A 54,643-nucleotide genomic window follows, 5' to 3' on the forward strand; every position below is an offset into this window, starting at 1 on the left:
CCCGCGGCCGCAGCGCGCGGGTACAAGGTCTCGTCCTGCGTGCCCGACCAGCCAGGCAGATCCAGCAACACGAAGCTGGTCAGAACCTGGGACAGAGGGCGGGGGACGTTCTCATCCAGCAGCAGCCTCACGCTGCTCCCTGAGGGGTTCGTAGCTGTCGACGTAGTCGGCGAAATCGACGGCGTCCAACGCCGCGGTGGCCGACACGCTCGGATAGTAGTCCGCGATCCGCTCAGCCGGGACGCCGTCCCGCAGCAGCGCTGCGATCTCGTCGTAGGGCACGCGGGTCCCTTCGATCACCGGCATCCCCCCACGGACCGCGGGGTCGACCGTGACGTGCTCCCGTGGACGCAGCAAGTCCGGGATGTGCCGTCCATCGCGGTAGAACGGCCGCAATACCTCGACCATGTCGTGGATGACGATGTTGGCCGCGCGACGCACCAGATCGGTGGCCTGCCCCTGCTCGACCAGGTAGATCGTCGAGCCATCGGTCACCAGCTGGTAGGCCGACAGGTGCTCGCGCTCCTGCAGGTCGTCGCGGAGCGTGTCCAGGGCCCGGCGTATCTTCTGCAGCGAAGCGTCGTTCCGTAGCTTCACGCAGGTGCGCAAGGCGACCAGGTCACGAAACGAGTAGAGCACTGGACGCGTCGGCGAGATCTCCGGCACCAGCACGGCCCCGCGGCCGGAGCTGGCCGCACGCCAGTGCGCGAGCTGGCGAAGCGTGGCACCCGACAACGCCGCTGCTAGCTTCGGACTGTAGGACACCCAGTTCACCTCCCTCGGCCTGACCCAGCCAGGTCATCATGGCAAACATCCCCAGGATTCACTCACCATTACCCCATCTTGATCGGAGAGTCGCCGGCCCTGTTCACAGGCGAACCTGGTGTCAGTCCTGGATGGCCGCTTGGTCTGTGGAATTCTCGAGGGATGGCGATTCTGGCGCCTGATCTTTCGGGCCGGCCCCATCAGCTGGTTGTCGAGCAGTCCCTGGCCGTCCCCGTGCACACCGTCTATCTGGCCTGGACCGAGCAGATCGATCGCTGGTTCGCGGCTCCTGGCACTGTGGCTATGCGGCCGCGAATCGGGGAGCCGTTCTTCTTCGAGACCCACTACGCCCCGCCCGGCGAGCCGGTGCGGCGGCATCCGCACTACGGGCGGTTCCTACGGCTGGAGACGGATCGGCTGGTCGAGTTGACCTGGGTCACCGGTGCCGGGGGGACCGAGGGGGCGGAGACCGTCCTGACGGTGGAGATGGCGGCTGAGGGGGCGGGGACGCGGGTGCGGCTTACGCATGCGGGTTTCCAGACCGCCGCCACCCGGGACGCCACCGAACAGGCCTGGCCCATCGTCCTCAGCGGTCTGGAGAAGGCCTACACCGGCTCGTAGGTCAGGCCAAGCATGGCGCACACGTCGCGCAGGCACTCCTCGAAGACCGGTTCCAGGTCGGAGTACGCGAAGTCCAGCTGGTTGAGGACCTCCATGCACAGCAGGCCGTACAAACGGATCCAGCACGACAGGAACACGTGCGCGGCCTCTGGGGGAAGTCGCCGGGTGGCGTAGTAGTCGTTGAGCTGGTCGCGGAGTGACGGGGCCAGGTCCTCCAGGTCGGGGACGGGGAACGGGTTGGTGTTCCACAGGTCCACGACCTGTTCCAGGAAGATCGCTTCGAAGCCCTGCTCGGCCAGATCCCTCGGCGAGTCGACGTGGTCCCTGTCAGGGGCGGGGGCGGGGCTGGCGAACATCCAGCCGAACTCCGCCCGATGCGCCAGCGCCCACGCGCGCAGCGCCCGGCTGGCGGCGAGCAGCCGCCGCGCGGGCGGGCCGTCGGCGTGGGCGTCGCTCGCCGCCCGCAGTTCCTGGGCCAGCTCGCGGTAGAAGTCCGCGGTCACGGCGCTGACCAGCTCCTGGTGGCTGGCGTAGTAGTGGTAGAGGGCCGGGCCGCTCATGCCCACCTCCCTGGCGACCGCGTTGATCGTCACAGCGGAGGATCCTCCGGCGATCAGCAGCCTGCGGGCGGCCGCGTGGATCTCGGCCAGGGTGTTCTGCCGGAGCCTGTCCCGGCGGCTGGTCGCCTGTGGAGTCATCGCCTGCCCTTCGTCCGTTGACAGCTTAACCCATCTATGTTTACTTAATGTCTCTAAGGCAGTTTAGACATTCTCGACAGATGGGGGCCGTCCGTGCGAGCCAATCCCTTGGCCGGTGCGCTGGCCAAGTACTTCACCCGCGCGACCGTGACCGAGACCGGGGAGGTCACCGCGACCATGCGGCACATCCGGCTCGTCGCCGACGAGCCGGTCGCCCTGCCGTACACACCGGGTCAGCACGTCAGGATCCAGATCAACGACCCCCTGTCCCTGCGCGGGCTGCTGCGGCCGATCGAGACCCTGCGCACCTACACCATCTGGGCGTACTCCGCCGAGGAGCGCGCCCTCGACCTGCGCATCCACCTGTACGAGGGGACGGCATCGGCCTGAACTGGGCGCGTACGGCTCGGCCAGGGGACGCGGTGACCTTCTGGGGGCCGCAGGGCGACTTCCTCGTCAGGCCCGCGCCCTTCCACCTGTTCGTCGGGGAGGAGACGGCCACCGCCGCGTTCGGCCCGATGATCGGGTCGCTCGGTCCTGGTGCCCGGGTGTACGGCGTGCTGGAGAGCGAGTCGGCCGACGACCAGCTGTCGATCCCCGGCTCTCACGGGCTGCGGCGGGTGCATCGTGACGGTGCTTCAGCGGCCTCCTCGCAGCGGTTGCTGGCTGCGGTGTCGGAGCTGGAGCTTCCCGACAACTCCGGGGCGGCCTATCTGGCGGGCGAGGCGAGGACCTGCCAGATGGTCAGGGACTACCTCGTCAGGGAGCGCAACTGGCCGCGCGGCGCGATCAGGGTCAAGCCCTTCTGGACCTCGGGCAAGCGTGGCCTGCACTAACGGCAACCTGTAGGATTGGCGAGTTCTGGGGCCGTAGCCCAACGGCAGGAGGCGAAAGCTTTAGGTGCTTTACAGTGTGGGTTCGAATCCCACCGGCCCCACCAGGAGTGCCGTGCGCGTCACCGCGTTCTTACTCTCGCTCGGCTTCGGCGCGCTCGCCGCCGTCGCCGCGTTCACCACCTCCTCGCTGATCCTTCTCACCGACTACCTGAACCACCCGTACCTGTTCGGCGTCCTCGCCTGCCTGCTGCTCGCCTTCGCCCTGCACCGAACGCTCAGGCCCAGGTGGGCACGGGTGACCGCGGTGGTCCTGCTCATGCTGCCGGTCTGCGCGCTGACCGGGCTCGGGGCGCTGGCCCTGGCGTTCGGCGGCAACGTGGACGTGACGTTCGTCGACGGCCCCGACCCGTTGCGCGTCCAGGTCCGCACCTCCATGGCCGGGCTCGGCCCCGACACCCTCGTCCGGCTCGACCTGCGCAGCGAGGCCGGGCTGTTCACCAGGCAGTGGCCGCTGGCCTGCTTCAACGACGACGTCGTCGACGACGCCTACGACTCCCTCACCTGGACGGGGCCGCGGTCGCTCGACATCCGGGTCAACGACGGGCGGGTGTTCAGCGTGCGGCTCGACCCCCTTACGGGTGAGCCGCTCAGCACTCCCAGCGCCGGTTACTGCTAGCCGGGCCACCCCCGCATGGCCATCGCGGCCACCTGCTCCAGCTCCTCCCGGGTGGCGCCGTCGCGCGCCGACTGCGACATGCCCTTCACCACCGACCCGATATAGAGCGCCAGGACCGAGACGTCCGTGTCCTGGGGCAGGAGACCGGCCTCGACGTCGGCCTGGATGCGCCGCTCGAAGTCCGCCACGTTGCCCGCGCGGAGCTGCCGCAGGTGTTCCGCCACGTCGGCGTTGTTGGTGTTCTCCCCCGCGCACAACAGCATGCAGCCGCGCGGCCGCCCGACCCGGGTGTGCTCGTCGGCCACCTCGTGCAGCAGCCGCGCGATGGACTGCTTCGCCGTGGGCTCCTCGGCCAGCGCGCGGGCCATGAACCCGCCATAACGGATCCCGTAGGCCTCCACCACCTCGTCGAACAGCGCCTTCTTGTCGCCGAAGGCCGCGTAGAGGCTGGGCGCGCCGATCCCCAGCGCCGCCGTCAGGTCGCTGATCGAGGTCGCCTCGTAGCCCTTCGACCAGAACAGCCGGACGGCCTTGTCCAGGGCCGCCGACCGGTCGAACGATCGGGGCCGCCCGCGTGCGGGAGTCGCCATGCCAACATTCTATAGCGCTCGTTAGAGATTTGCTGCTACGGTCATTTCTCTAACGATCGATATAGAAAGGTTGTGGCGTCATGGGCGCATTGACGGGCAAGACCGCGCTGGTCACCGGGGGAAGCCGGGGCATCGGGCGGGCGATTTCCGAACGGCTGGCACGGGAGGGCGCTCGGGTGGGCGTGCACTACACGACCAACACCGACGCGGCCAAGCAGACCGCCGCGGCGATCGAGAGCGCGGGCGGCTCGGCTTTTGTCATCCAGGCGGAGCTCGGTGTGCCCGGCGACGTCGAGGCGTTGTGGTCGGCTTTCGACACGCACGCCGACGGCTTGGACATCCTGGTCAACAACGCGGGCATCGCGGAGGTCGGCACCATCGCCGACACCTCGCAGGAGATGTTCGACCGCATCATCGCCGTCAACACCAGGGCGCCGTTCTTCCTCGCCAAGCTCGGGCTGGAACGGCTGCGCGACGGTGGCCGCATCGTCAACATCTCCACCAGCTACACCCTCGGCCTGACCGACCCTCTGCTGATCGCGTACTCGATGTCCAAGGCCGGGATCGACGTGTTCACCACGACGCTCGCCAAGGAGCTCGGCCCGCGCGGGATCACCGTCAACGCCGTCAACCCCGGCGCGATCGACACCGACCTCAACGCCGGATGGCTGCGCTCGAACGAGGCGGCGCGCGAGGCCACCGCCGCCCGCTCGCCGCTGGCCAGGGTGGGGATGCCCGACGACGTGGCCGGGGTGGTCGCGTTCCTCGCCTCCGACGACGCCCGCTGGGTCACCGGCCAGAAGCTCGACGCCACCGGCGGGGCCCTGCTCTAGGCGCCGGGCCGATCACCCTCTCGCGAGGGAGCGCTCTCCCCCGCAAGGGTGATCAGCCGCCGCCCGCCCGCCTCCAGACTCCTGAGGGAATCGGATTTGGAGGCGCAGGGCGATGGGGTACATGCGGGTGCTGGTCTCGATGGCGGCGCTGGTGGTGGGTGCCGTCTGGCTGGCCGTACCGGGCAGTTATCCGTACGGCGCGGCCGACCGGGTCACGGTGGGGGTCACGCACTGGATCGAGCGGGACGCCGGTGTCGCGCTGATGCTGGTCTCCGGGGCGTTCGGGCTGCTGCTCGCCGCCGTCGGGCGGTCGTGGCCGCGGGTCGCCACCGCCGGGGCCGCGGCGCAGGCGGCGTTCTTCCTGCTGGTCATGTCGGACGCCGGGGTGTTGTCGTCGATCGGGTACGCGGCGATCCCGCTGCTCGTCGCCGGGGTGGTCGCGGTGGTCGTCGCGGGGTGCGTGCGGCGGTATCCGGTCGCGTTCGTGGCCGCCGCGCTGCTGGTGGCCGGTGCCGTGGTGGGGCTTGGGAACGGCGTGATCATCGGGTACGCGTACAACCTGGCCAAGGGGTTCGGATCCTACGCGGGGCGGATCGGGTGGGCCTGGGGGATGGCGCTCGCTGCGGCGGCCTGGGCGTGGGTGGCGCTGCGCGGGCGCGGCACGGCGGAACGCGCGGGTGGGCCGGTGCGGTGGGGGCGGTGGGTGACGGTCGCGGCGGCCGTGGGGGCTCTGCCGTACGCGGTGGCCAGGTTGTCGTGGGCGACGCCGTGGCCGCTGGGCGGGTACGACCCGGTGGGCGGGCACGTCATCCTCGTCATGCCCGGCGGCGGCGACGCCGCCACGCGCCTGCAGGGGTTCATGATCGGCATGTCGTCGGTGCTCGGGCTCGTCCTCACGCTGGGGCTGATCAGCCGCTGGGGCGAGGTCTTCCCGCGCTGGATGCCCCGGGTGGGCGGCCGTGACGTGCCGGTCATGCTGGCCGTGGTTCCCGGCACGTTCGCGGCCGCCGTCCTGTGCGTCGCGGCGCCCGGCGTGCTGGCGGGAGCCGTACAGATGGACGGCTGGTTCGACCGCGTGGTGTTCGTCCTGCTGTTTCCCTGCCCGATCTGGGGGCCGTTGCTGGGGGCCGCCGTCTACGCCTACTGGCGACGCCGTACGGCTTAGCCGCGCCATAACGTCCTCGCAGCTTGGCCCTAGGGAAGGTTCCGGCATCGTTCGAGGTGTCGGGATAAATCCGGTTCTAGGGGGATGAAATGCGTAAGACGATCGTGGCTTCGCTGCTGGTGGCAGTCGTGGGACTCTCCGGTGTGGGCCTCGCGGGGGCGGCTCAGGCGAGCGACAGCGGGCCCGGTGTGCAGACGCCGGTCACGGCGGCGCGCGGCGGGTTCTCCGTCAGCTCCAAGGGTGGCGCGCCGGTGAAGTCGGGGCCGGGCAAGGCGTACGACACGATCGACTGGCTGCCGTTCGGCACCAGGGTCACCGGCACGATCTCCGGCAACTGGGTGAACATCGACGGTGGCGGCTTCGTCTACCTGGGCCGCCTGCAGAAGCCGCGCCCGACCCGCGCCTACTCCGCCTACGTGGCCGACCCCGCCGGTGCGCCGCTGCGCTCGGGGCCGGGCAAGGGGTACCCGGTGGTCGGCCGGCTCGACTTCGGCGACAAGGTGATCGGCACGCCGCAGGGGAAGTGGCTGAAGACCCTCGACGGGTACGTGCTGCGCGCCAAGCTGTCGTCCTGATCGTCAGGAGGTGGGCTTGGGGGTCGGCAGCGGGGTCTTGGGGATCACCGAGGGCACGGGCATCGGGTAGATCCTGGGATCGTCCGGGAATCCCCTGCACCACGTGCCGCCGGGCACCGGGCGGCACCCGTCGTCGTGCCGCCAGTAGGGGACGCGGTCGTGGACGTGCACGTGCCGGTCGCCGCGGTGCACCATGTTGCTGACCACCGCGACCGCGATGCCGCCGAGCAGGGCGCCGACGATGAGGCCGATGAGGGCGGCGCCGAAGATCTGGGTGTGGCGCTGCCGTACGAAGTCTCCGAACGTGGGACCGGGGGTTGCGGCGGGCCGGGTGTGCGCCGTGTCGCGGAAGGTTCCTGCGGGGGGATCCGCGGAGAAGGCTGCGTCCGAGGGGCGGCCGCCGGGCGGCTCGTCGTGGGCGGGGTCCGGGTTGGGGTCGGAGGGCCCTGGAGAATCGGGGGCCGGGCCCTCGCGAGTGACGTCCCCTGAAGGCTCAGGGGTCGGGTCGCGCGGCGCTTCCTCTTCGCCGCGCGACCCGGCGTCACGATCATGATCCGCCATCACGATCTCCCTTTACTCGCCCGAAGGCGCTCCCAAAAACCACCATGCCCTGTACCCCGTAAGGCCCGTGTAAGAGCTCCTGAGGGGAGACCTGTGCCGGAGGTCCTTTCGTTGGGAACTCCACGGCATCCCGGGCATGTGCGACCAGGGTCGTAGTCCGGGATCCCTCTTGAGGTGGACGGAGCCCCAGGCAAAGTTACATATCGTAATGATGTGTTCGGCAAGGTACGCGCCTGGTCTCGGCGTCACAGCAGGTTGGTCGACGTCCTCTGGGCGTCGCCGCTGGTTCTGCTGTGCCTGTTCACCCTGGTCACGTTCAGCGGCTACTGGCCGGGCGGCGCCAATCTCGCCGCCTACGCGCTGCTCACCACCGCCCTCCTCGTCCCGCTCTACTGGCGCAACACCCACCCCAGGCTCGCCTTCGCCGCCATAGCGCTGGTCAGCTTCGCCCAGTGGCTGGGCAAGGTCGACCCCATCCCGGCCAACGTCGCGCTGATGCTGGGGTTGTTCGCGGTGACCTCGCACTGCACCCGCCGCTGGGCCATCGCGGCCGGGCTGGTGGTGGAGTTCGGCGTCTTCCTGGCGCTGGTGAACTACGACGACGTCAGCCTGAGCATGTTCATCTTCATGTCGACCGTCCCGGTGACGGTGTGGCTCGCCGGGATCTACGCCAGCACCCGCCGCCGCTACCTGGAGGGCCTGGAGGAACGCGCGGAACGCGCGGAGCGCGAGCGCGACCAGCAGGCCAGGATCGCGGCGGCCGCGGAGCGCACCAGGATCGCCCGCGAGCTGCACGACGTCGTGGCGCACAATGTCAGCGTGATCGTGGTGCAGGCGGACGGCGCCGGATACGCCATCGACAGCGACCCCGAAGCGGCGCGGCGGGCCGTACAGGCGATCTCCAAGACGGGCCGCGAGGCGCTCAAGGAGATGCGCAGGCTGGTCGGCGTGCTGCGCCAGGACGACCCCTCCGCCACCGACTACCTGCCCCAGCCCGGGTTGCGCCAGCTCACCGAGCTGGTGAGGGGCTCGGGCCTGCCGGTCGAACTCAAGATCACCGGCACCCCCGTGGACCTGCCTGAGGGCGAGCAGCTGACGATCTACCGCATCGTGCAGGAGGCGCTCACCAACGCGCTCAAGCACGGCGGCCCGCGCGTGCGGGCCACCGTCGAGCTCGACTACACCGACCAGGAGCTTCTCGTACGGATCACCGACGACGGACGCGGCGCGGCAGCCCTGCCCGGCCTCGGCGGCCACGGCCTCATCGGCATGCGCGAACGCGTCGGCATGTACGGCGGCGCCGTACAGGCCGGCCCGAACCCGGGTGGCGGCTTCCAGGTCCAGGCCAGGCTGCCGGTCGCCGCATGAGCATCAGGGTGATGCTGGTCGACGACCAGGAGCTGCTGCGCGTCGGCTTCCGCATGGTGCTGGGCGCGCAGCCGGACATCGAGGTCGTCGCCGAGGCGGGCGACGGCGTCGAGGCGCTGGCCAAGCTGGAGACCACCGAGGTGGACGTCGTCCTCATGGACGTGCGCATGCCCAGGATGGACGGCGTCGAGGCGACCAGGCTGATCGACGGGCCGAAGGTACTCATCCTGACCACGTTCGACCTCGACGAGTACGCCTACAGCGCGATCAAGGCGGGCGCCTCCGGGTTCCTGCTGAAGGACGTGCCGTCGTCCGACCTGATCAGCGCCATCAGGTCGGTGCACGCCGGAGACGCGGTGATGGCGCCGAGCACCACGCGCAGGCTCCTGGAGCGCTTCGCCGCGCACCTGCCGGGCAAGGAGCAGCACGCCGACGCGGCCTTGCTGACGGCGCGCGAGCGCGAGGTGCTGCTGATGGTGGCGCGCGGGCTGTCGAACACGGAGATCGCCACCGCGCTGGAGCTGGCCGAGGCGACGGTGAAGACGCATCTCGGCCGGGTGCTGGCCAAGCTCGGGCTGCGCGACCGGGCGCAGGTGGTGGTCTTCGCCTACGAGGCGGGTCTCGTGGTGCCGTCGGATCGGCCGAAAGGCCTAGACGGGTAGTCCCACGTCTGACGGAGAGTCCATCCTCAGGGCCCAGGTATCTCAAGATTTCCGCAAATAGCGTGGTCACGTCCCCAACCAAGGAGAGAACGTGACCCTGACCGATACCCGGCGACAGGCCCCTCACGCGGTCGTGGCCAGCGGCCTGACCAAGGTGTACGGCAAGGGCGACGCCCAGGTGCACGCGCTGCGCGGAGTGGACATCGCGTTCGCGACCGGCGCCTTCACCGCGATCATGGGCCCCTCCGGGTCCGGCAAGTCCACCCTGATGCACTGCCTGGCCGGGCTCGACTCGGTGACGAAGGGCTCGGTGCACATCGGCGACGTGGAGCTGACCGGGCTGAACGACAAGCAGCTGACGTTGCTGCGGCGTGAGCGGATCGGCTTCATCTTCCAGGCCTTCAACCTGCTGCCCACGCTGACCGCCGAGCAGAACATCAGGCTCCCCCTGGAGATCGCCGGACGGCAGGCCGACCAGCTCCTGTTCGACCGGGTCATCGACACCGTCGGGCTCGGCGACCGGCTCAGCCACAAGCCGACCGAGCTGTCCGGCGGCCAGCAGCAGCGCGTCGCCGTCGCGCGGGCGCTGATCAGCAAGCCGCAGGTCATCTTCGCCGACGAGCCGACCGGCAACCTCGACTCGCGCAGCGGCGCCGAGGTGCTGTCGTTCCTGCGCACCAGCGTCCGCGAGCTCAACCAGACCATCGTCATGGTCACCCACGACCCTGTAGCCGCCTCCTACGCCGACCGCGTGGTCTTCCTGCGAGACGGTTCCCTGGTCAGCGAGCTGTACCAGCCGACGCCGCAGTCGGTGCTCGACACGCTGATGAAGCTGGAGGCGTGAGCGTTGCTGAAGACGACTCTCGCCGGACTGCGGGCGCACAAGCTGCGCCTGCTGCTCACGTCCCTGGCGATCACGCTGGGCGTGGGCTTCATCGCGGGCACGTTCGTGCTCACCGACACCATCGAGGCGGGCTTCTCGCAGCGCCTCTCCGCCGACGCGGACAAGGTCGCCGTCGCGCTCATCCCCGGGCCGACGGACAAGGAGACCGAGCCGCTTCCCGGTGACCTCCTGGACAAGGTCAGGGCCGTCGACGGGGTGAGCGACGCCCAGGGCCTCGTCCGCGGCCCCGCCCCGCTGCTGGGCAAGGACGGCAAGGCCGTCGGCAGCATGCCGACGACGGCCATCTCCATCGTCTCCGGCCCGCTGAACCGCACCATCCTCGTCAGCGGCGCCGCACCGTCGGGCGCCGACCAGGCGGTGGTCGACAAGAACACGGCCAAGGCGCAGGGCTTCCAGCTCGGCGGCACCGTCACCGTGCTCGACGCCAAGGGCGCCAGGCACGACTTCAAGCTGGTCGGCACCATCGACACGGGCGTCGACCAGGAGCTCGGCTTCACCGGCGCGGTCGGCTTCACCACCGAGGTCGCGCAGCGGCTGACCGGCGAGAAGGGCTTCAGGGAGATCGACGTCGCGGGCGCCGATCCCGCGGCGCTCAAGAAGGCCGTGGCGAGCGTGGCAGGCGCCGGGGTCACCGTACAGACGGGGGCGGAACTGGCCGCCGACGTGGCCAAGTCGAACGGGGTCAGCAACGACTTCCTCAAGCTCGGGCTGCTGATGTTCGGCCTGATCGCGATGATGGTGGCGGCGCTGGTCATCTACAACACCTTCAACATCCTGGTCGCGCAGCGGACCAAGGAGATGGCGCTGCTGCGGTGCATCGGGGCGACGCGCAAGCAGGTGTTCGGCTCGATCCTGCTGGAGTCGGCCGTCGTCGGCCTGATCTCCTCGGTGCTGGGTCTGGTCGTGGGCTGGGGGCTCGGCGCCGGAGCGATGGCGGTGCTCCGCACGTTCGACGCGCCGATGCCGATGGGCGCTGCCGCCATGCTGTCGGGCAGGACGATCGTGATCGGGCTGGTTCTCGGGCTGGTGGTCACCGTCGGCGCCGCGCTGCTGCCCGCGCGGTCGGCCACCCGGGTGGCGCCGATCGCGGCGCTGCGCACGCAGGCGGAGGAGCAGACCTTCCGCACCGGCGTGCTGCGCTCGATCTTCGCCGGGCTGTTCCTGCTGGCGGGCGTCGGCGCCTGCGTGGTGGGGCTGAGCATGGAGCCGGGCAGCGAGGCGCCGCTGTTCGCGGTGATGGCCGGGGGTGCGCTGACGTTCGTCGCGGTGCTGATCCTCGGGCCGGTGCTGGTCAAGCCGCTGTCGGCGTTCGTCGGGTGGGTGCCCGGCAAGCTGTTCGGCGTGCCGGGCAGGCTGGCCGTGGACAACTCGGGGCGCAACCCCAAGCGGGCGGCGACCACGACCGTGGCGCTGACGATCGGCGTGACGCTGATGACGCTGATCTCGGTGATCACCGCCTCGGCGCGGGTGAGCGTCAGCGCCAAGCTCGACGAGCAGTTCCCGGTGGACTACATGCTCGCCACCCAGAAGCGCGACGCCACGATCCCGCGGTCGGTGGCCGAGGAGCTGCGCGGGCGGCCGGAGCTGAGCTCGGTGCTCGAACTGCGCGAGACCCCGGCCAGGATCGGTGACAACCGGGTGGACGTCGGGACGTTCAGCGGGCCCGTCAACGCGGCGGCCAAGTCGGGGACGATGCGGGGGTTCGGGCCAGGCAAGGTCGCCCTGGCCGACTACCACGCCAAGGACCTCGGGGTTTCCGTGGGTGGCACGGTCTCGCTGAAGACGAAGAAGGAGGGGGTCGTGCCGCTGAAGGTGGTGGCGATCCTCGACAGCGAGAGCTCGCCGCTGCCTGGTGTGACCGTGGCCGAGGAGTCGTTCGAGCGGTATTTCGGGAAGCTGCCGGACTCGCAGTTGATGGTCAACATGAAGGACGGGGTGGATCCTGTCGCGGCGCGCAAGGTGGTGGACGCGGCGGCGACCGCGTATCCGACCGTCAAGGTGAGCAGCTCTACCGAGGTGCGCGGGGCGTTTGACGAGACGCTCGACATGATGCTGATGATCATCACGGGGTTGCTGGGGTTGGCGATCCTGATCTCTTTGCTGGGTATCGCGAACACGCTGTCGTTGTCGGTGCACGAGCGGACCCGGGAGTCGGCGCTGCTCCGGGCGCTGGGGCTGACTCGGCCGCAGTTGCGGCGGATGTTGTCGGTGGAGGCGCTGGTGCTCGGGCTGATCGGGGCGCTGGTGGGCGTGGTGCTGGGCGTCGTGTTCGGGTGGGCGGCGATGCAGACGATGCTGGAGGACGTGTCGTTCCGGCTGCCTGGCGGGCAGATCGCCCTCTTCGTGGTGCTGTCCGGCGTCGCGGGTGTCCTCGCCGCGGTCCTCCCCGCCCGGAAGGCAGCCAGGGCCTCGATCGTGGGGTCGCTGGCCAGCGACTAGACCTGCGGGGCCGCCAGGCGAGTTGCATCCCATCGCGGCCCCGCATCGCCGTAGCAGCCGGGCGTCTTTCGTGGGGGGCGACGCCCGGCTCTACGCATGGGTCCTCAAGCGCTTGAGGCCTTAACCCCAGGGGTCCAATCCTGAGGTCCTTTTGACGACAGCACGAGGTCCTCAACCCCGTTGAAGATCCCAAGGTCTTGAGGGACCTCAGGGGTCGAAGACCTCAAGGTCTTGAAGGACCTCAGGGGTTGAAGACCCTGGGGTCTTGAGGTCCTCAGGGTCTTGAGGGTGGTTATGGGGTTGAGGGCGTTAGCGGGTGGTGCGGCCGGGCCATTGTTCGGCGACGGTTTCCGGGTTGAGGAGAGGGCGGATGGCCACTTCTCCGGTCGCCTTGTCGATGACGATGCACGCGCCGCCAACGACGTCCGGGAGGCCGGTCGAGTCGTCGTCCTTCGACCACGCGACGTAGCCCTCGTTGAAGCTGTGGAGACCGAGCTCCAAGGACTCCGCGCGGACGCCGTTGAAATACTCCTCCGCCAGCGCACGGGCCTGGTCGAGGTTCATGAGGGTTCGCCCCTCCTGTTGAGGATCACGCAGAAAACCCCCGTCACCGAGGGATACAAGGGCTCCACCGCCATGTGCCCCCGCTGCGCGTCGATCCAGATCACCTCGCCCGACGAGTTGACCGCGTTCCAAGCGTGCGACCCGCCCCCGGGCCACCGTACGACCAGAACCGCCGCAGCCCCGTGGCCCGCCTCCAGCAGCCCGCGGGCGATCAGCGGATAAGCCCCGCGGTCGGCCCCGGCGCGGACGAACCGCTGGCCCAGCCACCGCTCCATCCGCGCCACCCCGCCCGCCTCCCCCGACAGCACGGGGCGCCCGATCCGGTCGTACTCGGGCTGCCGCGGAGCGGCCACCGCGGCCTCCCCGTGCCATGTCGACAGCACGGCCAAAGCGCAGTCGGCCGCGTTGCTCGCCCGGAACGGGTCGTCGGCCGCCCCCTCCGCGTTGATCAACCGGATCCACGTGCCGCGCGGGTCGGGAAACCGGTCCTGGACCGCGCGCGCGAGGTCCTGCTCGACCTGCGGGTCGGGTCGGGCCAGCCCGCCGGGCACGCCGTACGGCCGGCAGCTTGCGAGCGCTGGCGGCCGATGGGGAAGATCGAACCAGTCGGCCCCTGCGGAGCCGTCCGCTGCCAGCTCGTAGTCCTGCCAGCGCACCCCGTCGGCGACCACCGGGTTGTACTGCCCCTCAGCAGGGTGGTCGCGAAACACGCCCCGATCGTAGGGCATCACGCACGGTAATTGGCCAGGATCGCGGAAACGGGCCGACCTGGCACCAGCTCCCCGTCCCGCACGAAGCCCTCCGGCCGCCCGTCAAGCCGTGCCACGAGCGATGCGCGCCACGGCGCGAGGTCCCCCGCCCGGTCGTCGAGCTCGTGCGGGTCGGTCGCCAGGTCGAAGAGCTGCTCGCGCCCGTCGCTGCTGCGCCAGACGTACTTCCACCTGCCGTCGGTCAGCCAGTGCACGTCCCCTGCGACCTCCATGACGTGCTCCACGTGCTCCCCGTGCAGCAGCGACCGCGGCTCGTCGAACACGCTGCGCCCCTCGACGGACGCGGGCACGGGCAGCCCGGCCAGCGAGAGCAGCGTCGGCATGACGTCGCGCAGCTCCACCACCCGCTCGTCCACGCCGGGCTCGACGCCCGGCCCGCTCAGCACGAACGGGATGTGCGCCGACCCCTCGTAGGGCAGCGACTTGCGGAAGAGGTTGTGGTCGCCCATCAGCTCGCCGTGGTCGGAGGAGAAGAGCACGATCGTGTTCTCCGCGTGCTCCTCGAAGGCGACCTCCAGGAGCCGGTTCACCTGGTGGTCGATGTGCGTCATGTGCCCGTAGTAACCGGCCCTGGTCCTGTTCAGCGCCTGAGCCGACATTTCCAGGTACGGCGAGGCCGGGTCGTGCGGTTTGCCCGCCGTACCCCACATGTCGTGAGCCCAAGCGCCCACGGGCGGCGGCGGCATGTGGCGGCCCAGGTACTGCTCGAACGCCCAGGCGGGCGGGTCGTAGGGCGGGTGCGGCCGGTGGTAGGAGGCGAACAGGAAGAACGGCCGCTCCCTGTCGCGCGTGCGGAGGAACTCCACGGCCCGCTGCGTGGTCCAGTTCGTCGGGTGCTGCCACTCGGGTTTGTCCCACGGCCTGGCGACCGTGCTGTTGCAGTCGACGCCGTGCTCGGCGTAGTCGGCGTCAGGGCGCCCCGTGACCTCCCGCAGCCACGGCACGTAGTCGTCGATGTCGGCCAGGTCGGCCGCGTTGCGCCGGGCGAAGTGCAGGTATCCGTCGTGCAGCTCGACGCTCTCGAACCCCAGCGGGTTGCGCTCCGGGTAGGCGTGCAGCTTGCCGATCGCGTGGGTGCGGTATCCGGCGCGGGTGAACTCCCCGGCGAGCGTCGTGTCGTACTCCCACGGCACGCCGTCGCGGTAGCCGATCCTGCCGTGCGTCTCGGCGCGCTGCCCGGTCATCAGGGAGGCGCGGGCGGGCACGCAGGTCGGGTTGGCGGAGTAGGCGCGGGTGAAGCGGCGGGCGCCGGAGGCCCAGCGGTCGATGAACGGGGTCTCCACGACGGGATGCCCCTCGATGGACAGGCAGTCGCCGCGCCACTGGTCGGTGAGGACGACGAGGATGTTAGGCCGTGCCACGGTGGACGAGGCTCCAGTTCTGGAAGATCACTTGCCCGGGGCCCGGGTCGGCCAGCCGGTCGAACAGGCGGACGGACTCCTCGGCGAAGTCCATCCGGTCGGGCTCGACGAACGTGACGGGCACGTTCGCCCGGTCGTGCACGCCGCCGACGCCGATGATGGCGACGTCGTCGGGCACGCGCAGCCCGAGCCGCTGCGCCGCCCAGTAGGCGGCCACCCCGGCCGAGTCGCTCAGCGCGAACAGCGCGGTGGGCCGGTCGGGACGGCTGAGCAACTTGAGCGTCACTTCGTAACCCCGCTCCCAAGATCCGTGGGTATGCGTGACCAGCGAAGGATCGTACGACCCCACCACGTTGGCGAACGCCTCGAAGCGGATCGGCAGGTAGCCGTCCTCTTCCTCGTACGGCTGGCGGCACAGGCACGCGATCCGCGTGTGCCCGGCGGCGACGAGGTGGCGCACGGCCGCCTCGCAGGCCTCCTGCTCGTTGCTCCGCACGACGTCGAACCCGTCGGGCTCGATGCCGTTGCCGAACACCAGCAGCGCCAGCCCCATCTCGACCAGGGCCGACAGATCGGGCTGCGTACGGCGGTGCCACAGGTCGATCGCGGCGCCGTCGGCCACCCGCCGGCTCAGGTGAGCGAGCCAGTCGCCCTTGACGAACATCGCGGTGGAGTAGCCGTGCCGCTCTCCCACGTCGGACAGGTCGCGGGCGAGCGCGGCGGCGAACGGCGAGCCTGGCCAGCGCGGCACCACGTAGACCTGCTCGGTGCGGCCCCGGCGCAGGCCGCGCGCGGAGAAGCTCGGCGTGTAGCCGAGCTCGGCCGCGGCGGCGAGCACCCGGTCCCTGGTCTCGGGCCTGGCCCGGGTCTCGCCTCTGCCGTTGAGCACGTAGGAGACGGTCGCCACCGACACTCCGGCGCGTGCTGCGACGTCGCGGACGGTGGGCATGGAGCTCCTCATAGATCGAATTGTCCCAGGCGCTTGGGCACCCGCCGGGGATCTCCAGGATTCGGCTTCCTCGGGATTGTTAATCGTTTAACGGGCCGCTGTCAACGGAACGTTTAACCAGATAAGTTGGTAGGGAATCTAGCATAGTTGCCCAGCCGCGCCACCCCGTGCTAGCTTCTCGGCTCACCGCGCGTTGCACCCGCGCTCACCTCCAGGTATTCGGCCTTTCTCGCACTCGCTGGAAAGGCATCCCCCATGACTCTGTCCCGTCGCGACCTGCTGCGCCTGTCCGGACTCGCTCTTGGCGGCACCGCGCTGTCCGCCTGCTCGGGAGCCCCGGCCGCCGAAAAGGCCGCGTTCACCGTCTACTGGAACAACGGCCACAACTACGCGGCCTACCAGCAGGTCTTCGCGGAGTTCGGCAAGGCGCACGGCGTCGAGGTGAACGTGCAGAAGTTCGCCTGGCCCGACCTGAAGACCAGGTTCACCGCCGACCTCGCCGCGGGCACCGTGCCCGACCTGGTCGAGGAGGGCGGCGGCTGGGTCAAGCAGTACGCGATGTCCGGCGACGCCCTGTCGCTGCAGCCGTACCTGGAGTCAGGATTCCTGGACGACTGGCAGCCCGAGACCGTCGAGCGCAACTCCCACAACGGCCAGGTGTTCGGCGTGCAACTGCACCTCACGGCCAACCTCCCCGTCTACAACACCGAACTGCTGGAAGCCGCCGGTATCACCCGGTTCCCCACCACCTGGGACGAGCTCGTCGAGGCCGCCAGGAAGCTCACCAAGGACGGCGTGTACGGCATAGCCCTGGCGCCCGCCAACGACTACGCCTCCAACTGGCTGCTGCAGAACGGCGTGCGCTACTACGACCCGGCCACCAAGGAGGTGCTCGGGCCAAAGGACAAGGCGGTCGAGGCGCTCCAGTTCCTCGCCGACCTCGTCCACAAGCACAAGGTCGCGCCTGTCCCCACGGCCACCACGGACTACACCGAGCCGCAGAAGCTGTTCACCGCCAAGCGCGCTGCGATCATCTTCACCGGCCCCTGGGACATCAAGCCCATCCGCACCGGAGCGCCCGACCTCAAGTTCGCCATCGCACCCGCGCTTCGCCGTCAGGTTCAGGCCACCTACGCCGCCGGGGCCTCGCTCTTCGTCCCCGCCAAGGCGAAGAACGCGGCCCTGTCCTGGGACCTGATCAAGCGCCTCACCGCGCTGCAGACCGAGCAGGCGGCCACGAAGGAGGCGTCGATGCTCATGCCGCGCAAGTCGTGGGGCAAGCTGCCCGAGGTGCAGAGCGACCCGGTGCTCAAGGGGTTCGCCGACGGGCTCGGCTACGCGCGGGACTTCTCGGTCGAGCTGCGGGCCACCGGCAAGGCGCCGCAGCTGGAGGAGCCGTTCAAGAAGCTCTACCAGAGCGTGCTCATCCAGAACGTCCCTGCGGCCCAGGCGTACGAGGAGTTCCAGGCCACGGTCAAGCCCATCGTGAGCGGGTGATGTCGCTCGACCGGCGGTACGCGCGGACCGCCCTGCTCTTCATCGCGCCCGCGCTGGTGTTCTTCGCGGTGATGTTCTACCTGCCGATCGGCAACGTGCTGTCGACGTCGGCGATGACCGGGGTGCGGGCCGACCAGTTCACCGGGCTCGCCAACTTCACCCGGGCCCTGAGCGATCCGGCCGTCCAGCACTCGTTCGCGGTGACCCTCGGCTTCGCGCTGGCGGTCACCGTGGGCGCGGTGGTGCTCGGGCTGGGGCTGGCGCTGCTGCTCAACCAGAAGCTGCGCGGGCGGGTGCTGTTCAGGGCGTTGCTGCTCGTGCCGTACCTCACCTCGGTCGTGGTGGTCGGGCTGATGTGGCGCAACATCCTCAACCCGCACTTCGGCATCCTCAACCGGGTGCTCGTCGCGCTGGGCCTGCCCGGTCAGGACTGGCTGACCGAGCATCCGCTGGCCGTGCTGGTCGGGGTGCAGCTGTGGTCGCAGGCCGGGTACACGATGGTGATCTTCCTGGCGGGGCTGCAGGGGATCCCGCAGATGTTCTACGAGGCGGCGCTGATCGACGGCGCCGGGGCGTGGCGGCGGTTCACGTCGGTGACGCTGCCGTTGCTCGCGCCCACCACGTTGTTCGTGTCGATCATGGCGGTGATCGGCGGGCTGCAGTCGTTCGGGCTGGCCTATCTGATCACCGAGGGTGGGCCCGCCGGGGCCACCGACCTCTACATCCTGCACGTCTACCGGGCGGCGTTCGACGAGCGGGACTTCGGCTACGCCAGTGCGATGTCGTTCCTGCTGCTGATCGTCATCGCCGTGGTGACCGTGCTGCAGTTGCGTGCTGGGCGGCGCAGGGAAGTGACCTTGTGAGCATTTACTCGCGTGTAGCCGGATATTTCGTGCTTTTGGTGGTCGCGTTGGTGGCGGTGCTGCCGCTGCTCTACATGGTCTCGCTGTCGTTGCAGACGCAGGCCGAGACCATGCAGGGCACGCCGGTGCTCTGGCCAGCAACGCCGCAGTTCGGCAACTACGCCGAGATCTTCGCCAAGGCGCCCTTCGGGCGGTTCGTCGTCAACAGCGTGGTCGTCGCCGGGACCATCTCGCTGGCCCACATCCTGCTCGACCCGCTGGTCGGCTACGCCTTCGCCAAGTTCCGCTTCCCCTTCAAGGAGACGCTGTTCGTGGCGGTGCTGGGCACGATGATGATCCCGTTCTTCATCCGGATGATCCCGCTCTACGTCACCATGGCCAACCTCGGCTGGCTCAACACCTACCAGGGCCTGATCACGCCGTTCCTCATGGACGCGTTCGGCATCTTCCTGTGCCGCCAGTTCGTCCAGCCGATCCCCGACGACCTCATCCACGCCGCCCGCATCGACGGCGCCTCGGAGTTCCGCGTCTACGCGCAGGTCATCCTGCCGCAGCTCAAGCCCGCTCTGGCGGTGCTCGGCCTGTTCACCTTCGTGCACCAGTGGAACGAGTTCCTGTGGCCGCTGGTCGCCACGAGCACCGAGGAGATGCGTACGATCCCGGTCGGGCTGACGATGTTCGCGCAGGAGGAGTTCATCCTGTGGCACCTGACGGCGGCCGGCGCGGTGGTGCTGTTCGTGCCGACCGCCGTGCTGTTCCTGTTCAGCCAGCGCTACTTCGTCCGCGGCATCACCCTGACCGGACTCAAGTGACGCTCACGGTGACCGTGTGCCACCCCGTCGCCCCGTCGGGCGCCGGGGGCGCCTGCCGTTCCGTCTGCGTACGGCCGGCCGCGTCGGTCGCCCGCACCTCGATGGTGTGCTCGCCCGGGGTGGCGTCCCAGTCGAGCGACCACTGCCGCCAGGTGTCCGGTCCTGGCACCGCGGCCAGCTTGGCCTGCTGCCACGCGCCCTTGTCGATGCGCACCTCCACCGCGTCGATCCCGGTGTGCTGCGCCCACGCCACCCCGGCGACAGCCGTACGGCCGGCCTTGAGGCTCTTGCCCTGCGCTGGGAGGTCGATGCGCGACTGGGTCTTGATCGGGCCCCTCGCCGACCAGCCCCTGGGCGTCCAGTAGGCCTCGTCGGTGTCGAACCTGGTCACCTTGATGTCGACCACCCACTTGGTCGCCGACACGTACCCGTACAGGCCGGGCACCACCTGGCGGACGGGGAAGCCGTGCTCGACCGGGAGCACCTCACCGTTCATCGCCATGGCGAACAGGGCGTCGCGGCCGTCCATGACGACGTCGACCGGGGTGCCGCAGGTCCAGCCGTCGTCGGAGGTGGACAGCAGCATGTCGGCGCCGTCCTTGATGCCTGCCTCGCGCAGGATGTCGGCCATGCGGACGCCGAGCCAGCGGGCATTTCCCGCGTACTCGCCGCCGACCTCGTTGGAGACGCAGGTGAGGGTGACGTCGGCTTCGGTGAGGGGGCGCTTCATGAGCTCGGCGAAGGTGAGCTCCATGGGCCTGTCGACCAGGCCGTGGATCTTCAGGGTCCAGTCGTTCGGGTTGACCTGGGGGACGATGAGGGCGGTGTCCACCCGATAGAAGTCCCGATTTTTCGTGAAGAAGGGTGAGAGGCCGGGGATGTTGAAGTCGGTGCCTGCTGGGAGGGCTTTGGCGGCCTGCGCCGGGGTGGGCAGGGCGACGCTCGTCCTGGCCACGTCGCCCACGCGGCGGCCGCCGAGCAACTGCCCGGCCAGCCCGGCCACTCCGGCGACCGCTACACCCCCTGCGACGCCGGTGAGCAGTTTCCTGCGGTCGAAGGCCAGCAGGTCCGCCCCGGCCCGCATGACCGGCGGCCGCTCCGCCTCGTCGGCCCGCGTTTCATGGACCTGCTGCTCTTCGGAGACCTGCTGATTTTCGGAGACCTGCTGATTCTCGGAGACCGCTCGGCGGAGCAGCCAGCCGAGGGCCCACGCTCCGGCGGCGACACCGATGACTGTCGGGAGCACGTCGAGCGGGCCCGTGCCCGGCCTGGTCACCACGGCGACCAGCCCCACGACCCCGAACAGGACGAACCCCATCTGCCCGAAGGCCAGCCGCCTGCTGGCCACGATCCCGATCAGCGCCGCGAACAGCACGAGCGCGACCAGGACCCCGCCCACGAGCACCGTCTTGTCGTTCTCGCCGAAGGAGCGGATCGCCCACTCCTTGAGCGGCGCAGGCGACAGATCCACCGCCCCGTCACCCACGGCCACCACGGGGAAGGCGGCCGGGTTCACTATCGCGGCGACGAGGTACGCGATCCCCAGCGCCACCCCGCCGGCCACCAGCCCGATGAGCGCTCCGGCCCACCGCGGCACAACATCGTTGCTCTTCACCCCTCGACGCTACGCCCTGGGTGGTGCGGCAGTTCTTACGCGCCGGTTACGGCGACCGGCGCTCGCCGCTGGAGTGCCATGATGGACGGCCGCCCGCCGAAGTGCGGCGGGTGGCGATCCCACGGCTCCGCCGTACAGACAAGCTCTTAAAGGACCCCAACCCGCCAATGGGACCTCAGCCCTCAAAGAACCCCAACCCCCACGGGCCTGCGCTCCTGAGCGCCCAGAACCCCAGGAAGGTTTTCTGTGTGCGCTCCTAAAGGAGCTCAGCCACGATCGGGGAGAGCGCGCGGAACGCGCGGCCGCGGTGGCTGATGGCGTCCTTCTCGTCGGCCGTCAGCTCGGCCGTCGTGCGCGCATCCCCCTCGGGCACGAAAATCGGGTCATACCCGAAGCCATTGGATCCACGAGGCGCCCCGATGACCGTCCCCGGGAGCACCCCCTCGACCACCCGCTCCACCCCCGACGGCAACGCCAGCGCCGCCGCGCACACGAAGCTCCCGCCCCGATGCTCGTCCGGCACGTCCGAGATCTGCGCCAGCAACAGGTTCAGGTTCGCCTTGTCGTCCCCATGCGTCCCCGACCACCGCGCAGAGAACACCCCCGGCATCCCGTTCAACGCGTCCACACACAACCCGGAGTCGTCCGCCACCGCGGGCAGCCCGCTCTGCTGCGCCACCGCGTGCGCCTTGAGCAGCGCGTTCTCCGCGAACGTCAGCCCCGTCTCCTTCACGTCCCCGATCTCGGGAAACTCCTCGAGTCCCACGATCTCGAAGCCGCTCAGGATCCGCCGCAGCTCGGCGATCTTGCCCGCGTTGCGGGTCGCGAGAACGATCCTCATCGGCCCAGGGCCTCCCTCTGGTGCAGCGTCAGCTCCTCGCAACCGGCGACGGCCAGGTCGAGCAGCTGGTTCAGCGCGTTCCTGTCGAACGGCGCGCCCTCGGCGGTGCCCTGCACCTCGACGAACGCCCCGGATCCCGTCATGACCACGTTCATGTCGGTCTCTGCCGCTACGTCCTCGACGTAGCAGAGGTCCAGCAGCGGCGTGGAACCCACCACGCCCACCGAGACCGCCGCCACGGAGTCGACCAGCGGGTCGCTCTTGCACATCTTGCGCTTCATCATCCACGCCACCGCGTCGGCCAGCGCCACGTAAGCGCCGGTGATGGCGGCCGTGCGGGTGCCGCCGTCGGCCTGCAGCACGTCGCAGTCGATGAGGATGGAGTTCTCGCCCAGCGCCTTGTAGTCGACGCAGGCGCGCAGCGAGCGCCCGATGAGCCGGGAGATCTCGTGCGTGCGGCCGCCGATCTTCCCGCGCACGGACTCGCGGTCGTTCCTGGTGTTGGTGGCGCGCGGCAGCATCGCGTACTCGGCGGTCACCCAGCCCTCGCCGCTGCCCTTGCGCCAGCGCGGCACGCTGTCCTGGACCGAGGCGGCGCACAACACCCGGGTTCCGCCGAACTCGATGAGCACCGAGCCCTCGGCGTGCGTCAGCCAGTTTCTGGTGATGCTGATCGGCCGCAGCTGATCGGGGGTGCGTCCATCCTGTCGAGACATGCAGATCACCCTATCTCCGTGGCAGATCGGTCTTGACCGGCCCTGTCCGACACATGGATCCTTACGCAATGACAACGGGGGTGTTGCGAAACCCTGATTTCCTCAGGTTCCTGAGCTCGCACGTCGCCAACGAACTCGGCGCCCACGTGTCAAGGGTCGCGTTGCCGCTGGTAGCCGTGCTGGCACTGCACGCGACGCCGTTGGAGGTCGGGCTCCTGTCGAGCCTGCAGACAGCGGCGTTCCTGGTGATCGGGTTGCCTGCCGGCGTGTGGGTGGACCGGTTGCGCCGCCGCCCGATACTGATGTCAACCGATCTGGTCAGGTTCGTTCTGCTCGCCGCGATTCCGGTGGCGCAGACGTTCGGGGTCCTGTCGATGCCGATGTTGTTCTTCGTCGCCATGGCGGTGGGCACCGCGCAGGTCTTCAACGACGTGGCCGACCAGAGCTACCTACCGGTGCTGATCCCCAAGGAGGGGCTCGGCGACGGCAACGCCAGGCTGGAGCTCGTCCGCTCCGGCGGCGGACTGCTCGGCCCCGGGATCGGCGGTCTCCTGGTCCAGCTCGTCGGCGCTCCCTTCACGATGCTCGCGACGTCCGTCTCCGCGCTCGCCTCGGTGTTAGCGCTCAGCCGGATCCGCGCCCAGGAGCCAGAGCCGCCCGTGGTGGCACGGCGCAGCCTGCGCACCGAGATGGCCGAGGGCCTCCTCTTCGTGTGGCGCGACCACGTCCAGCGCATGATCGTGGCCTCGACCTTCATGCACAACCTGTGCATCAGCGCGGTGCTCGGGCTGTCCGTGCTGTTCCTGTCCACCGTCGTCGACCTGCCGCCGGGCGCGGTCGGCGCCCTGCTGATGTCCAGCGCGGCCGGCGGCGTGCTCGGCGGCCTCATCACCGGCCCCCTCTTCCGCAGGTTCGGCGCGGCCAGGGTCACCTGGCTGTCCACCACCCTGACCGCGCCGTTCGGACTGCTCCTCCCGATGACCCAGAGCGACTGGCGGGCGTCGTTCTTCGCCATCACCTCGATCGGGCTGTCGGCGGGCGCGATCCTGTTCAACGTCGGCCAGATCACCTACCGCCAGACCGTCACCCCGCCGCAGCTGCTCGGCCGGGTGAACGCCACGGTCAGGTTCATCAGCTGGGGCGTGATGCCGCTCGGCGCACTGCTGGGCGGTGCGGTCGCCCAGCAGATCGGCGTGCGCGAGGCCTTGTGGGTGTTCATGGCGGGGCGGCTGCTGTCGTTCGTGCCGCTGCTGTTCTCGCCGCTGCCCCGGATGCGCGACTTCGAGCCGACCACTCAGGCCAGGTCGTAAACGCTTCCGCTGCGCGCCAGGTCGATCGGGCCGTCGAAGCCGCCGCCCGACGCCTCCTCGCGGATCCGGTCGCTGTCGTTCCACGGCACCAGGTGCGTGAGCACCAGCCTGCCCGCCCCGGCCTGTGCAGCGTGCTCGGCCGCCTGGCGGCCGGTCAGGTGCAGGTCCGTCGGCAGGTCGGGTGCCTCCAGGAAGGACGCCTCGCACAGCAGCAGGTCGGCGCCCTCGGCCAGCTTCACCAGCTCGGCCGACTCGCCCGTGTCGCCGGAGTAGGCCATCGACCGGCCGCCGTGCTCGACGCGGAACCCGTAGGCCTCGACCGGGTGGTTGACCAGGCCGGCGGTGAGGGTGAAGGGGCCGATCTCGAACTTCGCGGGCGCGAGCCGTACGAACTGGAAGGCCGTCTCCATGCCCGGCTCGTCCGGCATGCCGTACGCGGATGCGAGGCGGTGCGGTGCGTCCTGCGGCGCGTAGACCGGAATCCTCGGGTACGGCGCAGCCGGACCATACGTGCGGACCACGTGATACGAGCACATGTCCAGACAGTGGTCGGCGTGCAGGTGCGACAGGCAGATCGCGTCGATGTCATACAGCCCGACATACCGCTGCAGCGCGCCCAGCGAGCCGCTGCCGAAGTCGAGCAGCATCCTGAACCCCTCTGCCTCCACCAGATAGCAGGACGCGGGGCTGTCGGGGCCCGGGAAGCTACCCGAGCACCCGATGATGGTCACCTTCATCTGGGCCTCCCATTCACGGTCATACCCCCTACTGGTGCAACCTCGACCGTGTCGATCTCAGGGCCCAGGAAACGCCGTCCCAGCTGGGCGAAGAGCGTGGAGTCGCCGGTGGCTCCGAAGCGGTGCCGGGGGATGGCTCCGCTCTCGTCCGCCAGGCCGCGGTCATGAAGGACCCGATAGACGTCCTTGGCCGTCTCGTCAGCGCTGGAAACCAGCGTGACACCGTCACCGGCGACGTAGGAGATCGCGCCGGTGAGCAGCGGGTAGTGGGTGCAACCGAGGATGAGCGTGTCGCAACCGGCCTCCTGGATGGGTTCCAGGTAGCCGCGGACGACCTCGATGAGCTCGTCGCTCATCGTCTCTCCCTGTTCCACGTACTCCACCAGGCGCGGGGCGGCCACGCCGGTGAGAGTGACGTCCGGGGCGGCGGCGAACGCGTCGTTGTAGGCCATCGAGGCGATGGTGGCCCTGGTCGCGATCACCCCGACCCTGCCGTTGCGCGTGGCCCGCACGGCTCTGCGGGTCGCGGGCTGGATCACCTCGATCACCGGGACGTCGTAGCGTTCCCTGGCGTCCCTGAGTACGGCGGCGCTGGCCGAGTTGCAGGCGATGACGAGCAGCTTGACCTGGCTCTCCACCAGGTGATCCATCACCTCCAGCGCGTATTTGCGCACTTCGGCGATACTTTTCGGCCCGTACGGCTGGCGCGCCGTGTCGGCCACATACGTGATCGACTCGTGGGGCAGCTGGTCGATGATCGCCCTGGCGACCGTCAGGCCACCGACTCCGCTGTCGAAGATTCCAATGCTCGTGTCCGACACGCTTCAGAGGGTAAGCGACCTGGGAGATCGCAACATCGTAAGAATCCTCACAACGCCTCCCCGCCCACCACCCGCCCACCCTCCCGCCCCCGGTCCTGCGGTGGCTGGCGACCTCTGGCAGTTTCCGTCAGTGCCCCCAAAGGCGTCGTCAGTCGTTGCGACAGTAGCGAGAGATTTGAGAATCAATCGCGCCGCGCCCCGTCGGGCCAGATGACTCGGACCCGTATGCCGCACTCTTTGGCTGCGGTAACCACGTCGGCGGTTCCGCCGTACCCTCGGGCGGGTTGTCCATCCCAGACGGCGATCAGCTCGTCGGCCTCGTCGAGCATGCGGCGGCTGGCCTCCATATGGCTTTCGGAGGTGGATTCAACGAACGCGAGCCGATGCACCTGCGTGGCCTGGCTCAGCAACGCGTCGTACTCCCTCAGTGCCTCTTCAGGCAGCCCGTCGCGGTACTGCTCGGCGGGGATCACCACTTCGACATTCCCGCCGAGATCCAGCACGGCGCGGGCGAAGATCTGGTCGGCTCCATCCGCCAAACAAGACAACCCGGTGACCGCAGGGGCATGTCCGGCCAGCTCTGCACGGATCGCACTGTCGATCATTGAGGCGGTCTGTGGCGGCAGCCCGCGATGTCCTGAGACGGCAATACGCAACGTGACTCCTAGAGAAGGGTGGCTCGCAAACGCTCATCGAACGCCCGCACGCTGACGATCATCGGACCGTCGTAGCGCCTGCGGAACCGTCGTACCCGATGGATGACCCGTTCCGAGCCGTAGCTGATGCCCAAGGTCAGGGCGTTGGCGGCGAGCTTGAACGCCTCATCGGGCTGCCCGGACATGACCTTGACCGCCGCGATCTCCGTCATCAGGACACCACGCTGCTTTGCTGCTGGCTGCGCCGATGACAGCGACTCGGCAAACGCGCTCTCGGCCTCCTCCGCCTGGCCCAGCCGTACCATGACCAGCGCTCGATACCCCGCCAACTTGGCGTGATCGAATGGGAATACCCACGGCCACGGTGGCGCGGTGGCTCGCTCGCTCGCCGATACGGCAGCCTCCGCGATCCGCAACGCCGTACGCGCCGAACCAGCGTCATGGGCGGTGGCATAGCCGAGAGCTTCGATGCTGGACAGCCACGCGCGCGCCGTGGCCGGTGGCTGCTCGCCCAGTTCCCGGCGGGCTCGGCCCAGAAGATCAAGAGCGAGCGCCGGTTCCTCTGCGTCGATCTCGAACGCCGCCAAGCTGCCGATCATGTAAGCGGCGAGCAGCGAATGCCCGGCCTGGCGTGCCCCATCGATCGCGAGCCTGTAGTACGTGCGCGCCGTACCGGCGTCCTGCATGTCGACATGTACCCATGCGGCGAAACCGGCCGCCTCGCTCAGCCCTGCCCGGATGTCGTTGGCGATCTCCGGATGGGCGCGGCCAAGGATACGGCTGGCCAGCTCGACGTGCGCCACAGCTCCACGAGCCAGCTCCCGGGACGGCGTGCTGGCCTCCAACCGACGCTGCGCGCCGGTGATACTGGTCAAGGTCGGGGCCGTGGTCTCGTCGACCTCCGCACGCTTGGGCAACGCCACCCCCGCCAGTGCGGTCAGTGCTACTGCCTTGCCGAAATCTCTGCGCTTCGTGGGATCGTCATCTCCTCGGGCACCGAAGCGGAGTAAGTGAAGCGGAACCCCGATCCGGCTGGATATCTCCCTGACCTGGTCCACGGTGAGCGGCTGGCGGCCACGGAGCACCTTGGACACCCAGCTCTGGGAGTAGCCAACCGCCTCGGCCAACTGGCCCTGTGTCCACCCTTGCGACCGACGGATCTCGGCGAGCACAGCGGGCAGATCGCACTCGGCGAGCGCGGCAGCTACGGCGGGCGTAGACCAGAACTGAGGCGGTATGCGGCCTGGTGTCTGGGTCACAACGCTAGGTTAGGCCGCAGAGTGCCACCTGACAGATATTCGTGATGAGAATATCCCCAGCACCATCAGCGCTACCGCATTCACCTGCACGTATGCCCGCGCGGATGATCACCCTCATGAGGGCATCCACTCCCATCACCCCCGCCTCTCCGGCTCGGGACGCGCAACGGCTGGCTGATGGCCTGTCACAGCTCGGCATCCCCGCAGACGTTCACGATGGGTACGGCCTGGCCCTGGTGTCGGTCTGGGTCGGCCTGGTGGTGTGGTGTGACGGGCTCCGATACTGGTGGCGCTCCGGCTGGGACGCGAGCCGACAGCGGGTCATCTACGCCTGGCACCCGGCGTTCGATCCTCAACGGGCATCTCGGCGAGTGGCCTTCCGATACGCCGACCTGCGCCAGACACACCCCCTGTCAGTCGTGATCACCGACCTTGCCCCTCCTCCCAAAGGGGGCCAGTGATGTCACCGGTCTCAGGTGCGGTGGGCCGCCACGCAATGATCGTGAGCCTCCTGCACAGCCATGCACGCACACGCGCCTGCGGAAAACGACTGCTGGGCCACCAGGGGGTCATCGTCGGCGTCCTGCGCAACGGCACCACAGCCTTGATCGAACTGGACGACGTCGCCAACCTCCCCGCCGGAGTCCGGCGCTGGCCTGTTCACTGGGACGACCTGCAAGTCGAACCCGTACCCCCGCCACCAGCCCCGCACGTCATCACGTACCGGGCAGGGATCTCCGGCACGGGAGATGAAGCCGTGCAACATGCCGTACTGCGCAGCAACGAAACCAGCCTCTGCGGGGCAGAGGTACACCCCTTGCCGATCTGCGGCTGGGCCTTCGCCTTCACTCCGGCCATCGCCCGTACCTGCCCCACCTGCGCCCGCCTGGTCGAGACGGCCCCATAGACGGGGCGGCGGCGCGGCCGACCTCCTGATGCTCCGGGTGTGCCAGGAGGAACCCTCCTTCCCGCGCTGTCGCCTCCATCTCGTGTGACCGTCCATCCCACGGCCACACACTTCCCCGGCCCCGATAGCTGCCCGATTGTGTGTCCCGACCGAGGTGTCAACTCCGTCTCCGAATGCCCCGCCCGTGGCATTCCACGCGGCCCACATCGATGCCGCACAGACGGAGTTGACGCCGACCGAGGGACACGAACAATGCGGTATCGGGGGCGGGGGCACGGACACCGACCCCACAATTGAATAATTGGCGCAAATCATCCCCAAAAATCCAACATGGCACGCAGCCCACACAAGCTACTATGAGGCAATGACAAATCAGACACGAAGGCAACATATCGTCTCAAACTTCTATCTACGCGAGTTTGCGGACGAACGAAACCAAGTCTGGCGCGTCGTTCTCCCCGGAGACAAACAGCATGAGGTGGGAACTCACAATGCAAGCGTCACGAAGGACTTTTACACCATCACACTCCCCGATGGCACCAAGAGCGACTTTTTCGAGAAGTACTTTAGCGAAATTGAAGCTGACGCGGCCTCCGCTCTACGGGAAATAGTTCATGAGAATAAATGGCCAATCAGAGGCGGGTCGCGCGAGGCGTTGGCCACCTGGGTCGCACTCCAGCATCTTCGCAGCGAGGGTGTGCGAAATGGCCAAATGCAGATGCAGGCACAGATCCTCAAAATAATTGTTGGCGCCTCCGGAAAGGAAGCGCTGCGCGAACTCATTCAAGAGGCAGAGAAGCGTTCGGTTGGGGATTTTGAGCTCGACCAGGAGTGGGCGGACATCACCAAACCTACCGGACCAGATTTGATACCCGATGCCAAAAGCCACCTCCGATCCCTCTTTAATCTATGGGAGCCCACCGCCCAGCAAATGATTGAAAGAACATGGACACTTTTCCGCTTTCAGCGTCGAAGCCTCATCACGTCCGATCATCCCGTATCACTAGCAGTGGGTGCCGACTATCCCCAATACATGGGCGTGGGCCTCGCCACAACACAAGGGTTCGTAATACCCCTCAGCAGGCGAGTCGGTCTAATCATGAGAGAGATCAACCAAGATAGCTCTCTCGAACTTGCCCTCCCTGGCTCCACCAAAATGGCTAAAGCATTTCTTCGGGAATCAATTATCAATGCCCGGCGCTTCCTCTACCACCATCCTACAGACACGCCACTAGCTGGCCTCATACTTCCCGAACCACAGACCCAGGAAATCAGCCCAGCGGGTGACGACTGGGTCATTGAGGAGGGGCTTTTCGGTCATCTCGCCAAAGACAAGGAAGCTGGCAGCACGCTGCCTAGACCGCCTTCCAACCCCTTCGGCTCGAACGCAGGATGGACGATCAAGGATATTACTTGGCCGATCCCTCATCGTCGGAGCAATGTACAGCCACAGCCAGAGGGCAAGCGCCAAACGGATTGATTGTCCAGGTCTGGGATCATGTAGCGCCATAGTGGAGGAGCGCGGGCGGCGCTGGGCGCGACCGCCCCCAGGCCGCAGCGCCCAGCAACCGCACGTCGCGCAGCCTGCCGAAGGCGGCTGCCTTGACCCTGTAGAGAAGGTTCTCGCCGATCTTGCGCCGCGTGCGGCCCTGCTCCCGAACGGTACGGCTCCGAGCCGTGATCCCCGTGGGATGGTCGCGCGCAAGGTATTGCATTAAGACAACAACTGAGGGTGCCTTCTGCGCTGGGATGGGCAAGCCCTGCTTTCGACCCGGGCGAGGGCACGCAGCGCCAGCTCGTGCACGCCGGGGTGAGCTCCAACGAGATCCACTGGCTGTGCGTCACGCACTTCCACGGCGACCACTGCCTGGGCGTGCCCGGTGTGGTCATGCGCATCGCCCGCGACCGCGTCACGCATCCGGTCAAAGCGGTCTATCCCGCGTCCGGCGAGGTCTTCTGGCGCAGGCTCAGGCACGCGGCAGCCTTCAACGACACCTCGGTCATCGCCGAGCACCCGGTCGAGGGCGAGGTGGCGCATCTTGGTCCGCTGACGGCGCGCCGACTGTCCCACCCGGTCGAGTCGTACGGCTACCGCCTGCAGGAGCCCGACGGGCGCCGGATGCTGCCCGCCAAGCTCAAGGCGCACGGGATCAGCGGGCCTGAGGTCGGCGAGCTGCGGCGCACCGGGCAGGTGCGGGGCATCACGCTGGAGGAGTGCAGCGAGCACAAACCCGGACAGAGCGCGGCGTTCATCATGGACACCCGCATCTGCGACGCCGTCTTCGACCTAAGGCGCGATGAACTCGATGCCAGGAGGGGCGTCGGGCCAGGCCCAAGCCTGCATCTCGTGAAGCTCTACCTCCAATGCCTTCAGCGATGCTGCGGCCGTGACCCCGCCGCCGCATCCCGCCCGGACACCCGTTCGTGGGTGATGACGTAGCGGATCGCATCAAGCGTGGATCAATCCTGCCAACGCGCGGTCCATTCGGCCCCGCGCTAAACGGAAACTGCCAGAGGTGGCCAGCCAGAGCGGGACCGGGGGCGGGCGGGTGGGCGGGCGGTGGGTGGGGAGGCGGGGGTGGGAAGGCCAACAGGCGCATGTGGGGTCGAAGGTCTATGCCGGTTAGCCGCGGCCTACGCGGGCCAGTTGGCGGGATTGGGCGACCAGTTTGCCCTGGGAGTCCCAGACCTCGACTTCCTCGTCGAACCAGCCGTCGGTGATCAGGCGGCCGCTGCCGAGGACGGTCAGCCATCCTGGGGCGGGCAACGCGCGCAGGTGCCAGGTCAGGTCCACCGTGGGGGCCCAGCCTCGGGTACCGGCGGAGAAGACCACGGGGGGCAACGCGTCCACGGCCAGGGCGAGGATGTAGGGGTCGGGGTCCTGGGGTTCGGACAGGCGGAAGTAGGCGCGGGCCTCTGGGACGCCTGTGGGGGTGCCTTGGAGCCATCCCACTGTCGGGGGGTCGAAGTGCATTTCCATCTGGGCGTTCAGCGTCATGCCGGACTCTGGTTTCGGGTCGGGCAACCGTACGCACTCCGACAAGGGGGGCATCAGGGCCATAGGGGTCGAGGTATACGCGGCGGCTGAAGTTTCGGGCAGCGTGGCTGTGGTGATCAGGGTCTCGATGTAAGGGGTGTCGTTCTGGATCAAGGTGGCTCGGGAGAATGCGGCCGTTCTGCCTGATTTGAGGGTTTCCACCTGCACGCGGGCGGGGCCCGGCGTTGGGGAGCGGTGGAACTGGGCCGTCGTACTCACCGGGTGCGCGTGGGGGGAGGCGTCCACGACGGCGCGGAGGATCACTGCCATCAGGTAGCCGCCGTTGAGCATCCCGCCGACCGAGTAGCCGGGGTCGAGGCACACGTCATAGGTGGTGTCGTCGACCCTGATCGCCTGGGTCGCCTCGTCGAACTTCGTCATCCGTACTCCCGAACTATGTTCTAGTAAAGACATACTCTACGGCATCGGGTCATCAACGTGCCTACCTGGGAAAACTGACAGAGTCTGGCGCATGGCAGGCTTCACCGAGCTCATCGGTCAGTCGGTATGGGACGTCCACGGGATCTGGGTGGGGCACGTAGTCGACATCCGCGCGGTCAAGGACCGCACCGGCCTGCAGCAGAGCCACCGCGTCTACGGCCTGATCGTCTCCGCGAGGCGCGCCCCCGTCATGCTGGGCATGACGCACGGCCGCGAGAGCTGGCTGTCCCAGCTGCTCGGACGGCTGGTCTACGCGGGGTGCAAATTCGTCCCGTGGGAGACGGTGACGGAGTACGGCGAGGGCGAAGTGCACATCAAAGCGGCGCGGAAGGAACTTTCCAGGGTCTAGTCGGAAAAGATCTTCCTAGTGTTCGAAGAGGCCCAAGGCTGTATTCGCTACCGTGTTCCCAGTCGGCGAGGCGGGGTGAGTCTTGTGAAGGTGGTTCAGGCCTACCGTTTCGTGTTGGATCCCACGCCTCGTCAGGTGGGTCGAATGGCCCGGCATTGCGGGGCGGCCCGGCTGGCGTTCAACTGGGGTCTGGCACAGGTTAAGGCCAACCTTGGGCAGCGGGAGGCGGAGAAGTCCTACGGCATTGCTGCTGAGTTGCTGACTCCGGCCCTGCCGTGGAATCTGTATGGGCTACGGCGGGTCTGGAACCGGGCCAAGGCGAGTGTGGCTCCGTGGTGGGCCGAGTGCTCCAAAGAGGCCTACAACACCGGGCTGGACCAGCTCGCCCGCGCGTTGAAGAACTGGCACTCCTCCCGATCCGGCCGCCGCAAGGGCGCCCGAATCGGTTTCCCCAGATTCAAGAAAAAGGGTCGGTGCACGCCCTCGTGCTGCTTCACCACGGGCGCCATCCGTATCGAGGCCGATCGCCACCACATCACGCTGCCAGTGGTGGGCACGCTGAAGACCCATGAGTCGACCCGGAAGCTGGCCCGCCGCATCGACAACGGCGCAGCGTCGATCAAGTCGGCCACCATTTGCTGGCGAGCAGGCCGGTGGTGGGCGTCTTTCGTCGTCGAGGTGGAGCGCGCGGAGAGGCGCCCGGTCCGGCCGGAGGCGGTGCTCGGTGTAGATCTGGGGGTCAAGACCCTCGCAGTGTTCTCCAACGGACGTCCCCCTGTTGCCAATCCCCGCCACTACGAGCAATCTCGCCGAAAACTCGCCCGGCGTTCCCGTACCGTCTCGCGCAGGCAAGGTCCGAATCGGCGTACCGGGCAGCTACCGTCCAACCGGTGGAAACGCGCCAACGCCGCCCGCAACAAAGTCCATCACCATATTGCGAACCTGCGCGCTGACGCTCTGCACAAGCTCACCACCAGCCTGGTCGCCGAGTACGGCACGATCGTGGTCGAAGACCTCAACGTCTCCGGCATGGTCAGGAACCACCGGTTGGCACGAGTGATCAGCGACGCCGGGTTCGGTGAGATCAGACGCCAACTCGCCTACAAGACCCGCTGGAACAGCAGCCACCTGGTTGTGGCCGACAGATGGTTCCCCTCCTCCAAAACCTGTTCGTCCTGCGGCGCGGTGAAACCCAAGCTCCCGCTACAGGTCCGAACTTATGACTGCGAGCGCTGCGGACTGAGCATCGACCGTGACGTCAACGCTGCCACCAACCTGGCCGCGTTGGTGGAGCGGCACGTCGCCGGGAGTGGCCCGGAGGCGGAAAACGGACGTGGAGCCGACCGCAGGACCAGGCCCAGCCTGGCAGGGGGCCGTGAAGCGTCTACCCTGCGCCGGGCCCACCCGCCTGGATCAGACAGGGACCTTCGCCTGGTAACGGGCGAATCACCACCCAGGTGAACGGTCTAGCCGGTTGCAAGCGCCCATCTAGCAACATCAGCTAACTTTCAGGTGGCCGAAAAGTCCACTTAGTGAGTTGAGTTATGTCTGCGAACACTCCCCCCGATGGTCAGGACCCCGACCGGACCGTCTCGTACCGTTGGAACCAGGGGCAGCAGCCCGCGAACCCGCCCACGATGCCGTTGTCCGTAGGCAGCGCCCAGCCGTACCCACCCCAGCAGCAACCCGCCTACGGAGCTCAGCCTCCGTACGGCCAGCAGCCCGGATGGCAGCTGCAGGGCCCCGAGGGGTTCGGCCCGCCGGTGGTGGCGGAGAAGAAGCGCAAGGGCTGGATCGTCGCGGTCATCGCAGCGCTCGCGGTCGTGCTGCTCGGCGGTGGCACCGTCTACGCGGTGAGCGCGTTCAGCGGCGGCGGGACGCAGCCGCACGAGGTGCTCCCGTCCAACGCGATCGGATACCTCCGCGTCGACCTCGACCCGGACGCCGGGCAGAAGGCGGCGCTGTTCCAGTTGAGCAGGAAGTTCACCTTCAGCAAGGGCAAGGTGACCGAGGAGGACCCGCGCAAGTCGCTGTTCGACGCCACGCAGGCCGACCGCGACAACAAGATCGACTTTGCCAAGGACGTCGAGCCGTGGCTCGGCTCCAGGATCGGTGCGGCCGCCGTGCCCAGCGGTGGCGAGACGCCCGGCTTCGCCGTAGCCGTGCAGGTCAAGGACGAGGCCCTGGCCAAGGCCGGGATCGCCAAGCTGATGGGTGACGAGAAGTACGGCCTGGCGTTCCGTGAGGGCTACGCGATCCTGTCGGACACGCAGGCCAATGCCGACAAGTACGCCACGGGCCCGACGATGTCGGAGAACGCCGAGTTCACGGGCGACATCGACTCGCTCGCCGGCGACGGTGTGCTGTCGTTCTGGGGGCACCTGGGTCAATTGGCCAAGCTGTCCGCCGCCGAGCTCGGGCCTGAGGAGCAGGCGCAGCTCGACAAGGTGAAGAACGCCCGGTTCGTCGGGACGCTGCGGTTCGACAGCGCTTTCGCCGAGCTGACCGGGTCGGTGCGCGGGGCGGAGAAGATGGTCGACGGCGACCTGGCCAAGGCCGACCTCGCCACGCTGCCCGGGTCGACGGTGGGCGCCATGTCGATCTCCGGGCTCGACCAGGTTGTGACGAAGCAGTGGGCCGAGTTCGAGAAGACGATGGCGAGCATGCCCGAGGTCAAGCAGTTCATGGACCAGGCCAAGCAGAACATGGGCCTGACGCTGCCTGACGACCTGGTGACGCTGGTGGGCAAGAACCTGACGCTGGCTGTCGACGAGGAGGGGCTGGACGGGGACATGCCGAAGGGCGGGGTCCGCATCCAGACCGACGCGGCCAAGGCTCAGGCGGTGCTGGACAAGATCACGAAGGCGTTCCAGGACAGCGGGCAGCCGGTGCCCGAGTTCGGGAAGGTGGCTGGGGACGGGGTGTTCACGGTCGGGACGACGGAGGACTACGCCAAGAAGCTCAGCCAGCAGGGCAACCTGGGGGACAGCGAGACGTTCAAGACGGCGATTCCCAATGCGGGGGATGCCAACTACGCGTTGTTCGTGGATCTGGACAAGGTGGAGAAGTTCTACCTGGGGAGCGTGGAGGGGGACGACAAGGCGAACCTTGAGGTGCTTCGGGCGGTTGGGTTGAGCGGGACGCAGTCGGCGGACTCGGCCAGCTTCTCGCTGCGGGTGTTGTTCAACTAGGTCTTGCTTGAGGCGCGTCCCAGTCGTGCTGGGGCGCGCCTCTCTTCATGTGTGGGTGCTTTTCGTAATGACCCATCTCACCTGCACGTTCACAGATTCGCAGGCCAAACTTTCCCAGATCCGCACACTGAACTTTCCCAGATCCGCATGACTCGGGATCATGGAATGGTCCGAACAGAGAGACGGGCCTTCCCTGCTCTGTACGTCTTGCATGACCAGGAGAGACACCCCGGCGCCCCTCTCCCCGGCGCATCAACGATGGCGACAGCGCGGGCGAAGCCCGCCCCCAAAAAGACAGCCCGAGCGAAGCGAGGACCACCAGGGGTCGGGCCACGGCCCGACTGGGAAAACGCCTGAACCAACACGCGCGAAGCGCGCCCCTGAGAGGCCCTTTTCGCGCGCGCAGGCCCAGCAAACCCCTAAGCCCAGAGTTGCCCTTCCAGGCGCTCCTCGGCTTCGTCCAAAGTGCCCTCGTAAGCTCCCGTAGACAGGTACTTCCACCCGCCGTCCGCCACCACGAAGGCGATGTCCGCCCGCTCCCCCGCCTTGACCGCCTTGCCAGCCATCCCCAACGCAGCATGCAAGGCAGCCCCCGTGGAGACCCCGGCGAAGATGCCCTCCGACGCCAGCAGTTCGCGGGTGCGGCGCAACGCGTCCCCCGACCCCACCGAGAACCTGGTGGTCAGCACCGACTCGTCGTACAACTCAGGGATGAACCCCTCGTCCACGTTGCGCAGCCCGTACACGAGCTCCCCATACCGAGGCTCAGCGGCCACGATCTGCACCCCGGGCACGTGCTCACGCAGGTACCGCCCCACCCCCATCAGCGTGCCCGTCGTACCGAGACCGGCGACGAAATGGGTCACCGTGGGCAAATCAGCGAGGATCTCCGGACCGGTGCTCTCGTAGTGCGAGCGCCAGTTCGCCGGATTCCCGTACTGGTAGAGCATCACCCACGAGGGGTTCTCCGCCGCCAGCCCCTTGGCCACCCGGACGGCCTCGTTGGAGCCGCCAGCCGCCGGTGAGGAGATGATCTCGGCGCCCCACATCCTGAGCAGCTGCCGCCGCTCGTCGGAGGTGTTCTCCGGCATGACGCAGATCAGCTTGTACCCCTTGAGGCGCGCCGACATGGCCAGGGAGATGCCGGTGTTCCCGCTGGTCGGCTCGAGGATCGTGCAGCCGGGCGTGAGCAGGCCGTCCTTCTCCGCCTGCTCGATCATCCACAGGGCGGGCCTGTCCTTGATCGAGCCGGTGGGGTTGCGGTCCTCGAGCTTGGCCCAGATCCGCACGTCGTCCGAGGGCGACAGGCGGGGCAGGCCGACGAGGGGGGTGCGACCGACGGAGTCGATCAACGAGTCATGGCGCATGGCTAGCGCGAGCCGCCGGCCACGGCGGGCAGGACGGTGACGGTGTCGCCGTCGGCCACCGGGGTGCCGAGGCCGCCCAGGAAGCGGACGTCCTCGTCGTTGAGGTAGACGTTCACGAACCGGCGCAGGGCGCCCTTGTCGACCAGCCGGTCCTTGATGCCCGGGTGGTTGGACTCCAGGTCGGCGATCAGCTCGTCGAGCGTCGCGCCTTGGGCCTGCACGGCCTTCTCGTTGTTGGTGTACGTGCGCAGGATGGTCGGGATGCGGACCTCAATGGCCATCGCGGATCAGATCTCCTCATGTCAGATGTCAGTGCCAACGCGGCGGATATGAACGGAAATTTCCGCTCAGCGACAGTCGTAGACGACGACAGAGGGCGTGTGCGCAAAAAGGACACGCCGGATCCGCGCGGCGGCGGGGGCGGCGGTGTTCCTCATGGCGGAAAGCTTACCCCTCACCAGGGATGATCTTGACTTCCTCCTCGGTGACCACACCGTCGAGGATGCGGTACGAGCGGAACTCGTGATCATCAGGCTCGCGCGTCGAGACCAGGACATAGTGGGCGTTCGGCTCGGAAGCGTAGGTGACGTCGGTGCGCGAGGGATAGGCCTCGGTCGCGGTGTGCGAGTGGTAGATCACCACCGGCTCCTCGTCGCGGTCGTCCATCTCCCGCCACACCCTGAGCTGCTCCAGGGAGTCGAAACGGTAGAAGGTGGGCGAGCGCTCGGCGTTCTCCATCTGGACGAACCGGGACGGGACGCCGTCACGGCCCGCGATCACGCCACACGCCTCGTCGGGGTGGTCGGCCCGCGCGTGGGCCACGATCTTGTCGACAAGATCCTGCGAGATCGTCAGCATGTCCTGAGCGTACCGGGAGCTACCTTTCGCGCAGGAACTCGTCCACCTGTCCGAGCTCGTCCAGCACGTCCCCGCGCCAGAGCTCGAGCTGCCGGGCCCCCAGCCGCAGGTCGTCGACGGCGGCGCGGAGCACCGGGTGCAGGTCCACGTCGAGGTCGCGGGGGTGTTCGATCAGCTTCGACAGGTCGCGCACCAGCTCGCGCGACAGGCCACGCAGCGCCTCGGGGCGGGTACGGATCACGCGGACATACTCGGCCACGTCGAGGGGGTCGTCGAGGCCGAGGACGGTGGTGAGGAACTCCTCGTCGGTGAGCGTGGGCGTGGCAGCGGCCCGCCGTACCCGCCAGCGGCTCCTGATCTCGGAGAGGAGCACCGACAGGACGTAGAGCACCCCGATCCCGATCATGACCGCGAAGAGCACCTGGCCCACGATCTTGGCGAACTCCGTGACCAGGTAGATCAGCCCGCCGAAGACGAGCATGACCAGCAGCATCCCCGGCACCTCCCGCGCCAGGGCGCCGAGGCGGGCGACGCCGAAGCCCCTCATCCCGCGGCCCATCTCGGGCAGGGCCCTGATCATCGGGACGAGGAGATGGCCGAACCGGACGCGCTCGCCGAACAGGTCGTACCGCACGCCGTACAGGACAGCGGGCCCCCAGGTCATCACATAGACGGAGAAGACCAGCGCGGCGACCGTGCACCCCAGCGTCCACCACAGCCCGAGCCGATCCCAGAGCAGCAGGACCCCGCCGGAGGCCACCCAGCCCATCAGGATGGTCGTCGTCCAGAGCAGCGTCCTGGCCTGCCCCGTAGTGTCCGTGCCGCCCTTGTTGTCGTCGCCCACGATCTGCAGGAACCGCTTCAACCGGGTGGTGCTCGGGTAGGAGAGCGGCTCGCTCGACTGGAAGGACCAGAAGTAGCCCAGCGGGATCAGCAGCAGGAAGAGGTTGAACAGGAGCACCGCGTTCCCGCTCATCGACGCCCCCACCGCGGCCACCGACACCCCCGCCGCCCACAGCGCGGTCACCGTGATAGGCACCCGCGCCAGCACCTTGCGCGCCCGGACCAGGTGCCGTTTCTGGTGGATACGCCCCAGGTCGGCGTCCAGCAGGGCTCCCTCGTCCGAGAGCTGCCCCCGCGCCACCATGGTGACCAGCAGCCGCCTGATCGCCTCCTCGATCGTCGGCGGCAGCGGGTGGATCGCCGAGCAGTCGCGCAGCGCCGACCTGCGCAGCCATTGGCTGGTCCCGGCGAACGCGTCCTCGATGAGCTTCAGCTGCAGCTCGGGGGCGACGATCGGAACGCAGTCCAGCGCGAACTTGCGGTCGCCGATCCCGCCCTGCACCCACGCCCGCACGATGAGCTCCCCCGCCAGGTCGCGGAGACGGGCGGGCAGCCGCTCGGGTGAACCGGCCGCGACCAGCAGCTCCAGCACGTGGATGGCCTCCCGTGGCCACAGCTCATCCAAAGGTCCGGCCAGGCTCCGTTCCAGCTCGTCCAGCAGCGACGCGACGTCCTCAGGAGCGCCCGTCTGCAGCAGCGCCACGGCGGTCTCGCGCCAGCGCCCGTTGAGCGCGAGCTCACGCGCGGACAGCTCGCCGGGATGGCGGAGCACGTATTGCGTGGCGAAGTACTCCTGGACGCGCCGGTGCACGAAGGCCAGCCGGTGGTCCCGCGTCTCGATGAGGAGCCTGCTCTTCCTGACCACCTCGAGCCACTCACCCACCAGGGAGACGTCGCCCACCAGCCCGGTGTCCGGCGACCTGGCCAGGCGGAAGGCGAAGTCCTGGACGACCTCCAGCACCCGCTCGCGATCGACAGGCGGCAGTCCGGAGAACTGGGCGCGCGCGTAGTCCTCGAACAGCTCGCTCGGCCGGGCGGGCACGCTGCCGTTGGCGTTGAGGAACCTGGCCAGGAGCGACAGGTAGAGCGGGTTGCGCAGGTCGGCGGCGAACCCCAGCCTGGGGTCGCGCAGCAGCGCCTCGACCGGTTCCGGCGCGGCACCATAGCCGCGCAACAGCGCCTCCTGCTCCTCGATCTGCAGGCCGACGATCTCCAGCCGCGTCCAGTCGGGCAGCTTGGGGCCCTTGTACTCGCGGGAGGCGAGCACGCACCGCGTGGTCCCGCCGGCGATGAGCGAGGTGATGGCCTTGGCGTACGGCCGGACGTCCTCGTCGATGTTGGAGCTGCCCAGGACGGCCGGGATCTCGTCGAACGAGTCCAGCAGGAGGAGGATCCGCCCCGCGTTCAGGTCGGCGTCGAAGTGCTGGTCGAAGTAGTCGGTGAGCGCGGGCACGTCGGCGGCGTTGACCTGGCGGACGATGTAGTCGCGCAGGCTGCGCGCGGTCACCTTGTCAGCCGCGTCCTGCAGGTCGCGCAGGCTCACGCAGAGCGCGAGCGGCACGGGCGAGAACCTGCTCTCGATCGCCCGGTCGAGCTGCGCGCGGGCGTAGTGGCGCAGCGCGACGCTCTTGCCTGAGCCTGGTCCGCCCTGCAGGAGCACCCGCCTGTTGGGCTCGTGGCCGAGCGCCTTGGACAGCGAGCGCGTGCTGAAGGTGGCCAGCCCGCCACCCAGCCCGAGCAGTCCCGACCTGGTACGGCGGGGCCGGTCGAGCGCCACGATCGTGACCCGCATCTCGGCGAAGCTGTCCCGCTCCCAGCGCAGCTCCTCCTCCAGCCAGTCGAGGTTCTCCCGAAGGAGCCTGGCGATGCCGCGGCGCCGGTCGGCCTCGGCGCGCGCCGCCGGGGTGTAGCGGGCCGGTGAGAGCAGCCGCAGCCCGGAACGCACCGTTTTGAGGACGAGCGTGACGGCCTCGATGAGCGGCTTGGCGAACAGCAGGACGACCAGCGCGCCCACCACCCAGGCCGGCCACCCCTGGATCAGGTCGTAGACGGAGGGTTCCTTCACTCATGGTTAACGCGCCGCCACGGCGGCGCGTTACTACCAGAGCGCGCGTACCAGGGTGTCCTGGAGGTAAGTGAGCCAGTCGTAGGTCACGTAGGCCGGGTAGCGCGGGTCGTCCTCGGACATCGAGGCGATCTCATCGTGGATCTCCTCGGTGACCCCGAGCCTGGTGCCCAGCGCCAGCCGTACGTCGTTGAGCGACCTGAGCCACGACTGCGCCTGCTCGGGCGTCAGCTCGGCGCGGCCGGGCTTGGCGCTGTCGAGCATGGCCTGGGCGTCGGCCCGCTTGGCGTCGCGCAGCGTCGACTCGGTGTAGCGGCGGAACTCGGCGGACTGCTCCTCGTCCTGGTAGGCGGACGGGAAGAGGCGGGCGAGCACCGGGTCGGAGGGCACCTCGCTCGACCCCATGCTGAGCGCCCGTTCCAGCGGGTCGTCGCTGGTCTCGCCCGGTGCGACGAGGCCGAGCATCTGGGTGACGAGCGAGCGCAGGATGGAGACCTCCGCCGCCTCGAACTCGGCGATGACGCCGCCGCCCTTGCGGGATCGGAAACCCGAGCTCACCGGTGCCGCCTCACTTGACCGAGTCCTGCTGGAGCGTCGCCCACAAGCCGTAGGAGTGAAGAATCTGCACATCGCGTTCCATCTCTTCACGCGTGCCCGCGGACACGACGGCCTTGCCCTTGTGGTGCACGTCCATCATGAGCTTTTCGGCCTTCTCTTTCGAGTAGCCGAAGACGGTCTGGAACACGTAGGTCACGTACGACATGAGGTTGACCGGGTCGTTCCAGACGATTGTCACCCACGGCAGATCGGGCCGGACGTCCGTTGAAGGACGCTCGACGGCGATTGGAGCGGTGCTACCCACATCCCCCATCCTGCCCTACCTCGGCCGTAGTCTTCGAGTCGTGACTACCACCATGAGCACTGCGTTGCTCACAGATCACTATGAGCTGACGATGTTGCAGGCCGCGCTCCGCAGCGGGGCCGCCGAGAGGAAGGCTGTCTTCGAGGTCTTCGCCCGCCACTTGCCCGGTGGGCGGCGGTATGGGGTGGTTGCGGGCACCGGGAGAGTCCTGGACGAGCTGGAGCGCTTCCGGTTCGGAGCGGATGAACTCTCCTTTCTGCGCGCCGAAGGCATCGTGGACTCCGAGACTCTGGAGTTTCTCGCCGATTACCGATTTTCCGGACGTGTGTACGGCTATCGCGAGGGCGACCTTTACTTCCCCGCCTCCCCCATCATGGTCGTCGAGGGCACCTTCGCCGAGGCCGTCCTGCTGGAGACGCTCATCCTGTCGATCTTGAACCACGACTGCGCGATCGCCTCGGCGGCCTCCCGCATGACCAACGCGGCAGGCTCGCGCCCGCTGATCGAGATGGGCTCGCGCCGCACCCACGAGCGCGCGGCCGTGGCGGCCGCCCGCGCCGCCTACATCGCCGGGTTCTCCTCGACCTCCAACCTGATGGCGGGACGCGCCTACGGCGTCCCCACAGCCGGTACGGCGGCGCACGCCTTCACCCTGCTGCACGATTCGGAGAAGGCGGCGTTCGAGGCGCAGATCGCCTCGCTGGGGCCGGAGACCACGCTGCTCGTCGACACCTACGACGTGCCCGCGGCGGTGCGTACCGCGGTGGAGCTGGCCGGGGAGAAGCTGGGCGCGGTGCGCATCGACTCGGGCGACCTCGCGGCGGCCGCGCAGGAGGTGCGCGAGCAGCTCGACGAGCTCGGCGCGGTCAAGACCAGGATCCTGGTCACGTCCGACCTGGACGAGTACGCGATCGCCGCCCTGGCCGCCGCGCCCGTCGACGGTTACGGCGTGGGCACCTCGCTGGTCACCGGCTCGGGCGTGCCGACAGCCGCGCTGGTCTACAAGCTGGTCAGCCGCGAGACGGCGTCCGGCGCGATGGAGGCGGTGGCCAAACGCTCTGTCGGCAAGCCGTCGCGCGGCGGGCGCAAGGAGGCCTACCGCCTGCTCGACGAGCGTGGCCACATGGAGACCGAGCTCATCACCACCTCGGGCGGCCGCCCGGAGGGCGGGATCCCGCTGCTGCACGAGCTGGTCATGGACGGCGAGGTCGTCGGCAGGGAACCGCTGCGGGCGGCCAGGGAGCGGCACGCCGCGGCGGTGGCGCAGCTCCCGGCGGAGGCGCTGCAGCTGGGCCGGGGATACGCGGCCGTCCCCACCGAATTCGCCTAGGCGTAAAGTCGAAAGGTGACTACCGCGCTGATCATCGTCGACGTGCAGAACGACTTCTGCGAGGGCGGCAGCCTGCCCGTGACCGGTGGTTCAGAGGTGGCCGCCGCGATCACCAGGCACGTGGGCGAGCACGGCTACGACCACGTGGTCGCCACCCGCGACTACCACGTCGACCCCGGCGAGCACTTCTCCGCGACGCCCGACTTCGTCGCGACGTGGCCGGCGCACTGCGTGGTGGGCACGCCGGGCGCGGACTTCCACCCGGCCTTCGACGTGTCCTCCGTCGAGGAGGTGTTCAGCAAGGGCGCGCACGAGGCCGCCTACAGCGGCTTCGAGGGCGCCTCTGGCGACGGGGTGGCGCTGGCCGAGTGGCTGAACGCGCGCGGCGTGCGCGCCGTGGACGTCGTGGGCATCGCCACCGACCACTGCGTGCGCGCCACGGCGCTCGACGCCGTCAAGCACGGCTACGCCGTACGGGTGCTGCTGGGTCTGACCGCCGGGGTGGCCAAGGAGACGACGGACGCCGCGATCGCCGAGCTCACGGCCGCAGGGGCAGAGGTCGACTGAGCCCTTCTGTGTTGAGCAGCACCACGGGCCCCTCTTGCTCCTCGACGGCGCGCAGCCCGGCCAGCGCCGCTGCCCCGCACGGCCCGGCGTTCACCCCCTGAGCCGCCAGGTCCACCATGGCCCGCGCGCACTCGTCCTCGCCGACCGCGACGGCGGCGTCCAGACCGCCGCGCAGGTACGGCCAGGCCAGGCTGGACGGCGTGCCGCAGTTGAGCCCGTCCATCATGGTCGCCCCGGTCTCGATGGCGCCCAGCTCGCGCCGCCGCAGGCTGGCCAGCACGCACGCGGCGCTGAGCGGCTCGACGCCGAGCAGCGAGACGCGGCTGCCCCTCCCCCGGTAGTGGGTGACGGCCGCCTGGGCCAGCGAGCCGACGCCCATGGGCACGACCACCGTGGCGGGCTCGCCGTCGAGCTGCTCGTCGAGCTCGGCGAACAGGGTGGCGTAGCCGTCCACGATCCAGCCGGGAATCTCCTCGTAGCCGGGCCACGCGGTGTCCTGGACCAGCAGCCCGTCCGCCGCCGCCGCCATGCGCACGGCCTCGTCGTAGGTCCCGTCGACCACCTTCAGCGTCGCGCCTTCGGCCTCGATGCGGGCGGCGGCCTCAGGGGCGACCTCGGCCGGCAGGTAGACCTCGGCGTCCAGCCCGAGCATGGCGGCCATGCGCGCCACGGCCCGCCCGTGGTTGCCGTCCGTCGCGGTCACCAGGCGCGGGCCGCCGGCGAGCCGCGCCTTGAGGTCTGACATGTCCGCCGCTCCCCCGACGTGTCGCGACAGGAGGCGGAAGGTCGCCCAGGAGGCGCCGAGCATCTTGAAGGCGCCCAGCCCGAACCGCTGGGACTCGTCCTTGACGAACACCTGGCCGGGCAGCTCGATCAGGGGCGTCGGCGCGTAACCGGGCAGCCCCCGGTGGAACGCGCGCGCGTCGCCGGACGCCGGAGCGCAGGTCCACTCCCGGGCCTCGGGCCGCAGATATCCATCCATGTCCCTCACTCTGGCCCACTACCATCATGAAGAAAAGCAGCGTCTTCCGATGATTAATCATCAGAAATAGTGATGGGTAACATGCTGGATCTCCACCGGCTCAGGCTCCTGCGCGAGCTCAAGCACCGCGGCACCATCGCCGCCGTCGCCGCCGCGCTCTCCTACAGCCCCTCCGCGGTCTCCCAGCAGCTCAGCAAGCTGGAGAGCGAGGTGGGCGCCCGGCTGCTCGAACCGGTCGGCCGCCAGGTCAGGCTCACCGCCCAGGCCGAGATCCTCGTCGCGCACGCCGAGGCGATCCTGCAGCGCGTCGAGCAGGCCGAGGCCGACGTCGCCGCGTCGGTCACCGGCATCACCGGGACCCTGCGGGTCGCCGCGTTCCAGACCGCGATGATCTCCCTCGTCCCGACCGCGCTGCGGCTGCTGCGTGCCGCCCATCCGGCGCTGCGGGTGGAGGTCGCGCAGGCCGAGCCGGAGACGTCGCTGCCCGCGCTGCTCGCCCGCGACGTCGATCTGGCGATCACCGAGGAATATCCGGGGCACCCGGCGTTCCAGCATCCGGGGCTCGAACGTCACGAACTGCACGAGGACCCCATCCGGCTGGCCGCCGACGCGCCGCTCCACGAGCTCTCCGACCGGCCGTGGATCATGGAGCCCGCGGGCTCGGCGGCGCGGCTCTGGGCCGTGGGGCTCTGCCGTACCGCCGGGTTCGAGCCCGACGTGCTGTTCGACTCGGCCGACCTGCTGGTGCACGTCAGGTTCGCCGAGGAGGGGCACGCGGTCGCACTCCTGCCCGACCTCGTCTGGCACGGCCGTACGCCGACGGTCGCGCTCCGCGGGCTGGGGGCGAGCCGCGCCCTCTACGTGTCGTCGCGCAGCGGCGCGGCGCGGCACCCGGCCGTCCAGGCGTGCCGTACGGCGTTGCGCGAGGCCATCACAGGGTGAGCTCAGGGCTGGTTCAGGGACCTCCCTGAGGCCGCACAGCCGCGCTTCCTGGAGAGTTGGGCGCTATGAGAAGAATGTTGATGGTCGCCGGACTGCTGGGAATCGCCGCCGTGTCGACGGGGTGCGGCTTCGTGGGCGCGCAGCAGACCGAGAACGCCTCCTACGACGTCACGGACAAGGTCACCGCCCTCAGGATCGAGTCGGACTCTGGCGGCGTCGAGGTGGTCGAGTCCGACCGCACCGGGATCCGCGTGAGCGAGAAGCTCACCTTCCGCAAGAACAAGCCCGAGCCCACGCACAAGGTGAGCGGCGACACGCTGGAGCTGAAGTACACCTGCCCCGGCGTCGGCTTCGGGATCGGCGCGGGGTGCGAGGTGGCCTACCGGGTCGAGGTGCCGCGCGGGCTGCGCGTCGAGGTGACCTCGGACTCCGGGCCCGTGATGCTCAAGGCGCTGTCCGGCGACGTCGAGGCGACCAGCGATTCTGGCACCATCGACGCCTCCGGCCTGAGCGGCAAGCGGGTCTTCGGCAAGAGCAACTCGGGCGAGCTGGAGTTCGCCTTCGCCGCGCAGCCCGACAAGCTCGACCTGTCCAACGACTCCGGCGAGACGACCGTGCGGGTCCCCAAGGGCGCCTACAAGGTCACCGCCACCACCGACTCGGGCTCCAAGAGCATCGACGTGGCCAGCGATCCGTCGGCCACGCACACGATCACCCTCGACAGCGACTCGGGCGGCATCAAGGTCTCGGAAGTCTGATCACGAGGTCATGTGATATTCAAGACGTAGAGAACTCTCCGCGTGTGCACTAACACGGAGAGTTACCAGTCTCTTCGTCGCACCTGAGGTCGTTTGATGCTCGCGTTCGCTCTGGGTCTCGCCTGGCTCGTCCTCGGTCCGCTGGCCCTGTGGGTCGTCGTGCGTGGCCGCAACCCCGCCCGCGTGGGAGCCGTGCTCACCCTGGCCCTGCTCGAGGCCGGCACCATCTGGCTCAACGACAACCGCCAGGCCGCGCCGCCGGTCATGGCGGTCGCCTCGCACGTGGTCGCCGCACCCGCACCGGTCTCCTGCGCCGAGCGCATCCCCGTCCCCGAGCGGGCGCGGATGGGCGCACACCACGACAGCCTGACGCTGTCGTGGGCGGCTGCGCCGCAGGAGTGCGGAACGGCGAAGGTGGTGCTGCGGCACAAGGGCGCCAAGATCCGCGTCTGGATCCACGAGGGGCCGCTCAAGGGCGTCCACTCGGGCGTCAGGACGCTTCCCGTGCACGTCGCCGACGGTACGGCCAGCCTCAGGGTCTCCCTCGACCTGCCGTCCCGCCCGCGCTACCTGCCCATCGACGGCCGATCCGGGCACAAGATCCCCAGCGCCTAGCGCAACGCCTCCACCGGTTCCAGGCGCGCCGCCCTGAGCGACGGGTAGAGGCCGGCCAGCAGCCCGACCACGGCGCCCGCCACCGGCGCCGCCAGGGCCAGCCGTACGTCGAGGACGGGCGTCCACTGCCTGACCGCCGATACGGCCACGACGGCCACCGTGCCGACGCTGGCCCCGATGACGCCGCCGGTCAGCCCGATCAGGCTCGACTCCAGCAGGAACTGCGCGGCGATGTGCCGCCTGGCAGCGCCGAGCGCCCGGCGCAGGCCGATCTCGGTGATCCGTTCCATGACGGTGACCAGCGTGACGTTGGCGATGCCCACCGCACCGACCACCAGCGAGACCAGGCCCAGGACCAGGAAGAGGCCGTTGACGTCGTCCTGGACGCCGTCGCGCGCCCGCTTCGGCGTCGGCGGCGCGATGACCTGCAGCTCGTCCGCGTGGTTGGGCGCCAGCGCGCTCGGCGCCTGCTTGGCGATCAGTTCGGCGGCCCCGAGGCTGGTGTTGATCAGCACCCGGGTCACGTCGGCGAGGCCGAAGTCGGCGCCGAGCGTGGGCGGGACGATCACCGCGCTCGCCAGCACCTGCTCGCGGCCGAGCGCGCCCAGGATGCCGATCACCGTGTAGGCGCGTCCGCCGATGAAGACGGCGGGGGCGTTGTCCAGCCTGGTGATGCCCAGCATCTTGGCCGCCTGCTCGCCGAGCACCACGACCGCGTCGCGGCGGCGCAGGTTGCCCTCGTCGTAGAAGCGGCCGTGCAGCATCTTCCCGCGGGCGGTGGACGGCAGGCTCGTGCCCGCGGCGATGACCGCGAGCGTCTGGTCGGTGACCCGGGTGGGGTCGATCAGCGTGTTGGCGGTCACCGACTGGTTGGAGCTCTTGTCCGACTGCGCCAGCGGCGTGACCGAGCGCACGCCGCGCAGCCTGGTCAGGTTGTCCGCGTCCGCCCAGCTCACCAGGGCCGGGCCGTCCTCGTTGGGCGGCACCTCCACGGTGAGCGAGGTGGCGGTGAGCTCGTCGAAGCGGCCGACGATCTGGTTGCCCGCGGTCGCCGCGATGCCCAGCGTGATCACCAGGGTGGCGATGCCGAGTACGGTCCCCAGCGTGGTGAGCGCCGAGCGCACCGGGCGGGCCAGCACCCCGGCGAGGGATTCGTTCCACAGGTCAAGCGGCTTCACTGAGCACCCCGTCGGTGATCCTGACGCGGCGGCGCGCGCGGGAGCTGACCTCGTGCTCGTGGGTGATCACCAGGATGGTCAGTCCCTGCTTCTGGAGGTCGTCGAACAGGTCCAGGACGGCGGCGGTGTTGCTGGTGTCGAGGTTGCCCGTGGGCTCGTCGCAGAGCAGCAGGGACGGCTCGCCCATGAGCGCGCGGGCGATGGCGACGCGCTGACGCTCCCCGCCGGACAGGCGGTCGGGCAGGAAGCCCACCCGGTGCGACATGCCGACCTTGTCCAGCATGGCCAGGGCTCGCCGGCGCCTGTCCTTCCGCTGGTGCCCGCCGTACACCTCGGCGAGCATCACGTTCTCCACCACCGTCCTGTGCGGGAGCAGGTGGAAGGACTGGAAGACGAAGCCGATCTTCTCGCCGCGCAGCCTGGTCCTCTGGCCGTCCTTGAGCTTGCTGGTCTCGATGCCGTCGAGCAGGTAGGCCCCGCTCGTCGGGCGGTCGAGCAGGCCCAGGGTGTTGAGCAGGGTGGACTTGCCCGAGCCAGACGGGCCGACGATGGCGAGATAGTCGCCGCGGCCGACTTCCAGCGAGATGTCCGCCAGCGCGCGCACCGGCGGGTCGGCGGGGAACTCCCTGCACACCTCGCGCAGCTCGATGACCGGGTCAGGCATTGTCGATCACCACCAGGTCGCCCTCCTTGATCGGCCCGGTGACCTCGACGTTGCCGTCGGCGGTCAGCCCGGTGCGCACCTCGACCGACTTGGTCTTGTCCGGCGCGACCTCGATCTGGACGCGTGGCTTGCCGTCCGCCGAGGTGACGATCGCGGCCACCGGGACGGTCAGCACCTCACCGTCCGTCGCGCCGATCGAGACGCGGACGGTGACGTTGGAGCCGACGAGCTTGTCCATGCCCTTCGTCTCGGACGGGGTGAGCACCACCGGCGCGGAGCCCGACTTGCTCGCGCCGACCGAGGTGAGGGTGGCGGGGAACTTCTTGCCGTTCGCGGTCTCGATGACCGCTTCCGCGCCCTTGCGCAGCAGCGTGGCCTCCTTGTCCTCCACCGAGCCCTCCACGGCGAAGGAGGAGCTGGTGACCGTACCGACCTTGCCGGTGACCAGGTCGCCCGCCTTCACCGACACCGAGTCGAGGCGGGACGGGAGCTTGGGCAGGAAGACCAGCTCGCCAGGGGGTACGGAGGTTCCGTACGTCTTGAGGTACTCGGCCAGGATGTCCCTCGCTGAGGCGAGCTTCGCCTTGCCGTTGGTGACCTTGAGCCGCAGCGGGGACAGCTGCTTGGCCTGGCGCAGCGCCTGCTCGGCGGTGACGACGGCGTCCTGGGCGGCGCGCACGCTCTTGCGCAGCTCCTCCAGCCGCTTCTCCCTGGCCTCGGCCGCCTGGCCGGAGTAGGAGGCCAGCGCCTGGCGGGCCGCGGCGAGGTTCTGCCTGGCGTTGCCGACCTTGAGCTGCAGCAGGCTCTTGTCGGTGTCCGTCGACGCGCTGAGCGCCTGCTCGGCGGCCAGCAGTTCCTCCTCCGCCGACCGTACGGCCCGCTCCAGCTCCTGCACCCTGGTCGCGTCCTCCGGGGTCGTCTCCTGGTCCTCGGCGAGCTCCAGGGCGCCCTCGGCGGAACGCAGGTCCTGCTTGGCGTTGTCGAGCTTGAGCTTCAGCGGCAGCACGTCCTTGCCGTTGTCGAGCGCCTTGCTGTCGGCGGACAGGCCCTCCTGGGCGGCCTGGACGGCCTGCTTGAGCTGCTCCAGCGTCTGCCTGGCGGTCAGGTCGGGCTCCTGGGCGCGGTAGCCGAGCTTGGCGTACCAGCGTTTGACGGCGCTCGCCGTGGCCGCGTCGAAGACGCCCGTCGCCTTCGTGTGGAGGGCGCGCTGGAGCTGTTTCACGTCCGCGCCGGAGACGCCGGGCGACAGGGTCCTGTGCATCGGGACCTTGCCCTGGAGGACCAGGACGGGTCGGCCGTTCACCTCCATCAGCACCTTGTTCGCCTTGATGCGGCCCTTGCGCGGGGCCCTGGTGACGCGCTGGTTGACGGCGGTGCCGCCGACCACGCCGCCGAGGAACAGCGGCAGCGGCGAGCCGTACGCCAGCTCTCCGTTGACGGTGACCGTACTGACCAGCTTCTGCTTCTTGACCGGTACGGTCACCAGCGAGGCCTTCGGCGGTGTGCGCGAGGCTGCCTCGTCGGCGGGGGAACGCAGCTTCGTGCCCACCGCCCAGCCCGCTCCTGCCACCACCACGACACCCGCCACGACGCCGCTCAGGACCTTTTTCGGGGACTTCATGCCATGTCACCGAAGCCGTAGTCGCGGTAGACGCGCCTGTTGATCTCGCCCTCCTTCGGCAGGAAGACGGGGTAGAACGCCTTGCCGCACTCCAGGTCGTCGAGGGCTGCCTTGACCTCCTTGGCGAGGTACGGCCTGGCCTTTTCCGGGCTGATGTCGAGGGTCATGACGGCGGCGGCGTTGCCGGAGGTGCTCTCCTTGGACTCGATCTTGGCTACGCGCCGCATCTCCTCGCTGAACTGGGTGCGCAGCGCTTCGGCGACGGCTGTGGGTTGGGACTCGTCGACGCGGTAGCCCTTGGACTTGAGGCAGCTCGCCATGGTCGCGGCCAGTTCTACCAGGTGGGGGTCGCCGTTGAGCTCGCGCTTCCTGGTCTGCTCTACGGCCTTCCGCGCTTGGTCGTAGTGGTCGAACATCCCCTTGACCTGCTTGTGGTAGACCTCCTTGACCGCCTGGGCGTAGCAGGTCTCACCGGCGTCGTCATAGGCTTTCTGCTGCCCCTTGGGAAGTCCCTCACGGATCTTCCAGTTGGGATCGGCGTTCTCGTCGTCGACGCGGATGGCCCGCGCACCAAACTTGTCCGGAAATATCAGCGGAGAGTAGACGCCGAAGCCATATTTACCGCGATACTCCTTCATCGCGGCATAGTCCCCCGTGGCCTGCTTGAGATCGTCTTCCGAGCGCGTGAACCCCTGGAAGACGTGGGCCACGTATTTGAAGCCCTTCTGCTTCATGCAGTCCGCACGCACCGCCTCGACCCGCTGCTGCTGCGCCTTGGCATCGACGGTGGGGGACGTTTGGGGCGCTTTCTGTGTTGCCCCGCAGGCGGCAAGGAGCGGAACGCAGCAGGCGGCGAGCAGGGCGAATCTTCTGAACATCAGGTGGTCTCCAGGTCATGGGAGATCAACACCTCCCGACGAGCAGGCCGATCCTGCTGCCCGAAACCTGAAGACACCCTGAAGACACCCAAACCCATCTTCAGGTTCGTTCCCTGGAGTGCTCCGGGCTTCCCACCCTCCGCCCGCCACTGCGGCTGAGCACCTCCGGCAGTCTGTCCTCACGTGGTGACGGATCCAACCGCTGGATATGGCAGCGCCCACCCTTAACTCTTAGGAAAGTTTCTTGTGAGTTAAAGGGCAGGCGCTGCCCCGTTCAGGTTCTCGTCAGTACGTCAGTTACACGGGTTTCCGTTGAGCGTGCAGTTCAGGGGGCCGGGGAAGTTGCCCGGTGAGCCGACCAGGCCGAAGCGGGCCGTCGCGCCGGGGTTCAACGGGCCAGCCCAGCTCTTACTGGTGAACGTGTAATGGTCGCCACTCCGCACCATGTCCGCGTCCCACGCCGACGTGATCGCGAAGCCCGCCGGGACGTCGAACTCGACCTTCCACGCCGGCAACACCACCAGCCCGGCCTTGACCGTCACGCCCCCTTCCCAGCCACTCCCCCAGTCGCCCGTCTTCGCGAACGTCGCCGTCGCGCCATTGCCGTTGTTCTTGGCGACCGTCCACGCCAGGGTCTGCGTCAGATCCTGCTTGTATGCGGTGTTCCGTACGAACGACGTCGGATCCGTCACCGTCAGCTTCAGGGCGAACGTGTCCTTACCCACCCCAGCCAGGTCAGCGGGCGTCAGCGTCCGCTTGCCGTTCCACGCCGCCACCGGCTGCCCGTCGGCCGTCCACTCCACGGTGAGCGCCTGGTCGGTCGTCTTCACCACGAGCGGCTGCGCCGGGTTGTGCGTCTGCCCGGCCGGCGTGGACACCGAGTCCACCGGCCTGGTCGCCGAGTAGAACGACTGGACCATCTTCTCCCTGTTGACCAGGCTGAACTGCTGCCCCAGGCTGCGCATCAGCGAGTTGTCGCTGGGCCGGTAGATGCCCTTCCTGCTGTACTTGCCGCCCTCGAAGGCGCCGATCACGCCCCCGTCCGGGGTCGGCTCGCCCAGCCACGGCTGCCACTTGGCGCCCGCCGCGTTGATCGTGACGTTGGCCTCGACCGGCTCGTCACCGACGTACACCTCGGGGCCGTCGTAGTCGTACTCGTCGGCCAGCCTGCCCTGCGAGTGGCCGAGCTCGTGGAGCACGGTCTCGGTCGCGGAGACGTTGCGGGAGAAGGTGCCGATCCTGTCGTATCCGACACCTCCGTACTTCGTGCTGTTGGCCATCACCAGCAACTGGTCGGCCTGCGGGAGCAACGCCGTGGCGTACTGCCAGACGGCGGTGGTGTCCACGCACAGCGCGCGCTCGGTCCCGCCACCGCCGCAGAAGAAGGCGGCGCCGAGCGGGGTGTTCTTCTTGACGTCCGCCGTCGGGTCGCCGCTGACGCCGGACTCCGGCGAGTCGATCTCGATGCGCCAGATGTTGAAGAGCTTTCTATAGGTCTTGTACGGCTCGCGTTCGGTGATCGCGGCGACGGCGCGGTCGGTTTCTGTGGCGAAGTCGGTCTGCTGGTCGGCGGTGAAGCCGTCGCCGAGGATGACGAGGTCGATGCGGTTCTCGCTGGGGCCGTTGATCTCGACCGGCTTGAGCCGGGAGGGGGCGGCGGCGAGGGACCTGACCTTGGGCTGGGTCTCTGGCTTGACGGTCAGACGTTGGATCGTTCCGTCGGGGTTGAAGACTTCGTGCGGGGTTTCAATCTTGGGCTCGGCGATGGCCGGGACGGTCGCCGTGAGGACGGCGGTGGCGCTGGCGAGAATGAGTGCGGCGGCAGTTAACGCGCGCAACTTCAACGATCCTCCAGGTTTCGAGCACGGAGGATGAGACCAGGGAGATGGCCCCCGATTCCAGATTTTTCCTGGAACGTCCCACCCCTGTTGATCATCGTATCGACACAACCCCGAAAGATGATCTACGCCCCCATGAACTCTCCGCGACCCGGAGATGACATACGCTCCAGCCCCAGCCAGGTGGTCACCTCGACGTCCAACAAGGCCTCTTCAACGACGGTTGGCGCGATTCAACCTCCCGAAAGGTTGTGAGGCCGTTTCGTGGGCGGGAGGCTTCCGGAGAAGGCGAGTCCACATCCTGACGGAAGGTGTTCCGTGACCACGGCGTTCGCGTGAGCGCGTATCGCCGCCTCCCACGATCTGGCGGCAAAGAAAACTGGTGGAGGCGGCCTACGCCGAGTCACGACCCCTGGGCCGCTGGTGGCAGCATCCGGGCGCTAGGTGTGCAGTCAACCGCCAGCACGATCCGTCGATCGGTGGCTCACGGCAGGGGACACGAACCTACGCGGTCGGTCACTGCCAGAGGTGCTCAGCCACCGCGGGAGCAGGGGCGGGCGGTGGGCGGGCAGCCGCTTCATCGACGTCGGGTTGATGGTGGGGGTAAGACGTCTTGTCAAAAGGCGTTGGGTGGGTTCTACTGCGCGGCGTGGAGTTCTCGATCCTCGGAACCGTCCGCGTCTCCTCCGCCGATGGCCCCGTCCGGCTGAGCAACAAGCAGCGCGCCCTCATCAGCGCACTCCTCCTGCACCCCAACACCACCCTCTCCATGGACCGTCTCATCACTGCCATCTGGGACGACCCACCCACCTCCGCCGCCGCGAACATCCAGACCTACGTCTCCCAGCTCCGCCGTGCCCTCCGCCCCACCTCCCTCCACCTGCGCACCGACGGCCACGGGTACCGCTGCGACCTCCCCGCCGACCAGCTGGACCTCATGACGTTCGAAGCCCTCGTACGGCAGGCCAGAACCGCACGCAGGCACGGCGACCTCGACAAGGCGGAACGCGACTACGCCACCGCCGTACGCCTCTGGCGAGGCAGCCCCGCCGAGGACGCCAGGCTGACGGGCGCCATGACCCCTCGCGTCGCCGAGCTGGAAGAGCAGCTCGGCGCAGCCAGGTCAGAGTGGATCGACGTCCGCCTGGTCCTGGGCAGGGAGAACCTGGTCCCCGAGCTGCGCGCCCTGGTCGCCGTGCACCCGCTGCGCGAGCAACTCTGGGCCCAGCTCATGCTCGCCCTGCACCGGGACGGCCGCCGCGACGAGGCGCTCGACGCGTTCAGGAAAGCGCGCACCCTGCTGGTCGCCGAGCTGGGCGTGGAGCCGGGCAGCGAGCTGACCCGCCTGCACGAGGCCCTGCTCGCCGGCGACCCGCCCGCGCCCACCGAGCACGAGCAGGGCAGGCCGACGATCTGCCAGTTGCCTGGTGACGTCGCCGACTTCGTGGGCCGCGCCGACGAGCTGGCCACCCTGCTCCCCCTCTTCAGCCCCCGGGGCGACCGGTCAAGCCCGCCTATAGCCGTTATTTCCGGCATTCCGGGGGTGGGGAAGACGACGCTGGCCGTACATCTGGCTCATCGGCTGCGCGGCGACTACCCGGACGCCCAGCTGTTCGTGCGGGCCAACAGGGACCCGGCCGACCTCCTGACCGAGCTGCTGCGTTCGCTCGGCGTGGACGGCGCGCTGATCACCGGCTCCGTCGAGGACCGCGCCAGGCTGCTGCGCCAGCGCCTCGCCGACCAGGCGGTGCTGATCGTGCTCGACGACGCGGACGAGACCGGCCTGCGCCACCTCCTTCCCGGCACCGCGCGCAGCGGCGTCGTGGTGACCTCGCGCGCCCGCATCCCCGACCTGGAGGGCGCGCTGCAGCTCGTCCTGGAGCCGC

General features: G+C 68.8%; 57 protein-coding genes and 1 tRNA gene (2 of these 58 running past the window's edge). 28 read left to right on the forward strand and 30 right to left on the reverse strand.

Translation table 11 applies throughout. The features are described 5' to 3' along the window. Nucleotides 1-131 carry the 5' portion of a hypothetical protein gene (locus ACIBG8_RS19830; RefSeq protein ID WP_397344300.1) on the reverse strand. 298 nt of this gene lie to the left of the window's left edge, so the window shows 131 of its 429 coding nt (coding positions 1-131); its start codon is at nt 129-131; its stop codon lies beyond the left edge, outside the window. Then, nucleotides 112-765: a DUF433 domain-containing protein gene (locus tag ACIBG8_RS19835; protein ID WP_397344301.1), complete on the reverse strand. Its 654-nt coding sequence runs from the start codon at nt 763-765 to the stop codon at nt 112-114. Before ACIBG8_RS19835 ends, ACIBG8_RS19830 begins: the two co-directional genes overlap by 20 nt. A 162-nt stretch (nt 766-927) precedes the next feature. Between ACIBG8_RS19835 and ACIBG8_RS19840 the strand changes: the two genes are divergently transcribed. Next, on the forward strand, nt 928-1,386 hold the full coding sequence (locus tag ACIBG8_RS19840; protein WP_397344302.1) for an SRPBCC domain-containing protein: 459 nt from the start codon (nt 928-930) through the stop codon (nt 1,384-1,386). Here the strand turns inward: ACIBG8_RS19840 and ACIBG8_RS19845 are convergent. Then, a complete protein-coding gene (locus ACIBG8_RS19845; protein ID WP_397344303.1) occupies nt 1,371-2,084 on the reverse strand; it encodes a TetR/AcrR family transcriptional regulator in 714 nt (237 codons plus the stop codon). The genes ACIBG8_RS19840 and ACIBG8_RS19845 overlap by 16 nt on opposite strands. Before the next feature lie 93 nt (nt 2,085-2,177). Between ACIBG8_RS19845 and ACIBG8_RS19850 the strand changes: the two genes are divergently transcribed. The 4 genes from ACIBG8_RS19850 to ACIBG8_RS19865 all read left to right on the forward strand — a co-directional run bounded on the left by ACIBG8_RS19850 (nt 2,178) and on the right by ACIBG8_RS19865 (nt 3,596). Beyond that, nucleotides 2,178-2,474: a hypothetical protein gene (locus tag ACIBG8_RS19850; RefSeq protein WP_397344304.1), complete on the forward strand. Its 297-nt coding sequence runs from the start codon at nt 2,178-2,180 to the stop codon at nt 2,472-2,474. A gap of 32 nt (nt 2,475-2,506) precedes the next feature. Then, entirely contained in the window at nt 2,507-2,920 is a 414-nt protein-coding gene (locus ACIBG8_RS19855) for a siderophore-interacting protein (protein ID WP_397344305.1), read from the forward strand. A 27-nt stretch (nt 2,921-2,947) separates the two neighbouring features. Beyond that, a tRNA-Leu gene (locus tag ACIBG8_RS19860) sits at nt 2,948-3,024 on the forward strand. Between the two features lie 8 nt (nt 3,025-3,032). Next, the gene (locus ACIBG8_RS19865; protein ID WP_397344306.1) at nt 3,033-3,596 is read left to right on the forward strand and encodes a hypothetical protein; all 564 of its coding nucleotides are present in this window, start codon (nt 3,033-3,035) and stop codon (nt 3,594-3,596) included. Here ACIBG8_RS19865 and ACIBG8_RS19870 read toward each other — a convergent pair. After that, entirely contained in the window at nt 3,593-4,186 is a 594-nt protein-coding gene (locus ACIBG8_RS19870; RefSeq protein ID WP_397344307.1) for a TetR/AcrR family transcriptional regulator, read from the reverse strand. The genes ACIBG8_RS19865 and ACIBG8_RS19870 overlap by 4 nt on opposite strands. A gap of 80 nt (nt 4,187-4,266) precedes the next feature. On the opposite strand from ACIBG8_RS19870, the gene ACIBG8_RS19875 reads away from it, so the two are divergent. The 3 genes from ACIBG8_RS19875 to ACIBG8_RS19885 all read left to right on the forward strand — a co-directional run bounded on the left by ACIBG8_RS19875 (nt 4,267) and on the right by ACIBG8_RS19885 (nt 6,759). Next, nucleotides 4,267-5,019 (forward strand): SDR family oxidoreductase, encoded by a 753-nt coding sequence (locus ACIBG8_RS19875; RefSeq protein WP_397344308.1) that lies wholly within the window; start codon nt 4,267-4,269, stop codon nt 5,017-5,019. A 112-nt stretch (nt 5,020-5,131) separates the two neighbouring features. After that, nucleotides 5,132-6,184 carry a hypothetical protein gene (locus ACIBG8_RS19880; protein ID WP_397344309.1) on the forward strand — a complete coding sequence of 351 codons (1,053 nt, stop codon included), beginning with the start codon at nt 5,132-5,134 and terminating at the stop codon, nt 6,182-6,184. Nucleotides 6,185-6,273: 89 nt separating this feature from the next. Continuing rightward, a complete protein-coding gene (locus ACIBG8_RS19885) occupies nt 6,274-6,759 on the forward strand; it encodes a hypothetical protein (RefSeq protein ID WP_397344310.1) in 486 nt (161 codons plus the stop codon). A 3-nt stretch (nt 6,760-6,762) separates the two neighbouring features. Here the strand turns inward: ACIBG8_RS19885 and ACIBG8_RS19890 are convergent, their stop codons facing one another. Further along, nucleotides 6,763-7,320 carry a hypothetical protein gene (locus ACIBG8_RS19890; protein WP_397344311.1) on the reverse strand — a complete coding sequence of 186 codons (558 nt, stop codon included), beginning with the start codon at nt 7,318-7,320 and terminating at the stop codon, nt 6,763-6,765. A gap of 213 nt (nt 7,321-7,533) precedes the next feature. On the opposite strand from ACIBG8_RS19890, the gene ACIBG8_RS19895 reads away from it, so the two are divergent. The 4 genes from ACIBG8_RS19895 (at nt 7,534) to ACIBG8_RS19910 (ending at nt 12,693) form a co-directional block, all read left to right on the forward strand. Continuing rightward, complete coding sequence (locus ACIBG8_RS19895; RefSeq protein WP_397344312.1) at nt 7,534-8,688, forward strand: sensor histidine kinase; 1,155 nt, start codon at nt 7,534-7,536, stop codon at nt 8,686-8,688. After that, nucleotides 8,685-9,350: a response regulator gene (locus ACIBG8_RS19900; protein WP_397344313.1), complete on the forward strand. Its 666-nt coding sequence runs from the start codon at nt 8,685-8,687 to the stop codon at nt 9,348-9,350. Before ACIBG8_RS19895 ends, ACIBG8_RS19900 begins: the two co-directional genes overlap by 4 nt. 91 nt (nt 9,351-9,441) lie before the next feature. Next, entirely contained in the window at nt 9,442-10,194 is a 753-nt protein-coding gene (locus ACIBG8_RS19905) for an ABC transporter ATP-binding protein (RefSeq protein WP_397344314.1), read from the forward strand. A gap of 3 nt (nt 10,195-10,197) precedes the next feature. Further along, on the forward strand, nt 10,198-12,693 hold the full coding sequence (locus ACIBG8_RS19910; RefSeq protein ID WP_397344315.1) for an ABC transporter permease: 2,496 nt from the start codon (nt 10,198-10,200) through the stop codon (nt 12,691-12,693). Nucleotides 12,694-13,002: 309 nt separating this feature from the next. On the opposite strand, the gene ACIBG8_RS19915 is transcribed toward ACIBG8_RS19910, so the two are convergent. The 4 genes from ACIBG8_RS19915 to ACIBG8_RS19930 are packed head-to-tail and all read right to left on the reverse strand — an operon-like array spanning nt 13,003 to nt 16,349. Beyond that, entirely contained in the window at nt 13,003-13,257 is a 255-nt protein-coding gene (locus tag ACIBG8_RS19915; protein ID WP_397344316.1) for a hypothetical protein, read from the reverse strand. Further along, nucleotides 13,254-13,967 (reverse strand): toxin glutamine deamidase domain-containing protein, encoded by a 714-nt coding sequence (locus ACIBG8_RS19920; RefSeq protein ID WP_397344317.1) that lies wholly within the window; start codon nt 13,965-13,967, stop codon nt 13,254-13,256. The genes ACIBG8_RS19915 and ACIBG8_RS19920 overlap by 4 nt, the downstream gene beginning before the upstream one ends. Nucleotides 13,968-13,984: 17 nt before the next feature. Further along, nucleotides 13,985-15,388 (reverse strand): arylsulfatase, encoded by a 1,404-nt coding sequence (locus ACIBG8_RS19925; protein WP_397344318.1) that lies wholly within the window; start codon nt 15,386-15,388, stop codon nt 13,985-13,987. Then, on the reverse strand, nt 15,375-16,349 hold the full coding sequence (locus ACIBG8_RS19930) for a LacI family DNA-binding transcriptional regulator (RefSeq protein ID WP_397344319.1): 975 nt from the start codon (nt 16,347-16,349) through the stop codon (nt 15,375-15,377). The genes ACIBG8_RS19925 and ACIBG8_RS19930 overlap by 14 nt, the downstream gene beginning before the upstream one ends. A 243-nt stretch (nt 16,350-16,592) precedes the next feature. Here ACIBG8_RS19930 and ACIBG8_RS19935 point away from each other — a divergent pair, with 243 nt between their 5' ends. The 3 genes from ACIBG8_RS19935 to ACIBG8_RS19945 are packed head-to-tail and all read left to right on the forward strand — an operon-like array spanning nt 16,593 to nt 19,509. After that, nucleotides 16,593-17,834, forward strand: a complete 1,242-nt coding sequence (locus ACIBG8_RS19935) for an ABC transporter substrate-binding protein (protein ID WP_397344320.1) — start codon at nt 16,593-16,595, stop codon at nt 17,832-17,834. Continuing rightward, entirely contained in the window at nt 17,834-18,697 is an 864-nt protein-coding gene (locus ACIBG8_RS19940; protein WP_397346148.1) for a carbohydrate ABC transporter permease, read from the forward strand. Before ACIBG8_RS19935 ends, ACIBG8_RS19940 begins: the two co-directional genes overlap by 1 nt. Beyond that, nucleotides 18,694-19,509 carry a carbohydrate ABC transporter permease gene (locus ACIBG8_RS19945; RefSeq protein ID WP_397344321.1) on the forward strand — a complete coding sequence of 272 codons (816 nt, stop codon included), beginning with the start codon at nt 18,694-18,696 and terminating at the stop codon, nt 19,507-19,509. The genes ACIBG8_RS19940 and ACIBG8_RS19945 overlap by 4 nt, the downstream gene beginning before the upstream one ends. Here the strand turns inward: ACIBG8_RS19945 and ACIBG8_RS19950 are convergent. From ACIBG8_RS19950 to rph, 3 genes are all read right to left on the reverse strand, one after another. Next, complete coding sequence (locus ACIBG8_RS19950) at nt 19,502-21,124, reverse strand: molybdopterin-dependent oxidoreductase (RefSeq protein WP_397344322.1); 1,623 nt, start codon at nt 21,122-21,124, stop codon at nt 19,502-19,504. The genes ACIBG8_RS19945 and ACIBG8_RS19950 overlap by 8 nt on opposite strands. Before the next feature lie 256 nt (nt 21,125-21,380). Then, nucleotides 21,381-21,965, reverse strand: coding sequence for an RdgB/HAM1 family non-canonical purine NTP pyrophosphatase (gene rdgB / locus ACIBG8_RS19955; protein WP_397344323.1), 585 nt, complete (start codon nt 21,963-21,965; stop codon nt 21,381-21,383). Further along, nucleotides 21,962-22,681 (reverse strand): ribonuclease PH, encoded by a 720-nt coding sequence (gene rph / locus ACIBG8_RS19960; protein WP_397344324.1) that lies wholly within the window; start codon nt 22,679-22,681, stop codon nt 21,962-21,964. Before rph ends, rdgB begins: the two co-directional genes overlap by 4 nt. An 83-nt stretch (nt 22,682-22,764) precedes the next feature. Between rph and ACIBG8_RS19965 the strand changes: the two genes are divergently transcribed. After that, nucleotides 22,765-23,991 (forward strand): MFS transporter, encoded by a 1,227-nt coding sequence (locus tag ACIBG8_RS19965; protein ID WP_397344325.1) that lies wholly within the window; start codon nt 22,765-22,767, stop codon nt 23,989-23,991. Here ACIBG8_RS19965 and ACIBG8_RS19970 read toward each other — a convergent pair. From ACIBG8_RS19970 to ACIBG8_RS19985, 4 genes are all read right to left on the reverse strand, one after another. Then, nucleotides 23,976-24,728 (reverse strand): MBL fold metallo-hydrolase, encoded by a 753-nt coding sequence (locus ACIBG8_RS19970; protein ID WP_397344326.1) that lies wholly within the window; start codon nt 24,726-24,728, stop codon nt 23,976-23,978. The genes ACIBG8_RS19965 and ACIBG8_RS19970 overlap by 16 nt on opposite strands. Continuing rightward, complete coding sequence (gene murI, locus ACIBG8_RS19975) at nt 24,725-25,549, reverse strand: glutamate racemase (RefSeq protein ID WP_397344327.1); 825 nt, start codon at nt 25,547-25,549, stop codon at nt 24,725-24,727. Before murI ends, ACIBG8_RS19970 begins: the two co-directional genes overlap by 4 nt. 182 nt (nt 25,550-25,731) lie before the next feature. Then, nucleotides 25,732-26,205 carry a hypothetical protein gene (locus ACIBG8_RS19980; protein ID WP_397344328.1) on the reverse strand — a complete coding sequence of 158 codons (474 nt, stop codon included), beginning with the start codon at nt 26,203-26,205 and terminating at the stop codon, nt 25,732-25,734. A gap of 8 nt (nt 26,206-26,213) precedes the next feature. Further along, nucleotides 26,214-27,464, reverse strand: coding sequence for a helix-turn-helix domain-containing protein (locus ACIBG8_RS19985; protein WP_397344329.1), 1,251 nt, complete (start codon nt 27,462-27,464; stop codon nt 26,214-26,216). A gap of 460 nt (nt 27,465-27,924) precedes the next feature. On the opposite strand from ACIBG8_RS19985, the gene ACIBG8_RS19990 reads away from it, so the two are divergent. Together ACIBG8_RS19990 and ACIBG8_RS19995 are read left to right on the forward strand one after the other, a co-directional pair. Then, on the forward strand, nt 27,925-28,371 hold the full coding sequence (locus ACIBG8_RS19990; RefSeq protein ID WP_397344330.1) for a hypothetical protein: 447 nt from the start codon (nt 27,925-27,927) through the stop codon (nt 28,369-28,371). Between the two features lie 301 nt (nt 28,372-28,672). Beyond that, nucleotides 28,673-29,851, forward strand: a complete 1,179-nt coding sequence (locus ACIBG8_RS19995; protein WP_397344331.1) for a DUF4238 domain-containing protein — start codon at nt 28,673-28,675, stop codon at nt 29,849-29,851. A 16-nt stretch (nt 29,852-29,867) separates the two neighbouring features. Here ACIBG8_RS19995 and ACIBG8_RS20000 read toward each other — a convergent pair whose 3' ends face one another. Next, nucleotides 29,868-30,086 carry a hypothetical protein gene (locus tag ACIBG8_RS20000; RefSeq protein WP_397344332.1) on the reverse strand — a complete coding sequence of 73 codons (219 nt, stop codon included), beginning with the start codon at nt 30,084-30,086 and terminating at the stop codon, nt 29,868-29,870. Between the two features lie 17 nt (nt 30,087-30,103). Here ACIBG8_RS20000 and ACIBG8_RS20005 point away from each other — a divergent pair, with 17 nt between their 5' ends. Continuing rightward, entirely contained in the window at nt 30,104-30,811 is a 708-nt protein-coding gene (locus ACIBG8_RS20005; RefSeq protein WP_397344333.1) for an MBL fold metallo-hydrolase, read from the forward strand. A gap of 183 nt (nt 30,812-30,994) precedes the next feature. Here ACIBG8_RS20005 and ACIBG8_RS20010 read toward each other — a convergent pair whose 3' ends face one another. After that, nucleotides 30,995-31,789, reverse strand: a complete 795-nt coding sequence (locus tag ACIBG8_RS20010) for a thioesterase family protein (RefSeq protein ID WP_397344334.1) — start codon at nt 31,787-31,789, stop codon at nt 30,995-30,997. Nucleotides 31,790-31,880: 91 nt separating this feature from the next. On the opposite strand from ACIBG8_RS20010, the gene ACIBG8_RS20015 reads away from it, so the two are divergent. The 3 genes from ACIBG8_RS20015 (at nt 31,881) to ACIBG8_RS20025 (ending at nt 35,389) form a co-directional block, all read left to right on the forward strand. Continuing rightward, entirely contained in the window at nt 31,881-32,198 is a 318-nt protein-coding gene (locus ACIBG8_RS20015) for a hypothetical protein (RefSeq protein ID WP_397344335.1), read from the forward strand. A gap of 84 nt (nt 32,199-32,282) precedes the next feature. After that, nucleotides 32,283-33,659, forward strand: a complete 1,377-nt coding sequence (gene tnpB / locus ACIBG8_RS20020; RefSeq protein WP_397344337.1) for an IS607 family element RNA-guided endonuclease TnpB — start codon at nt 32,283-32,285, stop codon at nt 33,657-33,659. Nucleotides 33,660-33,835: 176 nt separating this feature from the next. After that, nucleotides 33,836-35,389, forward strand: coding sequence for a DUF3352 domain-containing protein (locus ACIBG8_RS20025; RefSeq protein WP_397344338.1), 1,554 nt, complete (start codon nt 33,836-33,838; stop codon nt 35,387-35,389). A 419-nt stretch (nt 35,390-35,808) separates the two neighbouring features. Here the strand turns inward: ACIBG8_RS20025 and ACIBG8_RS20030 are convergent, their stop codons facing one another. From ACIBG8_RS20030 to clpS, 6 genes are all read right to left on the reverse strand, one after another. Then, nucleotides 35,809-36,756 (reverse strand): PLP-dependent cysteine synthase family protein, encoded by a 948-nt coding sequence (locus ACIBG8_RS20030; protein ID WP_397344339.1) that lies wholly within the window; start codon nt 36,754-36,756, stop codon nt 35,809-35,811. Nucleotides 36,757-36,758: 2 nt separating this feature from the next. Continuing rightward, on the reverse strand, nt 36,759-37,037 hold the full coding sequence (locus tag ACIBG8_RS20035) for a MoaD/ThiS family protein (protein WP_397344340.1): 279 nt from the start codon (nt 37,035-37,037) through the stop codon (nt 36,759-36,761). 166 nt (nt 37,038-37,203) lie between these two features. Further along, entirely contained in the window at nt 37,204-37,614 is a 411-nt protein-coding gene (locus ACIBG8_RS20040; protein ID WP_397344341.1) for a Mov34/MPN/PAD-1 family protein, read from the reverse strand. 19 nt (nt 37,615-37,633) lie between these two features. Next, on the reverse strand, nt 37,634-40,522 hold the full coding sequence (locus tag ACIBG8_RS20045) for an NACHT domain-containing protein (RefSeq protein WP_397344342.1): 2,889 nt from the start codon (nt 40,520-40,522) through the stop codon (nt 37,634-37,636). Nucleotides 40,523-40,555: 33 nt separating this feature from the next. After that, a complete protein-coding gene (locus tag ACIBG8_RS20050) occupies nt 40,556-41,080 on the reverse strand; it encodes a DUF2017 domain-containing protein (protein ID WP_397344343.1) in 525 nt (174 codons plus the stop codon). A 10-nt stretch (nt 41,081-41,090) separates the two neighbouring features. Continuing rightward, nucleotides 41,091-41,384 (reverse strand): ATP-dependent Clp protease adapter ClpS, encoded by a 294-nt coding sequence (clpS, locus tag ACIBG8_RS20055; protein WP_397344344.1) that lies wholly within the window; start codon nt 41,382-41,384, stop codon nt 41,091-41,093. 52 nt (nt 41,385-41,436) lie between these two features. Here clpS and ACIBG8_RS20060 point away from each other — a divergent pair, with 52 nt between their 5' ends. Together ACIBG8_RS20060 and ACIBG8_RS20065 are read left to right on the forward strand one after the other, a co-directional pair. Further along, nucleotides 41,437-42,714: a nicotinate phosphoribosyltransferase gene (locus tag ACIBG8_RS20060; protein ID WP_397346149.1), complete on the forward strand. Its 1,278-nt coding sequence runs from the start codon at nt 41,437-41,439 to the stop codon at nt 42,712-42,714. Between the two features lie 15 nt (nt 42,715-42,729). After that, nucleotides 42,730-43,281 (forward strand): isochorismatase family protein, encoded by a 552-nt coding sequence (locus ACIBG8_RS20065; RefSeq protein WP_397344345.1) that lies wholly within the window; start codon nt 42,730-42,732, stop codon nt 43,279-43,281. Here the strand turns inward: ACIBG8_RS20065 and ACIBG8_RS20070 are convergent. Next, a complete protein-coding gene (locus ACIBG8_RS20070; RefSeq protein WP_397344346.1) occupies nt 43,253-44,263 on the reverse strand; it encodes a pyridoxal-phosphate dependent enzyme in 1,011 nt (336 codons plus the stop codon). The genes ACIBG8_RS20065 and ACIBG8_RS20070 overlap by 29 nt on opposite strands. A gap of 81 nt (nt 44,264-44,344) precedes the next feature. Between ACIBG8_RS20070 and ACIBG8_RS20075 the strand changes: the two genes are divergently transcribed. From ACIBG8_RS20075 to ACIBG8_RS20085, 3 genes are all read left to right on the forward strand, one after another. Beyond that, complete coding sequence (locus tag ACIBG8_RS20075; protein ID WP_397344347.1) at nt 44,345-45,205, forward strand: LysR substrate-binding domain-containing protein; 861 nt, start codon at nt 44,345-44,347, stop codon at nt 45,203-45,205. Nucleotides 45,206-45,270: 65 nt separating this feature from the next. Next, nucleotides 45,271-45,963, forward strand: a complete 693-nt coding sequence (locus ACIBG8_RS20080) for a DUF4097 family beta strand repeat-containing protein (protein WP_397344348.1) — start codon at nt 45,271-45,273, stop codon at nt 45,961-45,963. A 96-nt stretch (nt 45,964-46,059) separates the two neighbouring features. Continuing rightward, on the forward strand, nt 46,060-46,578 hold the full coding sequence (locus ACIBG8_RS20085) for a hypothetical protein (protein WP_397344349.1): 519 nt from the start codon (nt 46,060-46,062) through the stop codon (nt 46,576-46,578). Here ACIBG8_RS20085 and ACIBG8_RS20090 read toward each other — a convergent pair. The 5 genes from ACIBG8_RS20090 to ACIBG8_RS20110 all read right to left on the reverse strand — a co-directional run bounded on the left by ACIBG8_RS20090 (nt 46,575) and on the right by ACIBG8_RS20110 (nt 52,757). Then, nucleotides 46,575-47,756: an ABC transporter permease gene (locus ACIBG8_RS20090; protein ID WP_397344350.1), complete on the reverse strand. Its 1,182-nt coding sequence runs from the start codon at nt 47,754-47,756 to the stop codon at nt 46,575-46,577. The two genes, ACIBG8_RS20085 and ACIBG8_RS20090, sit on opposite strands and share 4 nt — an antisense overlap. After that, the gene (locus ACIBG8_RS20095) at nt 47,743-48,420 is read right to left on the reverse strand and encodes an ABC transporter ATP-binding protein (RefSeq protein ID WP_397344351.1); all 678 of its coding nucleotides are present in this window, start codon (nt 48,418-48,420) and stop codon (nt 47,743-47,745) included. Before ACIBG8_RS20095 ends, ACIBG8_RS20090 begins: the two co-directional genes overlap by 14 nt. After that, entirely contained in the window at nt 48,413-50,041 is a 1,629-nt protein-coding gene (locus ACIBG8_RS20100; protein ID WP_397344352.1) for a peptidoglycan-binding protein, read from the reverse strand. Before ACIBG8_RS20100 ends, ACIBG8_RS20095 begins: the two co-directional genes overlap by 8 nt. Then, nucleotides 50,038-50,919, reverse strand: coding sequence for a hypothetical protein (locus tag ACIBG8_RS20105; protein ID WP_397344353.1), 882 nt, complete (start codon nt 50,917-50,919; stop codon nt 50,038-50,040). The genes ACIBG8_RS20100 and ACIBG8_RS20105 overlap by 4 nt, the downstream gene beginning before the upstream one ends. A gap of 293 nt (nt 50,920-51,212) precedes the next feature. Next, nucleotides 51,213-52,757, reverse strand: coding sequence for a M64 family metallopeptidase (locus ACIBG8_RS20110; RefSeq protein ID WP_397344354.1), 1,545 nt, complete (start codon nt 52,755-52,757; stop codon nt 51,213-51,215). A gap of 649 nt (nt 52,758-53,406) precedes the next feature. Here ACIBG8_RS20110 and ACIBG8_RS20115 point away from each other — a divergent pair. Next, nucleotides 53,407-54,643, forward strand: partial view of a BTAD domain-containing putative transcriptional regulator gene (locus ACIBG8_RS20115; RefSeq protein ID WP_397344355.1) — the 5' portion only. 1,700 nt of this gene lie beyond the right edge of the window; only the first 1,237 of its 2,937 coding nucleotides appear in the window; the start codon lies at nt 53,407-53,409; its stop codon lies off the right edge, out of view.

This window comes from Nonomuraea sp. NPDC050556 (genome assembly GCF_044457355.1).
Taxonomy (GTDB): Bacteria; Actinomycetota; Actinomycetes; order Streptosporangiales; family Streptosporangiaceae; genus Nonomuraea.

Excerpts from the sequence above, each read along its gene's own strand:
- ACIBG8_RS19840 (WP_397344302.1), top strand. The coding sequence starts at position 928 with ATGGCGATTCTGGCGCCTGATCTTTCGGGCCGGCCCCATCAGCTGGTT.
- ACIBG8_RS19845 (WP_397344303.1), bottom strand. The coding sequence starts at position 2,084 with ATGACTCCACAGGCGACCAGCCGCCGGGACAGGCTCCGGCAGAACACC.
- ACIBG8_RS19870 (WP_397344307.1), bottom strand. The coding sequence starts at position 4,186 with ATGGCGACTCCCGCACGCGGGCGGCCCCGATCGTTCGACCGGTCGGCG.
- ACIBG8_RS19875 (WP_397344308.1), top strand. The coding sequence starts at position 4,267 with ATGGGCGCATTGACGGGCAAGACCGCGCTGGTCACCGGGGGAAGCCGG.
- ACIBG8_RS19880 (WP_397344309.1), top strand. The coding sequence starts at position 5,132 with ATGGGGTACATGCGGGTGCTGGTCTCGATGGCGGCGCTGGTGGTGGGT.
- ACIBG8_RS19885 (WP_397344310.1), top strand. The coding sequence starts at position 6,274 with ATGCGTAAGACGATCGTGGCTTCGCTGCTGGTGGCAGTCGTGGGACTC.
- ACIBG8_RS19890 (WP_397344311.1), bottom strand. The coding sequence starts at position 7,320 with ATGGCGGATCATGATCGTGACGCCGGGTCGCGCGGCGAAGAGGAAGCG.
- ACIBG8_RS19900 (WP_397344313.1), top strand. The coding sequence starts at position 8,685 with ATGAGCATCAGGGTGATGCTGGTCGACGACCAGGAGCTGCTGCGCGTC.
- ACIBG8_RS19915 (WP_397344316.1), bottom strand. The coding sequence starts at position 13,257 with ATGAACCTCGACCAGGCCCGTGCGCTGGCGGAGGAGTATTTCAACGGC.
- ACIBG8_RS19930 (WP_397344319.1), bottom strand. The coding sequence starts at position 16,349 with ATGAGGAGCTCCATGCCCACCGTCCGCGACGTCGCAGCACGCGCCGGA.
- ACIBG8_RS19935 (WP_397344320.1), top strand. The coding sequence starts at position 16,593 with ATGACTCTGTCCCGTCGCGACCTGCTGCGCCTGTCCGGACTCGCTCTT.
- ACIBG8_RS19940 (WP_397346148.1), top strand. The coding sequence starts at position 17,834 with ATGTCGCTCGACCGGCGGTACGCGCGGACCGCCCTGCTCTTCATCGCG.
- rdgB (WP_397344323.1), bottom strand. The coding sequence starts at position 21,965 with ATGAGGATCGTTCTCGCGACCCGCAACGCGGGCAAGATCGCCGAGCTG.
- rph (WP_397344324.1), bottom strand. The coding sequence starts at position 22,681 with ATGTCTCGACAGGATGGACGCACCCCCGATCAGCTGCGGCCGATCAGC.
- ACIBG8_RS19970 (WP_397344326.1), bottom strand. The coding sequence starts at position 24,728 with ATGAAGGTGACCATCATCGGGTGCTCGGGTAGCTTCCCGGGCCCCGAC.
- ACIBG8_RS19990 (WP_397344330.1), top strand. The coding sequence starts at position 27,925 with ATGTCACCGGTCTCAGGTGCGGTGGGCCGCCACGCAATGATCGTGAGC.
- ACIBG8_RS20000 (WP_397344332.1), bottom strand. The coding sequence starts at position 30,086 with ATGCAATACCTTGCGCGCGACCATCCCACGGGGATCACGGCTCGGAGC.
- ACIBG8_RS20010 (WP_397344334.1), bottom strand. The coding sequence starts at position 31,789 with ATGACGAAGTTCGACGAGGCGACCCAGGCGATCAGGGTCGACGACACC.
- ACIBG8_RS20015 (WP_397344335.1), top strand. The coding sequence starts at position 31,881 with ATGGCAGGCTTCACCGAGCTCATCGGTCAGTCGGTATGGGACGTCCAC.
- ACIBG8_RS20025 (WP_397344338.1), top strand. The coding sequence starts at position 33,836 with ATGCCGTTGTCCGTAGGCAGCGCCCAGCCGTACCCACCCCAGCAGCAA.
- ACIBG8_RS20030 (WP_397344339.1), bottom strand. The coding sequence starts at position 36,756 with ATGCGCCATGACTCGTTGATCGACTCCGTCGGTCGCACCCCCCTCGTC.
- ACIBG8_RS20035 (WP_397344340.1), bottom strand. The coding sequence starts at position 37,037 with ATGGCCATTGAGGTCCGCATCCCGACCATCCTGCGCACGTACACCAAC.
- ACIBG8_RS20040 (WP_397344341.1), bottom strand. The coding sequence starts at position 37,614 with ATGCTGACGATCTCGCAGGATCTTGTCGACAAGATCGTGGCCCACGCG.
- ACIBG8_RS20060 (WP_397346149.1), top strand. The coding sequence starts at position 41,437 with ATGAGCACTGCGTTGCTCACAGATCACTATGAGCTGACGATGTTGCAG.
- ACIBG8_RS20070 (WP_397344346.1), bottom strand. The coding sequence starts at position 44,263 with ATGGATGGATATCTGCGGCCCGAGGCCCGGGAGTGGACCTGCGCTCCG.
- ACIBG8_RS20075 (WP_397344347.1), top strand. The coding sequence starts at position 44,345 with ATGCTGGATCTCCACCGGCTCAGGCTCCTGCGCGAGCTCAAGCACCGC.
- ACIBG8_RS20080 (WP_397344348.1), top strand. The coding sequence starts at position 45,271 with ATGAGAAGAATGTTGATGGTCGCCGGACTGCTGGGAATCGCCGCCGTG.
- ACIBG8_RS20085 (WP_397344349.1), top strand. The coding sequence starts at position 46,060 with ATGCTCGCGTTCGCTCTGGGTCTCGCCTGGCTCGTCCTCGGTCCGCTG.
- ACIBG8_RS20095 (WP_397344351.1), bottom strand. The coding sequence starts at position 48,420 with ATGCCTGACCCGGTCATCGAGCTGCGCGAGGTGTGCAGGGAGTTCCCC.
- ACIBG8_RS20100 (WP_397344352.1), bottom strand. The coding sequence starts at position 50,041 with ATGAAGTCCCCGAAAAAGGTCCTGAGCGGCGTCGTGGCGGGTGTCGTG.
- ACIBG8_RS20105 (WP_397344353.1), bottom strand. The coding sequence starts at position 50,919 with ATGTTCAGAAGATTCGCCCTGCTCGCCGCCTGCTGCGTTCCGCTCCTT.